Origin of the sequence: Cupriavidus sp. SK-4 (assembly GCF_000611125.1) — a bacterium.
In the GTDB taxonomy this organism is placed as follows: Bacteria; Pseudomonadota; Gammaproteobacteria; order Burkholderiales; family Burkholderiaceae; genus Cupriavidus; species Cupriavidus necator.
The window spans coordinates 140-50,252 of the sequence record NZ_JFJW01000011.1 but is presented as its reverse complement, the minus strand read 5'-3'; the positions used below and the strand labels follow the sequence as shown (position 1 = coordinate 50,252).

At 67.4% G+C, this 50,113-nt stretch carries 47 protein-coding genes and 1 tRNA gene; 23 read left to right on the top strand and 25 right to left on the bottom strand.

Going from position 1 to position 50,113, the window contains the following annotated elements; all coding sequences use genetic code 11:
• Positions 1–39 precede the first annotated feature (39 nt).
• Positions 40–1,143, bottom strand: a complete 1,104-nt coding sequence (locus tag CF68_RS02505) for an SRPBCC family protein (protein ID WP_035815796.1) — start codon at positions 1,141–1,143, stop codon at positions 40–42.
• A 381-nt stretch (positions 1,144–1,524) separates the two neighbouring features.
• Here CF68_RS02505 and CF68_RS02500 point away from each other — a divergent pair, with 381 nt between their 5' ends.
• The 4 genes from CF68_RS02500 (at position 1,525) to folE2 (ending at position 5,677) form a co-directional block, all read left to right on the top strand.
• Positions 1,525–1,833: an exodeoxyribonuclease VII small subunit gene (locus tag CF68_RS02500; RefSeq protein WP_010813643.1), complete on the top strand. Its 309-nt coding sequence runs from the start codon at positions 1,525–1,527 to the stop codon at positions 1,831–1,833.
• Positions 1,830–2,714, top strand: coding sequence for a polyprenyl synthetase family protein (locus CF68_RS02495; protein ID WP_035815795.1), 885 nt, complete (start codon positions 1,830–1,832; stop codon positions 2,712–2,714). Before CF68_RS02500 ends, CF68_RS02495 begins: the two co-directional genes overlap by 4 nt.
• Positions 2,715–2,739: 25 nt before the next feature.
• A complete protein-coding gene (gene dxs / locus CF68_RS02490; RefSeq protein ID WP_035815794.1) occupies positions 2,740–4,656 on the top strand; it encodes a 1-deoxy-D-xylulose-5-phosphate synthase in 1,917 nt (638 codons plus the stop codon).
• Between the two features lie 217 nt (positions 4,657–4,873).
• On the top strand, positions 4,874–5,677 hold the full coding sequence (folE2, locus tag CF68_RS02485) for a GTP cyclohydrolase FolE2 (RefSeq protein ID WP_035815793.1): 804 nt from the start codon (positions 4,874–4,876) through the stop codon (positions 5,675–5,677).
• 60 nt (positions 5,678–5,737) lie between these two features.
• On the opposite strand, the gene tsaD is transcribed toward folE2, so the two are convergent.
• On the bottom strand, positions 5,738–6,772 hold the full coding sequence (gene tsaD / locus CF68_RS02480) for a tRNA (adenosine(37)-N6)-threonylcarbamoyltransferase complex transferase subunit TsaD (protein ID WP_035815791.1): 1,035 nt from the start codon (positions 6,770–6,772) through the stop codon (positions 5,738–5,740).
• Positions 6,773–6,929: 157 nt separating this feature from the next.
• Between tsaD and CF68_RS02475 the strand changes: the two genes are divergently transcribed.
• The 4 genes from CF68_RS02475 to dnaG all read left to right on the top strand — a co-directional run bounded on the left by CF68_RS02475 (position 6,930) and on the right by dnaG (position 11,137).
• Complete coding sequence (locus CF68_RS02475) at positions 6,930–8,195, top strand: NAD(P)/FAD-dependent oxidoreductase (protein ID WP_035815789.1); 1,266 nt, start codon at positions 6,930–6,932, stop codon at positions 8,193–8,195.
• A gap of 137 nt (positions 8,196–8,332) precedes the next feature.
• On the top strand, positions 8,333–8,545 hold the full coding sequence (gene rpsU, locus CF68_RS02470; protein WP_035815788.1) for a 30S ribosomal protein S21: 213 nt from the start codon (positions 8,333–8,335) through the stop codon (positions 8,543–8,545).
• A 128-nt stretch (positions 8,546–8,673) separates the two neighbouring features.
• Positions 8,674–9,123, top strand: a complete 450-nt coding sequence (locus CF68_RS02465; protein WP_035815787.1) for a GatB/YqeY domain-containing protein — start codon at positions 8,674–8,676, stop codon at positions 9,121–9,123.
• 202 nt (positions 9,124–9,325) lie between these two features.
• The gene (gene dnaG / locus CF68_RS02460; RefSeq protein WP_035815786.1) at positions 9,326–11,137 is read left to right on the top strand and encodes a DNA primase; all 1,812 of its coding nucleotides are present in this window, start codon (positions 9,326–9,328) and stop codon (positions 11,135–11,137) included.
• Positions 11,138–11,232: 95 nt separating this feature from the next.
• Here the strand turns inward: dnaG and CF68_RS37960 are convergent, their stop codons facing one another.
• Positions 11,233–11,598: a hypothetical protein gene (locus tag CF68_RS37960; RefSeq protein WP_035815784.1), complete on the bottom strand. Its 366-nt coding sequence runs from the start codon at positions 11,596–11,598 to the stop codon at positions 11,233–11,235.
• Positions 11,599–11,617: 19 nt separating this feature from the next.
• On the opposite strand from CF68_RS37960, the gene rpoD reads away from it, so the two are divergent.
• Positions 11,618–13,894 carry an RNA polymerase sigma factor RpoD gene (gene rpoD, locus CF68_RS02450; RefSeq protein ID WP_035815782.1) on the top strand — a complete coding sequence of 759 codons (2,277 nt, stop codon included), beginning with the start codon at positions 11,618–11,620 and terminating at the stop codon, positions 13,892–13,894.
• A gap of 10 nt (positions 13,895–13,904) precedes the next feature.
• Positions 13,905–13,983, top strand: a tRNA-Ile gene (locus tag CF68_RS02445).
• Positions 13,984–14,044: 61 nt separating this feature from the next.
• On the opposite strand, the gene CF68_RS02440 is transcribed toward CF68_RS02445, so the two are convergent.
• The 4 genes from CF68_RS02440 to CF68_RS02425 form a co-directional block, all read right to left on the bottom strand.
• The gene (locus tag CF68_RS02440; protein ID WP_035815781.1) at positions 14,045–16,291 is read right to left on the bottom strand and encodes a phosphocholine-specific phospholipase C; all 2,247 of its coding nucleotides are present in this window, start codon (positions 16,289–16,291) and stop codon (positions 14,045–14,047) included.
• A gap of 32 nt (positions 16,292–16,323) precedes the next feature.
• The gene (locus tag CF68_RS02435; protein ID WP_235205647.1) at positions 16,324–16,488 is read right to left on the bottom strand and encodes a hypothetical protein; all 165 of its coding nucleotides are present in this window, start codon (positions 16,486–16,488) and stop codon (positions 16,324–16,326) included.
• Positions 16,489–16,653: 165 nt separating this feature from the next.
• Entirely contained in the window at positions 16,654–17,163 is a 510-nt protein-coding gene (locus CF68_RS02430; protein ID WP_035815779.1) for a nucleoside deaminase, read from the bottom strand.
• 31 nt (positions 17,164–17,194) lie between these two features.
• Positions 17,195–18,553: a nucleobase:cation symporter-2 family protein gene (locus CF68_RS02425; RefSeq protein ID WP_035815778.1), complete on the bottom strand. Its 1,359-nt coding sequence runs from the start codon at positions 18,551–18,553 to the stop codon at positions 17,195–17,197.
• A 179-nt stretch (positions 18,554–18,732) separates the two neighbouring features.
• Between CF68_RS02425 and CF68_RS02420 the strand changes: the two genes are divergently transcribed.
• Both CF68_RS02420 and CF68_RS02415 read left to right on the top strand, forming a co-directional pair.
• Positions 18,733–19,650 (top strand): LysR family transcriptional regulator, encoded by a 918-nt coding sequence (locus CF68_RS02420; protein WP_035815802.1) that lies wholly within the window; start codon positions 18,733–18,735, stop codon positions 19,648–19,650.
• Positions 19,651–19,735: 85 nt separating this feature from the next.
• Positions 19,736–20,089, top strand: a complete 354-nt coding sequence (locus CF68_RS02415; RefSeq protein WP_010813628.1) for a DUF1428 domain-containing protein — start codon at positions 19,736–19,738, stop codon at positions 20,087–20,089.
• Between the two features lie 529 nt (positions 20,090–20,618).
• Here CF68_RS02415 and CF68_RS02410 read toward each other — a convergent pair.
• Complete coding sequence (locus tag CF68_RS02410; RefSeq protein WP_035815776.1) at positions 20,619–21,398, bottom strand: IclR family transcriptional regulator C-terminal domain-containing protein; 780 nt, start codon at positions 21,396–21,398, stop codon at positions 20,619–20,621.
• A gap of 180 nt (positions 21,399–21,578) precedes the next feature.
• On the opposite strand from CF68_RS02410, the gene CF68_RS02405 reads away from it, so the two are divergent.
• Both CF68_RS02405 and CF68_RS02400 read left to right on the top strand, forming a co-directional pair.
• The gene (locus CF68_RS02405) at positions 21,579–23,207 is read left to right on the top strand and encodes an acyl CoA:acetate/3-ketoacid CoA transferase (protein WP_035815774.1); all 1,629 of its coding nucleotides are present in this window, start codon (positions 21,579–21,581) and stop codon (positions 23,205–23,207) included.
• A 193-nt stretch (positions 23,208–23,400) separates the two neighbouring features.
• Complete coding sequence (locus CF68_RS02400) at positions 23,401–24,411, top strand: tripartite tricarboxylate transporter substrate binding protein (protein ID WP_035815773.1); 1,011 nt, start codon at positions 23,401–23,403, stop codon at positions 24,409–24,411.
• Positions 24,412–24,447: 36 nt separating this feature from the next.
• On the opposite strand, the gene CF68_RS37605 is transcribed toward CF68_RS02400, so the two are convergent.
• Positions 24,448–24,594: a hypothetical protein gene (locus CF68_RS37605; protein WP_200872516.1), complete on the bottom strand. Its 147-nt coding sequence runs from the start codon at positions 24,592–24,594 to the stop codon at positions 24,448–24,450.
• A gap of 318 nt (positions 24,595–24,912) precedes the next feature.
• On the opposite strand from CF68_RS37605, the gene CF68_RS02395 reads away from it, so the two are divergent.
• The gene (locus CF68_RS02395) at positions 24,913–26,415 is read left to right on the top strand and encodes a DEAD/DEAH box helicase (RefSeq protein WP_200872515.1); all 1,503 of its coding nucleotides are present in this window, start codon (positions 24,913–24,915) and stop codon (positions 26,413–26,415) included.
• A gap of 62 nt (positions 26,416–26,477) precedes the next feature.
• On the opposite strand, the gene gluQRS is transcribed toward CF68_RS02395, so the two are convergent.
• Both gluQRS and CF68_RS02385 read right to left on the bottom strand, forming a co-directional pair.
• The gene (gene gluQRS, locus CF68_RS02390; protein ID WP_035815771.1) at positions 26,478–27,410 is read right to left on the bottom strand and encodes a tRNA glutamyl-Q(34) synthetase GluQRS; all 933 of its coding nucleotides are present in this window, start codon (positions 27,408–27,410) and stop codon (positions 26,478–26,480) included.
• 11 nt (positions 27,411–27,421) lie between these two features.
• The gene (locus CF68_RS02385) at positions 27,422–28,342 is read right to left on the bottom strand and encodes a LysR family transcriptional regulator (RefSeq protein WP_010813621.1); all 921 of its coding nucleotides are present in this window, start codon (positions 28,340–28,342) and stop codon (positions 27,422–27,424) included.
• Between the two features lie 153 nt (positions 28,343–28,495).
• On the opposite strand from CF68_RS02385, the gene CF68_RS02380 reads away from it, so the two are divergent.
• Together CF68_RS02380 and CF68_RS02375 are read left to right on the top strand one after the other, a co-directional pair.
• On the top strand, positions 28,496–29,194 hold the full coding sequence (locus tag CF68_RS02380; RefSeq protein ID WP_035815770.1) for a pirin family protein: 699 nt from the start codon (positions 28,496–28,498) through the stop codon (positions 29,192–29,194).
• Positions 29,195–29,373: 179 nt separating this feature from the next.
• The gene (locus CF68_RS02375; RefSeq protein WP_035815768.1) at positions 29,374–30,369 is read left to right on the top strand and encodes a CobD/CbiB family protein; all 996 of its coding nucleotides are present in this window, start codon (positions 29,374–29,376) and stop codon (positions 30,367–30,369) included.
• A gap of 25 nt (positions 30,370–30,394) precedes the next feature.
• Here the strand turns inward: CF68_RS02375 and CF68_RS02370 are convergent, their stop codons facing one another.
• From CF68_RS02370 to CF68_RS02360, 3 genes are read right to left on the bottom strand one after another with little or no spacing between them, the layout of a single operon-like run.
• On the bottom strand, positions 30,395–30,700 hold the full coding sequence (locus CF68_RS02370) for a putative signal transducing protein (RefSeq protein ID WP_035815766.1): 306 nt from the start codon (positions 30,698–30,700) through the stop codon (positions 30,395–30,397).
• A 33-nt stretch (positions 30,701–30,733) separates the two neighbouring features.
• The gene (gene rsgA / locus CF68_RS02365) at positions 30,734–31,705 is read right to left on the bottom strand and encodes a ribosome small subunit-dependent GTPase A (RefSeq protein ID WP_013957513.1); all 972 of its coding nucleotides are present in this window, start codon (positions 31,703–31,705) and stop codon (positions 30,734–30,736) included.
• Positions 31,702–32,949 (bottom strand): M48 family metallopeptidase, encoded by a 1,248-nt coding sequence (locus tag CF68_RS02360; RefSeq protein ID WP_035815763.1) that lies wholly within the window; start codon positions 32,947–32,949, stop codon positions 31,702–31,704. The genes rsgA and CF68_RS02360 overlap by 4 nt, the downstream gene beginning before the upstream one ends.
• Before the next feature lie 224 nt (positions 32,950–33,173).
• Here CF68_RS02360 and orn point away from each other — a divergent pair, with 224 nt between their 5' ends.
• Complete coding sequence (gene orn, locus CF68_RS02355; protein WP_035815761.1) at positions 33,174–33,815, top strand: oligoribonuclease; 642 nt, start codon at positions 33,174–33,176, stop codon at positions 33,813–33,815.
• Between the two features lie 110 nt (positions 33,816–33,925).
• Positions 33,926–34,807: an AEC family transporter gene (locus tag CF68_RS02350; protein ID WP_010813614.1), complete on the top strand. Its 882-nt coding sequence runs from the start codon at positions 33,926–33,928 to the stop codon at positions 34,805–34,807.
• Positions 34,808–34,868: 61 nt separating this feature from the next.
• On the opposite strand, the gene mog is transcribed toward CF68_RS02350, so the two are convergent.
• Together mog and yjgA are read right to left on the bottom strand one after the other, a co-directional pair.
• Positions 34,869–35,507: a molybdopterin adenylyltransferase gene (gene mog, locus CF68_RS02345; RefSeq protein WP_051591363.1), complete on the bottom strand. Its 639-nt coding sequence runs from the start codon at positions 35,505–35,507 to the stop codon at positions 34,869–34,871.
• On the bottom strand, positions 35,504–36,124 hold the full coding sequence (gene yjgA / locus CF68_RS02340; protein WP_035815760.1) for a ribosome biogenesis factor YjgA: 621 nt from the start codon (positions 36,122–36,124) through the stop codon (positions 35,504–35,506). The genes mog and yjgA overlap by 4 nt, the downstream gene beginning before the upstream one ends.
• Before the next feature lie 49 nt (positions 36,125–36,173).
• Here yjgA and pmbA point away from each other — a divergent pair, with 49 nt between their 5' ends.
• Entirely contained in the window at positions 36,174–37,541 is a 1,368-nt protein-coding gene (gene pmbA, locus CF68_RS02335; RefSeq protein WP_035815759.1) for a metalloprotease PmbA, read from the top strand.
• A gap of 66 nt (positions 37,542–37,607) precedes the next feature.
• On the opposite strand, the gene CF68_RS02330 is transcribed toward pmbA, so the two are convergent.
• The 3 genes from CF68_RS02330 to CF68_RS02320 form a co-directional block, all read right to left on the bottom strand.
• Positions 37,608–38,108, bottom strand: coding sequence for a dihydrofolate reductase (locus CF68_RS02330; protein ID WP_035815758.1), 501 nt, complete (start codon positions 38,106–38,108; stop codon positions 37,608–37,610).
• Entirely contained in the window at positions 38,105–38,899 is a 795-nt protein-coding gene (locus tag CF68_RS02325; protein WP_035815757.1) for a thymidylate synthase, read from the bottom strand. The genes CF68_RS02330 and CF68_RS02325 overlap by 4 nt, the downstream gene beginning before the upstream one ends.
• 143 nt (positions 38,900–39,042) lie before the next feature.
• Positions 39,043–39,744: a TerC family protein gene (locus CF68_RS02320; RefSeq protein ID WP_035815756.1), complete on the bottom strand. Its 702-nt coding sequence runs from the start codon at positions 39,742–39,744 to the stop codon at positions 39,043–39,045.
• Positions 39,745–40,266: 522 nt separating this feature from the next.
• Here CF68_RS02320 and egtD point away from each other — a divergent pair.
• Together egtD and CF68_RS02310 are read left to right on the top strand one after the other, a co-directional pair.
• Positions 40,267–41,364, top strand: coding sequence for an L-histidine N(alpha)-methyltransferase (gene egtD, locus CF68_RS02315; protein ID WP_035815754.1), 1,098 nt, complete (start codon positions 40,267–40,269; stop codon positions 41,362–41,364).
• 143 nt (positions 41,365–41,507) lie between these two features.
• Complete coding sequence (locus tag CF68_RS02310; RefSeq protein WP_035815752.1) at positions 41,508–42,764, top strand: SUMF1/EgtB/PvdO family nonheme iron enzyme; 1,257 nt, start codon at positions 41,508–41,510, stop codon at positions 42,762–42,764.
• Positions 42,765–42,845: 81 nt separating this feature from the next.
• On the opposite strand, the gene CF68_RS02305 is transcribed toward CF68_RS02310, so the two are convergent.
• The 5 genes from CF68_RS02305 to CF68_RS02285 all read right to left on the bottom strand — a co-directional run bounded on the left by CF68_RS02305 (position 42,846) and on the right by CF68_RS02285 (position 46,903).
• On the bottom strand, positions 42,846–44,792 hold the full coding sequence (locus CF68_RS02305) for a DEAD/DEAH box helicase (protein WP_035815750.1): 1,947 nt from the start codon (positions 44,790–44,792) through the stop codon (positions 42,846–42,848).
• A gap of 821 nt (positions 44,793–45,613) precedes the next feature.
• Positions 45,614–45,856 carry a hypothetical protein gene (locus CF68_RS02300; RefSeq protein ID WP_035815749.1) on the bottom strand — a complete coding sequence of 81 codons (243 nt, stop codon included), beginning with the start codon at positions 45,854–45,856 and terminating at the stop codon, positions 45,614–45,616.
• 104 nt (positions 45,857–45,960) lie between these two features.
• Positions 45,961–46,233, bottom strand: a complete 273-nt coding sequence (locus CF68_RS02295) for a hypothetical protein (protein ID WP_035815748.1) — start codon at positions 46,231–46,233, stop codon at positions 45,961–45,963.
• An 82-nt stretch (positions 46,234–46,315) separates the two neighbouring features.
• A complete protein-coding gene (locus CF68_RS02290) occupies positions 46,316–46,585 on the bottom strand; it encodes a hypothetical protein (RefSeq protein WP_035815747.1) in 270 nt (89 codons plus the stop codon).
• Between the two features lie 48 nt (positions 46,586–46,633).
• Positions 46,634–46,903 carry a hypothetical protein gene (locus tag CF68_RS02285; protein ID WP_035815746.1) on the bottom strand — a complete coding sequence of 90 codons (270 nt, stop codon included), beginning with the start codon at positions 46,901–46,903 and terminating at the stop codon, positions 46,634–46,636.
• A 406-nt stretch (positions 46,904–47,309) separates the two neighbouring features.
• On the opposite strand from CF68_RS02285, the gene CF68_RS02275 reads away from it, so the two are divergent.
• Positions 47,310–49,361 (top strand): serine/threonine protein kinase, encoded by a 2,052-nt coding sequence (locus tag CF68_RS02275; RefSeq protein ID WP_035815743.1) that lies wholly within the window; start codon positions 47,310–47,312, stop codon positions 49,359–49,361.
• Positions 49,362–49,398: 37 nt separating this feature from the next.
• On the opposite strand, the gene CF68_RS02270 is transcribed toward CF68_RS02275, so the two are convergent.
• Complete coding sequence (locus CF68_RS02270; RefSeq protein WP_369798843.1) at positions 49,399–50,049, bottom strand: formylglycine-generating enzyme family protein; 651 nt, start codon at positions 50,047–50,049, stop codon at positions 49,399–49,401.
• Positions 50,050–50,113 lie beyond the last annotated feature (64 nt).

The following is a 50,113-nucleotide window of genomic DNA, read 5'->3' as shown; positions in this document are numbered from 1 at the left end:
TGAGCACTTGACACGGTCAATACATATCAGTCCACTGGACTAGCCGGCGTAAGCCATGGCGCGGCGATACCATTCATGGAAATGCTGCATGCCGTCTTCCATCGGCGACTGGTACGGCCCGACCTCGCTGGTGCCGCGCTTGAGCAGCGCCAGCCGGCCGGCGTCCATGCGCTCGGCGATCTCGTCGTCCTCGATGCAGGTTTCCATGTAGGCGGCGCGCTCGGCCTCGACGAACTCGCGCTCGAACAGCGCGATTTCCTCGGGGTAGTAGAACTCCACCACATTGCGCGTCTTGCGCGGGCCGACCGGGTGCAGCGTCGAGATCACCAGCACGTTCGGGTACCACTCCACCATGATATTGGGGTAGTAGGTCAGCCAGATCGCGCCGTGCTTGGGCAGCACGCCGTCGTTGAAGCGCAGCACCGCGTCGTGCCACTTCTGGTACGTCGGGCTGCCGGGGCGCTTCAGGCCGGCATGCAGGCCCACGGTCTGCACGCTGTGCCACTCGCCGAACTCCCACTTGAGGTCGTCGCATGAGACGAAGCTGCCCAGCCCCGGGTGGAACGGCACGACGTGGTAGTCCTCCAGATAGACCTCGATAAAGGTCTTCCAGTTGTAGTCGCACTCGTGTACCTCGACGTGGTCCAGCATGTAGCCGTCGAAGTTCAGGTCCTGCGCCACGCCCAGCCTGGCCAGGTCGGCGCGCACGTCGCGCTTGCCGTCGAACAGCAGGCCGTTCCAGTTCTGCAGCGGCGAGCGCTTCAGGTGCAGGCAGGGTTGCTTGTCGAAATGCGGCGCGCCGAGCAGCTCGCCCTTCAGGTCGTAGGTCCAGCGGTGCAGGGGGCAGACGATGTTCTGCGCATTGCCGCGGCCGTTGAGCATGATGGCCTGGCGGTGGCGGCAGACGTTGGACATCAGTTCGATGCCGGCGGCGTTGCGTACCAGCATGCGGCCTTCGTCCTCGGCCCTGAGCGTGTGGTAGTCGCCGACTTCCGGAACCATCAGCTCGTGGCCGATATAGCCCGGGCCATTCCTGAACAGCAGTTCGAGTTCTTGTTGATGCAGTGCTTCGTCGAAATAGACGCCGACGGGCAGTTGCGAATCAGCCGGCGCCAGGTTGAGCGCGGTGCTGAGATTGGACATTATCCCCACTCCCAGATGAACAGGTGAAAGCAGTGAACAACCCAACCATCGAAAATTGAATCGATTTGGGAAAGACAGCCGCCAGGTCGGGAGAGACTCCGTACACCCCTGGCGGCGAACGGGGGATTGTACCCGACCCAAAAAGTTAAGGGCCTGATTTTTTTGCCTTTTTAGCGAAAAAGTCGACCCGGGTCGTCATCTGGGTGCCGTACCGGCCTCATTCGGAAAGACGACCCGAGCGCACAAGTCACTTCTGTGGTTTGTGCACCCCGATAGGTCCACGCCGACCGTGCGCAAGGATGGGGCAAGCTCCCGCTTTGGCGTAAAATCCGGGCTTCCCCATCCGGGTTTCCCCCGGGGTCCTTGATTCCAGGTCCTGATATGCCAAAAACGACGACCGCTCCGGTCCAGACCGACAACACCGCCGACACCAGCGCATCGGCGCCGCCCGCTTCCTACGAAGCGGCGATGGCCGAGCTGGAAACGCTGGTGGCCAGCATGGAAAGCGGCGAACTGCCGCTGGAGGCATCGCTGGCGGCCTACCGCCGCGGCGCCGAGCTGGTGCGCTACTGCCAGCAGAAGCTGGAGCGGGTCGAGCAGCAGGTCCGCGTGCTGGAGGGCGATGTGCTCAAGCCCCTGGCCGGCGAGGGCAATGGCGCCAACGGCGCACTGGGGGCGGACGAGGCATGAGTGACTTTGCCCAATGGATGCAGGCCCAGGGCGCCCGCACCGAGGCCGCCCTGCAGGCGGCGTTGCCTGCTGCCGACACCGTGCCGCATACGCTGCACGAAGCCATGCGCTATGCTGCACTGAGCGGCGGCAAGCGCGTGCGGCCGCTGCTGGTGCATGCCGCCGGCGAAGTCAGCGGGGCGGCCCCGGCCGCCTGCGACGCGGCGGCCTGCGCGGTGGAGATGATCCACGCCTATTCGCTGGTGCACGACGACATGCCCTGCATGGACGACGACGACCTGCGCCGCGGCCGGCCCACCGTGCACAAGGCCTATGATGAGGCCACCGCATTGCTGGTTGGCGACGCGCTGCAGACCCAGGCCTTTATCGTGCTGGCCGGTGCCGGGGCGATCGCGCCCGCGGCGCGGCTGCAGCTGGTGGCCGAGCTGGCGCTGGCGTCGGGCTCGACCGGCATGGCCGGCGGCCAGGCGATCGACCTGCAGAACGTGGGCCGCGCCATGACGCGCGAGGCGCTCGAGGCCATGCATCGCATGAAGACTGGCGCGCTGTTGCGCGCCAGTGTGCGCATGGGTGCGCTATGTGGTGAAATCGACGCCCAGGGACTGGCTGCGCTGGACCGCTATGCGGCGGCAGTGGGATTGGCGTTCCAGGTGGTTGACGATATTCTGGACGTCACTGCCGATACCGCCACGCTCGGCAAGACCGCCGGCAAGGACGCCGCCAATGACAAGCCGACCTATGTTTCGCTGATGGGGCTTGACCCGGCACGCGCACTTGCCGGGACGCTGCGCGCCGACGCACACGAGGCGCTGGCCGGCTTTGGCGAGCGCGCGGACCGCCTGCGGGACCTGGCGGACCTGATCGTGCTGCGCACACACTAAACAGAGAGCCGGCCGAACGGACATCATGACCTACGCACTCCTCAACAAGATTGACGCCCCCGCAGACCTGCGCAAGCTCGACCGGCGTGAGCTCCAGACCCTGGCGGACGAACTGCGCGCCTATGTGCTGGAGTCGGTCTCGCAGACCGGCGGCCACCTGTCGTCCAACCTGGGCACGGTCGAGCTGACCATCGCGCTGCACTATGTCTTCAACACCCCGGACGACCGGCTGGTGTGGGACGTGGGCCACCAGAGCTACCCGCACAAGATCCTGACCGGGCGCCGCGAGCGCATGGGCACGCTGCGCCAGTGGGGCGGCATCTCGGGCTTCCCGCGCCGCAGCGAGAGCGAATACGACACCTTCGGCACGGCGCATTCGTCGACCTCGATCTCGGCCGCGCTGGGCATGGCGCTGGGCGCGCGCACGCTGGGCGAGAAGCGCGTCTCGGTGGCGGTGATCGGCGACGGCGCCATGACCGCGGGCATGGCCTTCGAGGCCCTGAACAACGCCGGCGTCTACAAGGACCTGCCGCTGGTGGTGGTGCTCAACGACAACGACATGTCGATCTCGCCGCCGGTGGGCGCGCTCAACCGCCACCTGGCGCGGCTGCTGAGCGGCCAGTTCTACGCGGCCACCAAGAAGGGCATCGAGAAAGTCCTGTCGGTGGCGCCGCCGGTGCTGGAGTTCGCCAAGCGCTTCGAGGAACATGCCAAGGGCATGATGGTGCCGGCCACGCTGTTCGAGGAATTCGGCTTCAACTACATCGGCCCGATCGACGGCCATGACCTGAGCTCGCTGGTGCCGACGCTGCAGAACATCCGCGAGCGCGCGCTGGAAGGCGGCGGCCCGCAGTTCCTGCACGTGGTGACCAAGAAGGGCCAGGGCTACAAGCTGGCCGAGGCCGACCCGATCCTGTACCACGGCCCCGGCAAGTTCAATCCGGCCGAGGGCATCCGCCCGGCGGCCAAGCCGGCGCGCAAGACCTACACGCAGGTGTTCGGCGACTGGCTGTGCGACATGGCCGCGGCCGACAAGCGCCTGGTCGGCATTACCCCGGCGATGCGCGAGGGCTCGGGCATGGTCGAGTTCGAGAAGCGCTTCCCGGGCCGCTACTACGACGTGGGCATCGCCGAGCAGCACGCCGTGACCTTTGCCGGCGGCCTGGCCTGCGAGGGCCTCAAGCCGGTGGTGGCGATCTACTCGACCTTCCTGCAGCGCGGCTATGACCAGCTGATCCACGACGTGGCGCTGCAGAACCTGCCGGTGGTGTTCGCGCTGGACCGGGCCGGCCTGGTCGGCGCCGACGGCGCCACGCACGCGGGTGCCTACGATATCGCCTACCTGCGCTGCATCCCCAACATGATGGTGATGACGCCGTCCGACGAGAACGAGTGCCGTCAGTTGCTGACCACTGCGTTCCACCAGGCGTGCCCGAGCGCCGTGCGCTATCCGCGCGGCTCCGGCCCGGGCGCGGCCATTGCCGCCGAGCTCACCACCGTGCCGGTCGGCAAGGGCGTGATGCGCCGCGAGGGCGGTGCGCGCGCGGGGCATCGCGTGGGCTTCCTGGCGTTCGGCTCGATGGTGCACCCGGCCCTGGGTGCCGCCGAGGCGCTGGACGCCGCGGTCGCCGACATGCGCTTCGTCAAGCCGCTCGACGTGGAACTGGTCAAGCGCCTGGCCGCGGAGAACGACTACCTGGTGACGGTGGAAGAGGGCAGCGTGATGGGCGGCGCCGGCAGCGCCGTGCTGGAGGCACTGGCCGAGGCCGGCATCGACAAGCCGGTGCTGACGCTGGGCCTGCCCGACCGCTTCGTCGACCACGGCGACCCGGCCTATCTGCTGCAGCAATGCGGCCTGGATGCGGCCGGCATCGAGCGCTCGGTGCGCGAGCGCTTCGGGCTGGACCAGCCCAAGGTCACGGTCGCCTCGCGCGTGGCCTGATCACCTGCTGTCCCGAAGGGGATTCGGCCCTCGCACCACGAGTGCGTCCGAATTCCCTTAAACTCCCCTTTTTTGTGTTCGCAGCTGCGGGCCGGCGTGCCACTTGCCGGATCCCGTGGTTTCACACTCGTTGCGCGGCATGGATGGACTGCGAAAATGCCGCGACCGTAAGGGCTCGTGCCGCCCCACCTGGGCGCGACCCTGGAGGAAACCGTAGATGAATGACATCAATCCCGCCTTCGTCATGCCCGACGTCCAGTCGAGCCCCGACACCCGCCAGATCCCCATCCAGCGCGTCGGTGTCAAAGGCGTGCGTTACCCCGTGACCCTGAATACCCCGACCGGCATCGTGCCGACCGTGGGCACCTTCAATCTCGACGTGCACCTGCCGGCGGACCAGAAGGGCACGCATATGTCGCGCTTCGTCGCGCTGCTGGAAGAAGAGCGCGCGCCGCTGGAGCTGGCCAGCTTCCGGCTGATGCTGGACAAGATGCTGGAAAAGCTGGAAGCCGAGGCTGGCCGCATCGAGGTCACCTTCCCGTACTTCGTCAGCAAGACCGCGCCGGTGTCGGGCGTGGAGTCGCTGCTGGACTACGAGGTCACGCTGACCGGCGAAGTGCGCAACGGCGCCACTCGCGTGTTCCTGAAGGCGCTGGTGCCAGTGACCAGCCTGTGCCCGTGTTCGAAGAAGATCTCGCAGTACGGCGCGCACAACCAGCGTTCGCATATCACCATGGACGTGGAACTGGCCGGCGAGCTGCCGGTGGAAGCGCTGGTGCGCATGGCCGAGGAAGAGGCCTCGTGCGAGCTGTGGGGCCTGCTCAAGCGCCCCGACGAGAAGTTCGTCACCGAGCGCGCCTATGAGAACCCCAAGTTCGTCGAGGACCTGGTGCGCGATATCGCCATGCGCCTGAATGCGGATGACCGTATCGTGGCCTATGTGCTGGAGGCGGAGAACTTTGAGTCGATCCACAACCACAGCGCGTATGCCGTGATCGAGCGGGACAAGCGCGTCGACTGAGCGCGTTGTCGCTGCAATGAAAAGAGCCACCGCATGCGGTGGCTCTTTCTTTGGTCCGTTTCAGGCCGCCGAAGGCAGGCGGATATCCGCCAGGTCCCAGCGCGGCGTCACGCCGTAGCTATACTCGTGCCGCGCCAGTTCGGGCGCGGCCTGCAGGCGCATCGCGCCGGCAAACGCGATCATCGCGCCGTTGTCGGTGCAGAACGCCAGGTCCGGGTAATACACGTCGATCTTGCGCTGCTTGCCCATCTGGTCCAGACGCTCGCGCAACTGCCGGTTGGCACCCACGCCTCCCGCCACCACCAGCCGCTTGTGGCCGGACTGCTTGAGCGCCGCCATCGACTTGGCGGCCAGCACGTCGACAATGGCATCGACAAAGGCGCGCGCCAGGTTGGCGCGGTCCTGCTCGCAGGTGTTGGCGAGCTTGCGGGTTTGCGTCAGCACCGCGGTCTTCAGCCCGGCGAAGGAGAAATCCAGGTTGCCCGAATGCAGCATCGGCCGCGGCAGCGCAAAGGCGCCGGGAATGCCGAATTCGGCCAGCCGCGACACTTCCGGGCCGCCCGGATAGCCCAGGCCCAGCAGCTTGGCGGTCTTGTCGAAGGCTTCGCCGGCGGCGTCGTCCAGTGTTTCGCCCAGCAGCGCGTAATCGCCGATGCCGCGCACTTCCATCAGTTGCGTATGCCCGCCCGACACCAGCAGCGCCACGAACGGGAAGGGCGGCGGCTCGCGCGTCAGCAGCGGCGACAGCAGGTGGCCTTCCAGGTGGTGCACGCCCACCATCGGCACGTTCAGCGCAAAGCCCAGTGCATTGGCGACCGAGGCGCCCACCAGCAGTGCGCCGGCCAGCCCGGGGCCCTGGGTGAAGGCGATGGCGTCGATGTCCTGGCGGGTGCGGCCGGCATCGGCCAGCACCTGCTCCAGCAGCGGCAGCACGCGGCGGATATGGTCGCGCGACGCCAGCTCCGGCACCACGCCGCCGTAGTCGCGGTGCATGGCGATCTGCGAGTGCAGCGCGTGCGCGAGCAGGCCGGTCCCGGTGTCATAGAGGGCGAGGCCGGTTTCGTCGCAGGAGGATTCGATGCCGAGGACAAGCATGGGAAGCGCATAGGGCCGTCCCCGGTCAGGGAAACGGCTGTCGAAACAACAGGTTGCAGGAAGCGCGCAGGGTAGCACAGCGGCGCGCGGCGTGCTTTTCGCTACAATCTGCCCTTTCTCTGGCGGTGGCAATACACATGGATGCGCGAGGCATGCAATGAGCGGGGCAACATCGGCCCGGACGGGCCGGTATGACGTGGCCGTGCTGGGTGCGGGCGCGGCCGGCATGATGTGCGCCGCCGTGGCCGGCCAGAACGGCGCGCGCGTGGTGCTGATCGACCATGCCACCAAGCTGGCCGAGAAGATCCGCATCTCGGGCGGCGGGCGCTGCAATTTCACCAACCTGCAGGCCGGGCCCGCCAACTACCTGTCGTCCAATCCGCACTTCTGCCGTTCGGCGCTGGCGCGCTACACGCCGCAGGATTTCCTTGGCCTGATGCGCCGCTACGGCATCGACTGGCATGAGAAGCATCGCGGCCAGCTGTTCTGCAACGACAGCGCCGAAGACGTGATCGCCATGCTGCGCGCCGAATGCGACACCGGCCATGTGCGCTGGCAGACCGGCTGCAGCGTGGCCGAGGTCCGACGCGAGGGCGACGACTTCCTGCTGCTCACCGCCACCGGCACGGTGCGGGCCGGGGCGCTGGTTGTGGCCACCGGCGGGCTGTCGATCCCCAAGATCGGCGCCACCGACTTTGGCTACCGCATCGCGCGGCAGTTCGGGCTGGGCATCGTCGAAACCCGCCCGGCGCTGGTGCCGCTTACCTTCGATGGCAAGGACTGGGCGCCGTTCGCGCCGCTGGCCGGCGTGTCGCTGGAAGTGGATGTCGCCACCGGCAATGGCAAGGCGGCCGGAGCCTTCCGCGAAGACCTGCTGTGGACGCACCGTGGCCTGTCCGGCCCCGCCGTGCTGCAGATCTCCAGCTACTGGCGCCCCGGCACGCCGATCGCCATCGACCTGTTTGATGGCGAGGATGCCGCCGCCTGGCTGCTCGAGCAGAAGGCCGGCAGCCGCAAGCACCTGGGCAACCTGCTGGCGCAACGGCTGCCGGCGCGGTTGGCCGATGCCTGGTGCGCGGCCTCGGGCGTGGATGCCACCATGCCGCTGCATGATGTGACCGACAAGGCCCTGCGCAAGCTCGGCGCCACGCTCAACGGCTGGCGCATCGTGCCGTCGGGCACCGAGGGCTATCGCAAGGCCGAGGTCACGCTGGGCGGGGTCGACACGCGGGCGCTGTCGTCAACCACCATGATGGCCCGCGAGGTACCGGGCCTGTATTTCATCGGCGAGGTGGTGGACGTGACCGGCTGGCTGGGCGGCTACAACTTCCAGTGGGCGTGGGCGTCCGCGGTGGCGGCGGGGCAGGCCGCGGCTGAGGCATCGCGCACCGCGTCGGCAGGGCAATCGGTAGCCCAAGGGTAGGCTGGCGATAGCCCGAAGGGCAGTGAGCGGCACTCGGCAAGTGTCCGTTGCACGCCACTTCCGCGCTCGATTGTTGGTGCTACAATCCAGAACTTCGTAGAGCCGCTTATCCCGAAAATTCTTCATTTTCTGGCCAAATGACCACGATCCGCCTCAAGGAAAACGAGCCTTTTGAAGTTGCCATGCGCCGTTTCAAGCGCACCATCGAGAAGAACGGGCTGCTCCCGGAGCTGCGGGCGCGCGAGTTTTACGAAAAGCCCACTGCCGCGCGCAAGCGCAGGAAGGCAGCCGCCGAAAAACGCCATTACAAGCGCATCCGCAGCCAGATGCTGCCGCAGAAGCTGTACTGACCCCGGCGCTCCCGCTTGCATCCGACCCGCTATGGCATAGGCTTCGGCGGGTTTTTGCATTCTGGGCCTTGCAGCGGGCGGTCACCGCCGCCACCTGTGAGTGTCCACCCACTTTCTGGAAGATCACGATGTCCCTCAAAGCCCGTATCAGCGAAGACATGAAGACCGCCATGCGCGCCCGCGAAACGGAGCGCCTCGGCACCATCCGCCTGCTGCTGGCCGCCATCAAGCAGCGCGAGGTCGATGAGCGCGTGGAGCTGGACGATACCGCGGTGCTGGCCGTGGTCGAGAAGCTGATCAAGCAGCGCAAGGACTCGATCTCGCAGTTCCAGCAGGCGGGCCGCAATGACCTGGCAGACAAGGAGTCGGCGGAGGTCGAGGTGTTGAAGGCCTACATGCCCGCCGCGCTGTCGGACGAGGAAGTCGCCGCTGAAGTCCAGCAGGCCGTTGCCGCCACTGGCGCCGCCGGTCCGCAGGACATGGGCAAGGTCATGGGCGTGCTCAAGGGCAAGCTGGCCGGCCGTGCTGACATGACCGCCGTATCGGCCCTGGTCAAGGCCGCACTCGCAGCAAAGTAAATACTGATTTAATCGGTTGCGAGCAAGATAAGCACCGGATCTGCGTGGTTCGGTGCAGTTGCACGGAGATGTCATGCAGTCCGGGCGGCCCTATCGCGCTGCACTACAATATTCCGATAGCAGCCGGGCGCCGCACCGGTCACGCATTCCTAAAAGAAGCCGCCCGCCGCGGGACGGCCCATGCCTCAGGACGGTCAGTCGGGTGATTCCGCAATCCTTTATTCAGGACCTGCTCAACCGTGTCGACATTGTCGATGTGGTGGGCAAGTATGTGCAGCTGAAGAAGGGCGGCGCCAATTTCATGGGGCTGTGCCCCTTCCATAACGAGAAATCACCGTCATTCACGGTGTCGCCGACCAAGCAGTTCTACCACTGCTTCGGATGTGGCGCCCACGGCTCGGCCATCGGCTTCCTGATGGAGTTTTCCGGCCAGTCCTACCCGGAAGCGGTGCGCGAACTGGCCCAGTCGGTCGGCATGAGCGTGCCGGAAGAGCGCGACCGGCTGCCGCCCGGGCAGCGCGCGGAGCAGCAGGCCCGTTCGGTGGCGCTGTCCGACGCCATGACCCGCGCCACCGATTTCTACCGCCGCCAGCTGCGCGGCGCGCCGCAGGCGATCCAGTACCTGAAGGGCCGCGGCCTGACCGGCGAGATCGCCGCGAACTTTGGCCTGGGCTATGCGCCGGATGACTGGCAGGGCCTGGAGGCCGTGTTCGGCAGCTATCGTGATGACAACGTGTCGGCGCCGCTGGTCGAGTGCGGCCTGCTGATCGAAAGCGACAAGCGCGATGCGGACGGCAAGCCGCGCCGCTACGACCGCTTCCGCGACCGCATCATGTTCCCTATCCGCAACACCAAGGGGGCCGTGATCGGCTTCGGCGGACGCGTGATGGGGCAGGGCGAGCCCAAGTACCTGAACTCGCCCGAGACCCCGCTGTTCAGCAAGGGCACGGAGCTGTACGGGCTGTTCGAAGCCCGTCACACGATCCGGGAAACCGGCTACGTGCTGGTGGTCGAAGGGTATATGGACGTTGTGGCGCTGGCCCAGCTCGGTTTTGCCAATGCCGTTGCCACCCTGGGCACGGCGTGCACCCCTGTGCACGTGCAGAAGCTGCTGCGCCAGACCGATGCCGTGGTGTTCTCGTTCGACGGTGACTCCGCCGGGCGCCGCGCGGCCCGGCGCGCGCTGGAAGCCTGCCTGCCGCACGTGGCGGACAACAAGACCATCCGCTTCCTGTTCCTGCCGGCCGAGCACGATCCGGACAGCTATGTGCGCGAAGAGGGCACCGAAGCCTTTGCCAACCAGGTACGTAATGCCATGCCGCTGTCGCGCTTCCTGCTGCAGTCGGTCACCGAGGAGCTGGACCTGCGCCAGCCGGAGGGCCGCGCCCGGGCCCAGTACGAGGCCAAGCCGCTGCTGCAGGCCATGCCCGCCGGCGGCCTGAGGCTACAGATTGTGCGTGAACTTGCCGATGCCACGGGGACGACACCCGCGGAGATCGAAGCCATCTGCGGCCTGCGCAGCGACCCGGCCCGCGTCGGCCGCTTCGCCCAGCCGCGCCCGCGCACCCGCCGGCAGGCTCCGACCGGGCTGGAGCAGCGGGTGATCCAGCTGCTGATGTGCTATCCGGCGCTGTCGGCAAGGCTGGACGAGGATGCGCGCGCGCTGCTGCTGGGCGGCGAGAGCAGCGACAGTGAAGTGCTGGCGCACCTGGTGGAGGCGTGCGACAGCGTGCAGGGCGAAGTCAATTTTGCGGCCTTTAGCGAACACCTGGCCCAGTCGCCCTATGCCGAGGTGTATGCCGTGGCGCGCACCGCGGTGCTGCGAGAAGAGATCGAAGAGGCACCCGCAATACAGGATTTCGATGCGGCTATCACCAAGCTGCTGGCCGAGCCGCTGCGGCGCGAACTCGACGGCCTGCAGGCGGAGGTGGTGGCCGGCACGGCCGATGAAGCGGCCAAGCAGCGCATGCGCTGGCTGGTGGGAGAAATCCACCGGCGGCGCCAACTTGGCTGAGGTGCCTGTGGGTGCCCTGGCTATCAACCAGGAGGCAGCAGTAAGCGTTGGATAAGGGACTGGGCCCGGCCCTGCCGAGCTTAAGCCTTGATTTTTCAGGTGAAAACCTCACCTGACAGGGAGCCGGCTATGCGTGGCGTGCTACAATAGCCGGTTTGGATTGCGAAATCTTTCTCTCCAGTTCTGGTGAAAGTGAGCGTGCCAATGGCAAAGGCCAAAGCAACCGAAAGGGTTACCTCTAAAGCTCCCCAATCAGGGAGCGGCAAGGCGTCTGTGAAAACAACGGCGGCGAAGACATCGACCGCGTCAGTCAAGACACCAGCCCGGTCTGCGCCATCAAAGTCCGTGCGTAGCGCGCAAGCGCCCGCCGTGACGACTCCCACCAGGACTCGCACATCCGAAAAGACAAAGGCCTCGACTTCGGCACGCGAGAGCGGCAAGAGCGCCAGTACGAGCGGCAAGGTCGCCGCATCTGCACCAGTGAAAGGTAAGAGTATCACCGTGGCGAAACAGCAGAATACCGAAGTCGAGAGCAAGCGAGCGGCAGCCGCCGGCGCCAAGAGTGGGGAAGCCAAGGCCGGCACCACCACCACGGCTACCAAGGCGCGTGCCGCGACACCTGCATCCGTTGCATCCGAGCGTCCCGCTGCGCCGGCAATCAAGCCGGAGCCGAAAAAGCGTGGCCGCAAGCCCAAGGCCGAGATGCAGCAAGACGACAGCACAACAGACGACGTGACTGAAGAGTTTTACGAGAACGATGCGCGCCCGGCGGCAACCCCGGCCGCGGCGCCGAAGACCGAAAAGCAGAAAGCCAAGGACCGCAAGGCCAAGGAAAAGGCCCTGCTCAAGGAGTTCGCCTCGACCCAGCAGGGCACCGAGGAAGAGCTTGAACTGCGTCGCCAGAAACTCAAGGCGCTGATCAAGCTGGGCAAGTCGCGCGGCTACCTGACCTATGCGGAAATCAACGATCACCTGCCGGACGACATGGTCGATTCGGAAACGATCGACACGCTGGTCGCCACGCTGAACGACATCGGCATCGCTGTCTACGAACAAGCGCCGGATGCCGAGACGCTGCTGCTCAACGACAACGCCCCGTCTGCCACCAGCGAGGAAGAAGCCGAGGAAGAGGCCGAAGCGGCCCTGTCCACGGTGGACTCCGAGTTCGGCCGCACCACCGACCCGGTGCGCATGTACATGCGCGAAATGGGCACGGTAGAGCTGCTGACGCGCGAAGGCGAAATCGAGATCGCCAAGCGCATCGAGGCCGGCCTGAAGGACATGGTGATGGCGATTTCGGCTTGCCCGGTCACCATCTCCGAGATCCTGGCCCATGCCGAGCGCGTGGCCAACGACGAGATCAAGATCGACGAATTCGTCGACGGCCTGATCGACCCGAACGCCGAGGAAGTGGCCGAGTCTCCGGCCGCCGCCGCTGCGCCTGCCGCTGAAGAGGACCTCGAGTCCGACGATGAGGAAGACGCCGACGAGGACGAGGACGATGAAGGCGGCGCCGGTGCCGGCGCCTCCGCGCGCCAGCTTGAAGAACTGAAGCAGAACGCGCTGGAGAAATTCCGCGTGATCGCCGAGCAGTTCGACAAGATGCGCCGCGCGTTCGAGAAGGAAGGCTACAACTCCAAGCCTTACGTCAAGGCGCAGGAAGCCATCCAGGCCGAGCTGATGGGCATCCGCTTCACCGCCCGCAATGTCGAGCGCCTGTGCGACACGCTGCGCGGCCAGGTGGACGAAGTGCGCAAGCTCGAGCGTGCCATCCTGAACACCATCGTGGACAAGTGCGGCATGCCGCGCGCGGAGTTCGTTGCCCGCTTCCCGGGCAACGAGACCAACCTCGAGTGGGTCCACACCATCGTCGCCGACGGCAAGCCCTACAGCACCATCGTCGAGCGCAATGTGCCGGCCGTGCATGAGCTGCAGCAGAAGCTGATCGACCTGCAGTCGCGCGTGGTGCTGCCGCTGAAGGAACTGAAGGGCGTCAACCGCAAGATGGCCGAGGGCGAGCGTCGCGCCCGCGAAGCCAAGCGCGAGATGACCGAGGCCAACCTGCGCCTGGTGATCTCGATCGCCAAGAAGTACACCAACCGCGGCCTGCAGTTCCTCGACCTGATCCAGGAAGGCAACATCGGCCTGATGAAGGCGGTGGACAAGTTCGAATACCGCCGCGGCTACAAGTTCTCGACGTATGCCACGTGGTGGATCCGCCAGGCCATCACGCGCTCGATCGCCGACCAGGCACGCACCATCCGCATCCCGGTGCACATGATCGAGACGATCAACAAGATGAACCGCATCTCGCGCCAGATCCTGCAGGAAACCGGCAATGAGCCGGATCCGGCAACGCTGGCCGAGAAGATGGAGATGCCGGAAGACAAGATCCGCAAGATCATGAAGATCGCCAAAGAGCCGATCTCCATGGAAACGCCGATCGGTGACGACGACGACTCCCATCTGGGCGACTTCATCGAGGACACCAACACGCTGGCCCCGGCCGAAGCGGCACTGCACGGCTCCATGCGCGACGTCGTCAAGGACGTGCTGGACTCGCTCACGCCGCGCGAAGCCAAGGTGCTGCGCATGCGCTTCGGCATCGAAATGAGCACCGACCACACGCTGGAAGAGGTCGGCAAGCAGTTCGACGTCACGCGTGAACGGATCCGCCAGATCGAGGCTAAGGCACTGCGCAAGCTGCGCCACCCGAGCCGCTCGGACAAGCTGAAGAGCTTCCTGGAAGGCAACTAATCGCTTCCAAGGGCCTCTAGCTCATGCCTGGTTAGAGCAGCGGACTCATAATCCGTTGGTGCCGTGTTCGACTCACGGGAGGCCCACCAATATGAAAAGGGACTGCAGGTTGATACCTGCAGTCCCTTTTTTCTTGCCTCGAACTACCGCTCAATCCTGCGCCGTCACCACCCCCATCGCCGGATCGCTCACCGTATGCCTGCCAGTCTCCACCCGCCCGGCAAAGCGTCGATAGAAGGCCGGGTCGCTGTCGCACGTCACCGCAAAGTCATACCACTGGCCGCTTTCCTCCAGCGACCAATACACGGACTTGTCGCCGTTGGCGCCGACGGTGACCGGCCACGGGCCATCGGTACGGTACGCGAGCGCCTGGATGTTGAAGTGGCAGGCCTTGCGGCCGGCGTTGATCAGGTCGACGTAGACATCGCCATTGGCAATGTCGTAGCAGACGCGAATCTCCGGTGCGATGCCGGTGTCGCCGATGCGGTTGGTATCGCCGCGGAAATGGCGGTGGAAGCCGTTGGGGCCCAGCACCCACAGGTCGTATTGTCCGGCGTTGTCCTGGAACACGTTCCAGGTATCGGTCAGGGACTTGCCGGCTTCCACGACATAACGGCGCGGAATGCGTCCCAGTTGGCAGCGGTCATAGACGTGGAACACCGCGGCTTGCGTGCCGGTGTTGGCGAACACCAGTTCGACCTGCCCCACGGCGCTGCAGCGCGCGCTGGTGTGCAGCTCATACGGCAGCGCGCGTGACGGGCGCGTGCCGGTGGCCTGCAACGGCAATTGCATGTCGACCGGCAGCGGTACCGCGGGCAGGGCCTGCTGGGCCTGGCGCAGCTGGTCGGCGTCGCTGCGCGTGGTGCGGCCGCCCAGCGTGGGCAGGGCTTCCGAGTTGGGCGTTTTGAAATTGAACGCGCTGGTCAGGTCGCCGCAGACGGCGCGGCGGAACGGGCTGATGTTGGGTTCCTCCACGCCGAACCGTGCTTCCAGGAAGCGCAGCACGGAGGTGTGGTCGAACACCTGCGAGTTGACCCAGCCGCCGCGGCTCCACGGCGAGATCGCGTAAAGCGGCACGCGCGGCCCTGGCCCGTACACGCGGCCGTCGGCAGCAGGCTGGCTCCTGCTGCCCGGCGGCGCCGGATGGTTGAAGTATTCGGCCTGCATCTCGGAATCGCTCAGCGTCGCCTTGCCGGCCAGCGTCTTGTCGGGGTTCACCGACGGCGCGGACGGGGAGGGGACGTGGTCGAAGTAGCCGTCGTTCTCGTCGAAGTTGACCAGCAGCACGGTCTTGCTCCAGACCTCGGGCACGGCGGTCAGCGCGTCCAGGACTTCCTGCAGGAACCACGCGCCCTGGACCGGGCTGGAAGGGCCGGGATGCTCGCAGTAGATCGACGGCGCATTGATCCACGATACCTGCGGCAGCCTGCCTTCCTTGATGTCGCGGCGGAAGGCGTCGAGGTATTCCTCGGGTTTGGTGCCGGGCAGGGTGTTGGCCACGCCCTTGTACAGCGGATTGGCGGCATTGTCGGTGGCCGCATCGTAGGCGTGGTAAGGCAGCGGCTGGCCGGTGTTGGCATAGGGCGCGCCCGGCGCGCCGCCGCTGGATACCGGAAAGCCCGACGCCAGGTTGGCCTTGCGGAACTGCTGGAACGCGCCCAGCATGTTGTCGCCCCATTCGTCCGGCATGTTCTGGTAACAGATCCAGCTGATGCCGGCTGCTTCCAGCCGCTCGGCGTAGGTCTTCCAGGTGTAGCCGGTGTTGGCCGAGGCGGGCAGGCCGTCGATCGCATCCCACTCGTTGTTGACGAAGGCGACGTTGGCGGCGGTCGGGCCGTTGGTGCCGGTCAGGTGGAACGAACGGTTTGCGTCTGTGCCCGTATGCATCGAGCAGTGGTACGCGTCGCACAGCGTAAAGGCATTGGCCAGCGCGAACTGGAACGGGACCTCTTTCTCCTTGAAGTAGCCCATCGACGTATTGGTCTTGTACGTCGGCCAGTTGGCCATGCGGCCGTGGTCCCAGGCCTGCTGGCTGTCGACCCAGGCATGCGGCGTGCCGGCAGCGCGCTGCGCGTTGTTGTTGGTGCCATCCAGGTGATACGGGGTCAGCACGGCGCCGTTGGCGCGCTGTTGCTGCCATACCTTGCGCGCATTGGGCAGCGGGATGGTGAAGCGGTCGCCGAACCCACGCACGCCCTTGAGCGTGCCGAAGTAGTGGTCGAAGGAACGGTTCTCCTGCATCAGGATCACCACATGCTCGACATCCTTGATGGTGCCGGTGGCATTGTTGGCCGGGATGGCCAGGGCCTTGCGGATGCTGGGCGGGAACGCGGCCAGCGCGGCGGCGGCGAAGCCGGTGCCGGCTGCGGCTTGCAGGAAATTGCGGCGAGAGACCATGGTCTTGTCGGATTGCGTCGGGACTTGCGTTGTCAGGGGGCGCAGCGGATCACGGGGTCGGGCCGCTGGTCCGGCTTCTTGCCGGGCTGTTCCGGTTGTGCGTTCGGCGTGACAGTCGCACTCCGCGACAGGTTGCCGCCGCCGTCATCGCCACCGCATGCGGTGAGCAATGCCGCCGCGATCAGGGTCGCGGCCAAGGTTCTTGGGAGTTTGCAGGGGAGCATCGGGTTCGCCTGGCTGGGTGGGTGTGGCGGCTGCTGGGAGCCGGAGCCAGGCGAGTGTAGGAAGGCGGGGTGACGTGCCGATGACAGAATGTCCAACGCCGATCCTGCCGTCCGCCGGGCGGACGGCAGGCACGATGGCTACTTCCAGAAGCCCGCGTGCGGTGCCGCGGCTTCGTCCTCCAGCACCGGCCCGACCACGTCCACCTGGCGCTGCCCGCGCGCGAACACTTCGCGGCAAGGCAGCGAGAAGGTCGGGTTCTCCGGATGGTCGCCGGTCAGGCCCAGCAGCTTGTGCTCTGACAGCGCATAGACCACGCGCCCGATGCCGGTCCAGTAGATCGCGCCGGCGCACATGCAGCACGGCTCCGCGCTGGTGTAGAGGGTGCAGCTGGCCAGTTGCTCCGGCGGCAGCGCACGCGCGGCCTGCGCGGCGGCGACCAGTTCGGCGTGCTGGGTCGGGTCGCCCTCCGGAGGCATCGAGTTGTTGCCGGCGCTGGCGATGATATTGCCGGCCTGGTCGGCCACCAGCGCGGCGAACGGATGGCGGCCGCGGGCCCTGGATGCATCGGACAGCGTGATCGACTGGCGCAGCAGTTCCAGGTCGAGCGGCGACAGTTCGGCGCCGGACGGGTCTGTGATTCGGGTCATGTTTGGGGGTCTCCGGTTTGGGGGAAAGGGATCAGGATTGGGTGGGTTCTTCGGCTTGCGCCGGCAGCAGCGGCGCTTCCGTGTCGGCCTGTGCGGCGCTGCCGTTGAGCAGCACATTAAGCAGGATGGCGGTGATGCCGCCGAGGAAGATGCCGCTTTCCAGCACCAGCTTGAGCGTGCCGCCGGCATGCTCGAACAGCACGGGGAAGGACATCGGCAGCACGCCCACGCTGACGGACACCGCAACGATGATGGCGTTGCGGGTGCCGTCGAATTTCACGCGCGACAGTTCCTGGATGCCGGCCACCGTGGTCATGCCGAACATCACGATGGCGCAGCCGCCCAGCACCGGCCGCGGCACCGAGGCGATCAGCGCGCCGAGCTTGGGGAACAGCCCCATCAGCACCATGATCGCGCCGGCGGCAGCGACCACGTAGCGGCTCTTGACGCTGGACAGCGCGATCAGGCCGGTGTTTTGCGTGAAGGCGTTGTACGGAAAGCTGTTGAAGATGCCGCCCAGCATGGTCGACAAGCCATCGGCGCGGAAGGCATTACCCAGCGTTTCCTGGCTGGAGGGCTTGCCGACGATCTGGCCGATGGCCAGGCAGTTGCCGGTGGTCTCGGCCATGATCACCAGCATCGCCAGGATCATCACCAGTGTCGGCGCCACGCCGAACTGCGGCATGCCGAAGGCGAAGGGCGGGCTCACCTCGAACCATGCCGCGTTGCCGACATGGGCAAAGTCGGTCAGCCCGAACGCCGTGGCGATGGCGGTGCCGGCCACCAGCCCCAGCAGTACCGCGAGATTGCCGACGAAGCCGCGAAAGCGCGCGTAGATGAACAGCGTGATGGCGATGGTGGCCGCGCCCAGCAGCAGGTTCGGCATGCTGCCGAAATCCGCCGCGCGCGGGTTGCCGCCGCCGAGCCAGATGGCCGCGGCCGGCATCAGCGAGATGCCGATGATGGTGATCAGGCTGCCGATCACCACCGGCGGGAAGAAGCGCAGCAGGCGGCTGAACACCGGCGCCAGCGCAATGGTGGCGGCGCCGGCGGCGATCACCGCGCCGAACACCGTGGTCAGCCCGTATTGCTTGCCGATCATGATCATCGGCGCCAGCGCGATAAACGAGCAGCCCTGGATCATCGGCAGCCGCGCGCCGAACTTCCAGAAGCCCAGGCACTGGATCATGGTGGCGATGCCCGAGGTCAGCAGGTTGGCGTTGATCAGCATCACCACCTGCGCCGCGGACAGCCCGAGCGCGCTGCCCAGGATCAGCGGCACCGCGACCGCGCCGGCGTACATCACCAGCACGTGCTGCAGGCCGAAGCTCGCCAGCTGGCGCAGCGGCAGGATTTCATCGACCGGATGTACCGGTGTCGGGGTCTTCATGGGCTTGTCTCCTTTTTCGATGGAAGCCGCTTCCGCCTCTGGCAGGGCGGATTGGGCAACGCCGGCCGGGTTTGCCGGGATTTGTGATCCCTCGGCCGTTGCGGCATCATCTCCGCAAATTCATCGGTACAACAAATCAATACCTATCGATCCAGTCGATGGGTCGCGGGAGGGTGGCCATGCGTTTTTCGCTGGACCAGTTGCAGGTATTCGCCCTGGTGGTTGACACAGGCTCCTTTTCCGCCGCCGCGCGGCGCCTGGGCAAGACCCAGTCCACGGTCAGCTCGGCGGTGGCCAACCTGGAGATCGACCTCGGCGTGCCGCTGTTCGACCGCAGCAGCCGCAATCCGGCGCTGACCGGGGCCGGCCGCAAGCTGCTGACCGAGGCCGAAGCCGTGCTGGAGCGCTGCCTCTCGCTGCAGGCCCATGCCGCCAGCCTGGCCGATGCCAACCCGCCCGGGCTGACGCTGGCGATCGAAATCCCGTACCACGCGGTGATGCCGGTGCTGGCCGAATTCGAGCGGGAGTTTCCGTATGTGGACCTGACCATCCGCAATCCGGTCTACGGCGATGTCAGCGAACTGGTGCTGCAGGGCGAGGCCGAGCTCGGCATCGCCTTCGCGCAGCCGCACTACGCGCCGGAACTGGCCTTCGTGCAGTTGGGCAAGCTGATCATGGTGCATGTGGTGCACCCGGGACACCCGCTGGCCGGGCGCGAGCAGGTCTCGTTTGCCGACCTGCACGCCTATCGGCGCCTGGCCTTCAGCGCGCATGCCGACAAGCTGCCCACCAGCGAATACCTGCGCGCGGCGCGGGTGTGGCGCGCCGAAAGCTACCTGGCGCTGGTCGAAATGGTGAAAAGCGGGCTGGGCTGGGCCACGCTGCCGCGGCAGCTGGTGCGCGCGGCGCTGGAGCGCGGCGAACTGGTGGAACTGGACCTGGCGGCCTATCCGTACACGGACTGGCTGGTCAGCGTTGACCTGATCTGGGCGAAGTCGGGCCGGCCGCAGGGCCGGGCCGAGCAGTGGCTGCGGCAGCGCTTCCGGGAAAACATGGTGTTCGAGGTCGACCGGCGCGGGCAGCGGACCACCCGCTGAGGGCGCGGCGATGGACTATGGTAGTCAGACGCAATCGCGCGTTTGATCCGATTCGCCCGATTCAATCTGACCAGGAGTGAAGTCCATGTCCTATATCGACGGTTTTGTATTGGCCGTTCCCCAGGCCACTCGCGAGACCTATCGCCAGGTGGCGCAGAAGGCAGCCGCGGTGTTCAAGGAGCACGGCGCGCTGAAGGTGGTGGAATGCTGGGGTGACGATGTGCCGGAAGGCAAGGTCACGTCCTTTACGATGGCGGTGCAGCGCAAGGAGGATGAGGCGGTGGTGTTCTCGTGGATCCTGTGGCCATCGCGCGAGAAGCGCGATACCGGCATGAAGGCGGCGATGGCCGACCCGCGCCTGAAGGAAGGCATGGATCCGATGCCGTTCGACGGCCAGCGGATGATCTTTGGCGGCTTCGAGGTGATTGTCGACGAGTAAGCGGGCCGGGCGCCGGCGTGGCAGCGCCGGCGCGCAGGCAAGCGAGCTCAGATCAGGTGGAAGACCATGCCCAGGGCAATCGCGCCGCCCAGGGTTTCCACTGCTGCGAGGGCGAGAAGGTTCTTCAGTACGAAAGCGTCTTCTTTCTTCGTCACCATGGTCTGTCTCCCGGTCATTGGACTTGTTCTGAGGCACCATCGACTGCGGCGATCCGGCGTTTGCGGTGCCAGGCCGTCGATGTGAGTCCAGTAGACCGCATCCGGCCGCTGGCCGGAAGCTGGCGAAAACCCGCTCGGCGAAAACCCGGATTCCTTCAGGAATGTGACAGGGCCATGATTGACAGGCTTCGCAGGGCGCGTTTGCGGCCTGCCAGCAACGCGGCATGGCAATGGCCCACATTTGGGGGATGTCCGCAGTAGCGCGATGCGCCAAGATCAAGGCGTGGGTGGTCGAGCAGATTGCCCCGCTACCATTTGAGCCCCGCTGCCTCCCCGGCATGCGGGGCTTTTCTACATGGGCCGCGGGCGCCTCAGCGCGCCTGCAGGATGGTTTCGATGCGGGCGGCGGCCTCGCGCAGCGGCCCCAGGAAGCGCGTCTCCAGCTGGGCCTGGTCGCGGCTGCCCAGCACCATGCTGAAGCCCAGCCCGGCCACCGCCTTGCCGGCCTGATCGCGCAACGGCACCGAGATCCCGGCATAGCCGTCCACCAGCTCGCTCACCAGCACGCAGTAGCCGTCGGTGCGCACCTGCCGCAGCGTGCGCGCCAGCGCCGTGCGCGAGCTGACCGTGAACGGCGTCAGCTTGCGCAGCGTGGCGCCTGTCAGGTAGGCCTCGAGCGCGTCATCGTCCAGGCCGGCCAGCAGCACGCGGCCAAGCGAATGCGCATAGGCGGGCATGCGCCGCCCCAGCGCCATGTCCACGCGCAGCAGCTGGCGCGGCTCCTCGCGCGCCACCAGCACCACGGATTCCGCATCGAGCACGCCCACCGAGCAGCTTTCGCCCAGGGACTCGCACAGCCCCTGCAGGTAGGGCCGTGCCATCTGCGCCAGGCTCATCGAGGCAAAGTAGGCATAGCCGAGCTCCATCACCCGCGGCGTCAGCGCAAAGTGGCGGCCGTCCTGCGCCACGTAGCCGTTGTGCTCCAGGGTCAGCAGCAGCCGGCGCGCGGCGGCGCGGGTCACGTCGAGCTGCTCGGCGACGTCCTGCATGGTCAGGCGTTCCGCGCCGGCGGCGAACAGGCGCAGCAGGGCCAGGCCCTTGCTCAGCGATTCCAGCAGTTCGTCTTTCTTGGTGGCTTCGGCTTGCGGCATTTCGGCTTAATACGGGGAAATGGAGGGGAAATCACATGATTCTCCATGCCGCGCCGGACTTGCGCCAGCGGCCGGCATGTCCGTATGATAGCGTTTTCCGAACAAATGTTCGCAAAACAAAATTCACGGAAAAACGTGCCGCCACCGATGCGGGACGGCACAACGAAACCGGAGACAGCAATGAAGGTGATCACCGCACGCGAAGCGGCGGCACTGGTGCAGGACGGCTGGACCGTGGCCAGCGCGGGCTTTGTCGGCGCCGGCCATGCCGAGGCCGTGACCGAGGCGCTGGAGCAGCGCTTCCTGCAGAGCGGGCTGCCGCGCGACCTGACGCTGGTGTACTCGGCCGGGCAGGGCGACCGCGGCGCGCGCGGCGTGAACCACTTCGGCAATGCCGGCATGACCGCCAGCATCGTCGGCGGCCACTGGCGCTCGGCCACGCGGCTGGCCACGCTGGCCATGGCCGAGCAGTGCGAGGGCTACAACCTGCCGCAGGGCGTGCTGACGCACCTGTACCGCGCCATCGCCGGCGGCAAGCCCGGCGTGATGACCAAGATCGGCCTGCACACCTTCGTCGACCCGCGCACCGCGCAGGATGCGCGCTACCACGGCGGCGCCGTCAACGAGCGCGCGCGCCAGGCCATTGCCGAGGGCAAGGCATGCTGGGTCGATGCGGTCGACTTCCGCGGCGACGAATACCTGTTCTACCCGAGCTTCCCGATCCACTGCGCGCTGATCCGCTGCACCGCGGCCGACACCCGCGGCAACCTCAGCACGCATCGCGAAGCCTTCCACCATGAGCTGCTGGCGATGGCGCAGGCGGCCCACAACTCGGGCGGCATCGTGATCGCGCAGGTGGAAAGCCTGGTCGACCACCACGAGATCCTGCAGGCCATCCACGTGCCCGGCATCCTGGTCGATTACGTGGTGGTCTGCGACAACCCCGCCAACCACCAGATGACGTTTGCCGAGTCCTACAACCCGGCCTACGTGACGCCATGGCAGGGCGAGGCAGCAGTAGCCGAAGCGGAAGCGCCGCCGGTGGCTGCCGCCCCACTCGACGCGCGCACCATCGTGCAGCGCCGTGCGGTGATGGAGCTGGCGCGCCGAGCGCCGCGCGTGGTCAACCTGGGCGTGGGCATGCCGGCAGCGGTCGGCATGCTGGCGCACCAGGCCGGGCTGGACGGCTTCACGCTGACCGTCGAGGCCGGCCCCATCGGCGGCACGCCCGCGGATGGCCTCAGCTTCGGTGCCTCGGCCTACCCGGAGGCGGTGGTGGACCAGCCCGCGCAGTTCGATTTCTACGAGGGCGGCGGCATCGACCTGGCCATCCTCGGCCTGGCCGAACTTGATGGCCACGGCAACGTCAACGTCAGCAAGTTCGGCGCAGGCGAGGGCGCATCGATTGCCGGCGTCGGCGGCTTTATCAACATCACGCAGAGCGCGCGCGCGGTGGTGTTCATGGGCACGCTGACGGCGGGCGGGCTGGAAGTCCGCGCCGGCGACGGCGGCCTGCAGATCGTGCGCGAAGGCCGCGTGAAGAAGATCGTGCCGGAGGTGTCGCACCTGAGCTTCAACGGGCCCTATGTGGCCTCGCTTGGCATCCCGGTGCTGTACATCACCGAGCGCGCGGTGTTCGAGATGCGCGCTGGCGCAGACGGCGAAGCCCGCCTCACGCTGGTCGAGATCGCCCCGAGCGTTGACCTGCAGCGCGATGTGCTGGACCAGTGCGCAACGCCCGTGGCCGTGGCGCCGGACCTGCGCGAGATGGATGCGCGGCTGTTCCAGGCCGGGCCCCTGCACCTGTAATCATTCGTGGCCGGCGGCGCAAGCACCGCCGCCATAGGCATCAGTCAGACGGGCCGGCCATGACCGGTTCGCGAGGAGGCACGCCAGGATCTGTCATGACGTTACTGAACCGCTGTCGCTTCATCCCGGCGCGGCCCTGAGCCGCGCATCGGTTTTCGATCTATCGCGATCTACCGCAGGACTTAGCCATACCATGCAGAGCACTAGCCGCCGTACCTTCCACCGTCACTTCGCGCGCCGCCTGGGCGCCGCCTTCCTGACCGCCACGCTGCCGCTCGCCGCCGCGCCGGCCTTTGCCGAAGCCTATCCCGGCAAGGCGATCCGCCTCGTGGTGCCGTTCCCGCCTGGCGGCCCGACCGACACCGCCGCGCGCATCATCGGCCAGAAGATGAGCGAATCCCTCAAGCAGCCGGTGGTGGTGGACAACCGCCCCGGCGCCTCCGGCACCATCGGCGCCGAGAACGTCGCCAAGAGTCCCGCCGACGGCTACACGCTGCTAGTGCTGGCCACGCCCACGCTCCTGGCGCCGCACCTGATCAACCGCAAGGGCTACGACATCTTCAAGGATCTCACGCCCATCGGCGCGGCCTATGACCTGCCCATCGTAATGGTGGTCAACCCGCAGGCGATGCCGGACGTGACCAGCCTGCAGCAGTACATCGCCAAGGCCAAGGCCAAGCCCGGCGCGCTGAACTACACCAGCGCCGGCAATGGCAGCTTCGGCCACCTGTCGACCGAGCTGCTGAAGAACCTGGGCCACTTCGACGTGCAGCACGTGCCGTACAAGGGCAGTGCGCCCGCCATCTCCGACCTGCTGGCCGGCCAGGTGCCGATGATGTTCTCGGACATGATCGCCGCGCTGCCGCACATCAAGGCCGGCAAGCTGCGCCCGATCGCGGTGGGCTCCGCCAAGCGCGTGAGCTTCACGCCCGACGTCAAGACGGTGGCCGAGCAGGGCTTCCCGGGCTTCGACGCCACCGCCTGGGGCGGGCTGCTGGCGCCGGCCGGCACGCCCAAGGAGGTGGTGGCCACGTTGTCGGCCGAGTTGAAGAAGGCGCTGGCCGATCCGGCCGTGCAGCAGAAAATGCTGGGCGCCGGCACGGTGGCCGCTTATATGCCGCCCGAGCAGCTGGCCGCGCGCATGAAGGCCGACTACAGCAAGTGGGGCAAGGTGATCCAGGACAACGGCATCCGCGGCGACTGAGTGATTCGGATGCCGCTTCGGTGGCCCGGCTGAAGCTCAGGCGGGCTGCTGCCCTTGCGGCTGGCTGGCCGGCAGCACCGGCAAGGGCAGCGCCGGCTGGCAGGCAGCCGCGGCCAGGCCAAGGAACTGGCTGGAGGTGCGCAGGAACTGCTGGCAGGTCTGGCGGAAAAGCTCGAAGTCCATGTAGGTCTCGGTGAGGTGGGGTGGCGCGGTCCGGCCGTGGCCGCCGCGCCGCCGGCATCTTGCGTGGCAGATATGACAGTTTCTTGAAATCCCGCCAGCCAGCGCCGCCTACTGTCGCGCCAGGCGCACGGCGCTGCCAGAATGCCCACTGTGCTGGCAGAGGTGCTAAAATGTAAGTCTTTGATTCTCTTGGCCAAATGCTGTAGCCAGCATGGCCGTGCCGGAACCCTCCCGGCGCCAGGCGAGAGTCAGGGCGAGATGAGTTCCAGACGCGTATCCGTTTGTGCCGGGTTCGCCTCCCGCCAGACACCGATACCCATGACCACTACGAACGCACCAGAACCCACTACCGCGGGGCAGACCGCCGTGCAGACATTCGACAGCTTCGGCCTGGACGCGCGCATCCTGCGCGCCTTGTCCGAGCAGGGCTACACCACGCCCACCCCGATCCAGGCACAGGCCATCCCGGTCGTGCTGATAGGCAAGGACATGATGGGCGCCGCGCAGACCGGCACCGGCAAGACCGCAGGCTTCGCGCTGCCGATCATCCAGCGCCTGCTGCCGCTGGCCAATGCCAGCGCCTCGCCGGCACGCCACCCGGTGCGCGCGCTGATGCTGACGCCCACGCGCGAACTGGCGGACCAGGTCTACGACAACGTCGCGCGCTATGCCAAGCACACCGATCTGCGCAGCACCGTGGTGTTCGGCGGCGTGGACATGAATCCGCAGACCGATGCGCTGCGCCGCGGCGTGGAGATCCTGGTGGCAACGCCCGGCCGCCTGCTGGACCACGTGCAGCAGAAGTCGGTCAACCTGTCGCAGGTGCAGATGCTGGTGCTGGATGAAGCCGACCGCATGCTCGACATGGGCTTCCTGCCGGACCTGCAGCGCATCATCAACCTGCTGCCGGCGCATCGCCAGACGCTGCTGTTCTCGGCCACGTTCTCGCCGGAAATCAAGCGGCTGGCCTCCAGCTACCTGAAGCACCCGGTCACCATTGAAGTGGCGCGCAGCAACTCGACCAACGAGAACGTGCGCCAGATGGTGTACCTGGTCGAAGACGGCCACAAGCAGGCGGCGGTCGTGCACCTGCTCAAGCAGCGCGCCGAGCAGGGCCTGTCGCGCCAGTGCATCGTCTTCGTCAACAGCAAGATCGGCTGCTCGCGCCTGGCGCGCCACCTGGAGCGCGAGGGCATCAACGCCGCCGCCATCCACGGCGACAAGACCCAGACCGAGCGCATGCAGACGCTGGAAGGCTTCAAGAGCGGCACCATCGACGCGCTGGTCGCCACCGACGTGGCAGCGCGCGGGCTGGATATCCCCGACATGCCGTGCGTGGTCAACTTCGACGTGCCGTACAGCGCCGAAGACTATGTGCACCGCATCGGCCGTACCGGCCGTGCCGGCGCCAGCGGCGATGCGCTGTCGATCTACGTGCCGGGCAATGACGAGCGCCTGCTGTCCGATATCGAGAAGCTGATCAAGCGCAGCATCCCGCGCGGCAAGCTGGAAGGCTTCGACCCGACCGGCGAGCGCGCCCGCCAGGGCGACACCGAGCGCCGCCGCGAGCGTAGCGACGTGCGCCGCGCGCGCGGCAACGGCGAGGGCGAAGAGCGTCCGCGCCGCCACGACCACAGCGTCAACCGCCAGGTGTTCCGTGCCTCGGATGATCCGTTCTTCTCGCGCCCGTACGAGCCCAGCGCCGCCAGCGTCGCCCAGGCCAAGGCGGCCGATGAAGTGGCCGCCGCGCTGAGCCGCGGCCGCCAGGCGCCCAAGCGGCCGGTGGCTGCCCTGCTGGGCGGCGTGCCGCGCAAGTCCTGATCTGATCCTGCCGTAGCTGAAAATGGCCCGCCTGCGCGGGCCATTTGCTTTTGGGGGGGGCGCTAGCCGCGCGGGGGCTGCGGCAGCCTGGCCAGCAACTGGCGCCACCCGTCGGTGGCACGTGCAAGCCAGTCCTGCACATTCTCCGCGTGGATCGACAGCCCGAGGTGGGTGCCGGCTTCGCGCAGCGCGTCCAGCGGTGCGGTGGTGTCGATTGCCTGCGCACCGCTTTGCTTGCTCAGCTTCTCGCCGGTCTCGTTGACCACCACCGGCACGTGCAGGTAGGCCGGCGTGGGCAGGCCCAGCAGGTGCTGCAGGTGGATCTGGCGCGGCGTGGAGTCGAGCAGGTCGGCGCCGCGCACGATATGCGTGATGCCCTGCAGGCCGTCATCCACCACTACCGCCAGTTGATACGCCCACAGCCCGTCCGCGCGACGCAGCACGAAGTCGCCCAGCTCGGTTTCCAGGTCCTGGCACTGGCGGCCCTGCCAGCGGTCGTCGAAGCAGACGGTGGCGGCCGGGCCGTCCGGCACGCGCACGCGCCAGGCGCGCGGCAGCTTGCCGTTCAGGCCGTGGCGGCAGGTGCCGGGATAGCCCAGGGTCTGGTGCCGCTCGCGCACGTGCACCAGCGAATCGGCGATCTCCTTGCGCGAACAGCCGCACGGGTAGAGCTGCCCGGCGGCATCGAGGCGGCGCAGCGCATCGGCATAGAACGGTTCACGCCGGCACTGCCATACCGGCGGCTCGTCCGGCGTCATGCCCAGGCGTTCCAGCGTGAGCAGGATGTCTTCGTCCGCGCCGCGCACGCAGCGCGGCATGTCGATGTCCTCGATGCGCACCAGCCACTGGCCGCCGTGCGCGCGCGCGTCCAGCCAGCTGGCCAGCGCGGTGACCAGCGAACCCATATGCAGCGGCCCGGTGGGCGAGGGGGCAAAGCGGCCGCGATAGCCGGCCGCGGCAACCGTCGGTGCTGCCGTCGTTGCTGTCACTGCCATGAGGCCTGCCCTCAGCCGGCGAAGTCGGGTTGCTGCAGCAGCGCTTGTGCCAGGCGCGGGTCTTCCAGCTTGCTGGCCCACCACTGCAGCGCCTTGCCGCGGTTGCTGGTGCGCCAGGCTACCTTGAAGTTGCCCGGGGCGCGGACCTCGACGGTCTCGCGCGCCTGCAGCACGCCGCTTTCGATATGGGGTTGCGCCATCGGTGCCGGCAGCCAGCCGCAGCCCAGCCCGCGGATCTGCGCTTCGAGCTTGTCGCGCATGGTGGGCACCACCAGCACGTCTTGCCCGGCCAGCACGCCATGGGTGCGCGCCGGCAGGTTGCGCGAGGTGTCGCCCACCGCGACGATGCGGTGCCTGGCGATCTGGATGGTGGTGAGCGGGCCCTCTTCGGTGGCCAGCGGATGGTGCGCGGCCACCGCGAACACGAACGGCATCGAGCCCAGCGGCCGGATCTGGAAGCCCTGCGTGCTGGGCGCATCGTAGGCGCCGCCAATTACCAGGTCGGCGCGGTTGTTGACCAGCGCATCCCAGGCGCCGCCCAGCACTTCCTTGGAAAAGCGCAGCCGGGTGGCGGTGTTCTCGGCATAGAAGTCGTGGATCACCGGCAGCAGCGCGCGGAAGTTGATCAGGTCGTCGACCACGATGGTGAGGGTGGCCTCCCAGCCGGTGGCCAGGCGCTTGACGCGCCGTGCCAGGTCATCGGCGGCATGCAGCAGGTGGCGGCCCTCATCGAGCAGGGCGCGGCCGGCCGGCGTCAGCTCGGCGCGGTGGCGGCGCCGGTCGAACAGCAGCACGTCCAGGTCTTCTTCCAGCTTGCGCACCACGTAGGTCAGCGCGGAAGGGACCTTGCCCATCTCGTGGGCGGCGGCGGCAAAGCTGCCCTTGCGTTCGATGGCGTCCAGGACTTCGAGGGATTCTAGCGAGAGGGCCATGTTCAGAAATTCTGAATGACTGCTTCTAAGTCGATCCCCGTAAATATACGCCTCAAGCCCTAAACTTCCTAGCATCAAAAGCGAAAACGTATGCCGCGACACGGTTACCAAGCCGGTGCTTGCGGGCAAACAGGCTCAAGGAGGGCCATCAAAATGATTGAAATCAGAAAGTCTGCAGAGCGTGGTTACGCCGATCACGGCTGGCTGAAGTCCTTTCATTCGTTCTCGTTCGCCGACTACTATGACCCGCAACATGTGCAGTTCGGGCCACTGCGCGTGATCAACGAGGACCGCGTCGCGCCGGGCATGGGCTTTGGCACCCACGGCCACCGCGACATGGAAATCATCAGCTACGTGCTTGAGGGCGAACTGGCCCACAAGGACAGCATCGGCAACGGCAGCGTGATCCGCCCGGGCGACGTGCAGCGCATGAGCGCCGGCACCGGCGTGCGCCATTCGGAGTACAACCACGCCGCGCACGACACCACCCACTTCCTGCAGATCTGGATCATGCCGGCCGAGAACGGCATCGAGCCTGGCTACGAGGAAAAGCATTTCGACGCAGCCGACAAGCGCGGCAGGCTGCGCCTGGTAGCCAGCGCCGACGGCGCCGAGGGCTCGGTGGTGGTGCACCAGGACATGCGCCTGTACGCCGGCCTGTTCGATGGCGACGAGGCGGCCACGCTGGCGCTTGCGCCGGGCCGCCGTGCCTATGTCCACGTGGCGCGCGGCCGGGTGACGGTCAACGGCAAGGCGCTTGAAGCCGGCGACGCAGCGAAGCTGGAAGCCGTGGGCGAGGTCGCGCTGTCTGGCGGCGATGGCGCTGAAGTGCTGATGTTCGACCTGCCCTGAGCATCGTTCATTGCCGCATGCGAGAGCCCGCCTTCCGGCGGGCTTTTGCTTTTTGCATTGCGCGCCGGACCCCGGCAGGTAGCGCTGTGCTATCTTCTCGCTATGCATTGCGCCTGCGCCGGCACATCGCCGGCAAGCCCGGAAGGGCCAGGCGTGCCCTTGGAACACCCCGTACCAAGATGACCTTTGTTTCCATTCTCCTGGCGCTGATAGCTGAACAGTTCCGCGCCCTGGGCCGCAACAACCCGATCCACGAGATCGTGCGCGCACTCGGCGACCGCGCGGAACACGCCTTCGACACCGGCCGCCCGCGCGATGCCGCGCTGGCCTGGCTGACCGTGGTCCTGCCGCTGACCCTGGCGGTGATCGTGGTGCACTACCTGCTGGCCTCGATCAGCGTGGCGCTGACGCTCGCCTGGAATGTGCTGGTGCTGTACATGACGCTGGGCTTTCGCCAGTTCAGCCACTACTTCACCGACATCCACGAGGCCCTGAACCGCGACGACGTCCATACCGCGCGCACGCTGCTGCACGAGTGGACCGGCCTGGACACCGTCGAGATGCCGGTCTCCGAGATCGTGCGGCACACGCTGGAAGCGGCCATCATCGCCGTGCACCGGCATGTGTTCGGCGTCTTCTTCTGGTTCCTGGTGCCGGTCGGCCCCGGCGGGGTGGTGCTGTACCGCACCGCCGAATACCTGAGCCGCCACTGGAACCAGCCCTCGGCAGAGCGCAGCCCCGCACTGGGCCGCTTTGCGGCGCGCGTCTTCTATTTGCTGGACTGGATTCCGTCGCGGCTGACGGCGATCGGCTTTGCCATCGTCGGCAACTTCGAGGATGCGGTCTACGCCTGGCGCAACCATGCGCGCAAGTGGAACGATGCCGTCAACGGCATCCTGCTTGCCAGCGGGGGCGGGGCGCTGGGCGTGCGCCTGGGCACGCCGCTGGCCGAGGACGATTCCACCGTGGTGCTGCGCGCCAGCGTGGCCGGCCCGGCCGTGGACTATGCGCCCGGCATGGAAGAGGAAAACGGCGGCCCCGAACCGGTGCCGCCCGAATTCGGCACCGAGCCCGGCGTGCGCACGCTGCAGTCGGCCGTGGGCCTGGTATGGCGCGCGGTGGTGCTGTGGATGCTGCTGCTCGCCATGCTGTCGCTGGCGCTCTGGGTCGGCTGAAGGGCGTTAAAAAGGGGGCGGCGCGCTAGTCGCGGGCCGCGCCGCAGCGCCAGCAGGCGCCGAACTGGGCCTCGTGCCATTCCAGGCAGTGGCGGCATTGCCAGCTGGGCCCCGGTGCCGGGTTGGCGGCGGCATTGAGCGCCGCCCACGCCTGCGCTTCCATCTCGTCATCGACCAGCCACACCTGTGGCGCACTCTCCCGGAACGGGATCTCGCCGGTCGCGCCGGCCAGCCAGGTATTGCGCAATTCCGCCCGGATGCCGGCCGCCCGCAGGACGTTCCGGCAATGGGCCGCATCGACGAGCGAAGTGGCGGACAGCAGCAGTTTCATGGCAGCGCACCGGGTAACCCAGGTGCGCTTACCTTACCACGGCTTCTGCTGGTTGGATTCGTGCAGCAACTGCATGTAGAGCTGGTGGCGGCGCTCGGAGATCGCTCCCGAGGCGACCGCGGCCAGCACGCCGCAGCCGGGCTCGTTGACATGGTGGCAGTTGTAGAAACGGCATTCGGTCAGCAGCGGCCGGAACTCCGGGAAGGCGCGCTCCAGCATGCCCTCGCTCAGGTGGTACAGGCCGAATTCCTGGAAGCCCGGCGAATCGATCAGCGCACCCTGACGGCCATCCACGGTGCCCCATTCGGCCGGCAGGTGATAGAGCCGGGTGAAGGTGGTGGTGTGCTTGCCGGAGTCGAGCTTGGCCGAGATCTCGCGGGTCTGCGCATCCACGCCCGGGATCAGCAGGTTCAGCAGCGACGACTTGCCCATGCCCGATTGCCCGATCAGGATGCTGGCCAGCCCCGCCAGGCGCGGCTTGAGCGCGGCCAGCGCCTGCGCCGGGTCGGCGCGCACCGACAGCTCCAGCGTGTCGTAGCCCAGCCCGCGGTACAGTGCCAGGCGCCCTCGCGCTTCTTCCAGCCGGTCGGGCAGGTCGGTCTTGTTGAGCACGATCAGCGGCCGGATCTCCATGGCCTCGGCCGAAACCAGGGCGCGGCCGAGCAGGTCTTCGGAGAAGCCCGGCTCGGTTGCCAGCACGATCACGACCTGGTCGATATTGGCGGCCAGCAGCTTGGACTTGAACTGGTCGGAGCGGTGCAGCAGGTTCTTGCGCGGCGAGGCCGCGGTGATCACGCACTGGTCGGCGGCGGCGCGTTCCACGCTGACATGGTCGCCCACCGCGCAGTCGCTCTTCTTGCCGCGCGGGAAGGCATGCATGCGCGTGCCGTCGCCCAGCTCGACCACGTAGTGGCGGCCATGGGCGGCGATGATCAGCGCGGATTCGGTGGTCTTGCCGGCATGGCTGCCGCCGCCGGCGTTGCGGTGACGCGTGGCGCGGCTCATGCGTGCGCCAGCAGGCGGTCGATCCGCTGCGCGGCGGGCGGATGCGAGTAGTAGAAGGCGCTGTAGAGCGGATCGGGCGTCAGCGTCGAGGCGTTGTCCTTGTACAGCTTCACCAGCGCGGACACCAGGTTGCCGGCATCGGTCTGGTCGGCGGCAAAGGCGTCGGCTTCGAACTCATGGCGGCGCGACGACAGGCTCGACAGCGGCCCCAGCAGGAAGGTGAACACCGGCAGCGCCAGGAAGAACAGCACCAGCGCCAGCGCGTTGTTGGACACGCCCAGGTTGGGCACCACGCCCAGCCCGGTGTAGAACCAGCTGCGCGTGGCCAGCCAGCCCAGCAGCGCCAGGAACACCAGGCTCAGCGCGAAGGTGACGACGATGCGCTTGGCCACGTGGCGGCGCTTGAAGTGGCCCAGCTCATGTGCCAGCACCGCCTCGATCTCGTCGCCCGTCAGGCGCTCCAGCAGCGTATCGAAGAAGACAATGCGCTTGGCCGCGCCGAAGCCGGTGAAGTACGCATTGCCGTGGGCGCTGCGCTTGCTGCCGTCCATCACGAACAGGCCCTTGCTGGCAAAGCCGCAGCGCTTCATCAGGGCCTCGATGCGCTGGCGCAGCGATTCGTCGGTGAGCGGCTCGAACTTGTTGAACAGCGGCGCGATAAAGGTCGGGAACACCACCAGCAGGAGCAGGTTGAAGGCCATCCACACCAGCCAGGTCCAGACCCACCACAGCGAGCCGGCGCGCTCCATCAGCCACAGCACCGCCAGCAGCAGCGGCAGGCCCAGCGCGCAGGCCACCACCAGCATCTTGGCCACGTCGGCCAGCCACAGGCCGAACGTCATCTTGTTGAAGCCGAAGCGCTGCTCGATGCCGAACTGGCCGTACAACGAGAACGGCAGGTCCACCAGCCCGCCGATCAGCGCCACGCTGGCCACCAGCGCCACGCCATAGGCATAGCCCGGGCCGAAGGTGTCCAGCCAGGACTGGTTGAGCCACTGCAGCCCGCCCAGCATGGTGAAGCCGATCAGCACCGCGGCCCCGGCCAGCACCTCGAGCATCGACAGCCGGGTGCGGGCGATGGTGTAGTCCGCGGCCTTCTGGTGCGAGGCCAGGCTGATGGTGTCGGCAAAGCGCGGCGGCACCGCATTGCGGTGCTGCGCCACATGCCGGACCTGGCGGGCGGCCAGCCAGAGCCTGGTCAGCACCATCAGCACCAGGGCGGCGAGAAAGACAATCGTGAACATCGGCAGGAGCCTTGTTGTGGGTGCGGGCGCCCGGCATTGTGTGCGGCGGGCGTCCGTTGGACCGCCGGGCCCGGGGTGGGGCAGGTGGCGGTCCGGGATATCCGGAAAACGCCGCGGCGCTGGTGCGCAAGCGGCCATTCCGGACGGATATGCGAGAATTATAAATTGTTCGCGCCCGGCCCCGCCGCGGCCGCTTCCCTGAAATCCCTTCTTCCGCAGTCCCGATGACAAGCCAAGCCACCGCCAAATCCGTCAAAAGTGAAAACAACCTGATCTGGCTGGACATGGAAATGACCGGCCTGCAGCCGGATACCGATCGCATCATCGAAATAGCGATCGTCGTTACCGACTCCGAACTTAATATCCTGGCCGAAGGCCCGGTGCTGGTGATCCACCAGAGCGACGCCGTGCTCAATGGCATGGACAACTGGAACAAGGGCACCCACGGCCGCTCGGGCCTGATCGACAAGGTCAAGGCATCGACCCTGACCGAAGAGCAGGCCGAGGCCGAACTGCTGGCCTTCCTCAAGCGCTGGGTGCCGGCCAACAAGTCGCCGATGTGCGGCAACTCGATCTGCCAGGACCGCCGCTTCATGGCGCGCTACATGCCCAAGCTGGAGGCCTTCTTCCACTACCGCAACCTGGACGTGTCCACGCTGAAGGAGCTGTGCAAGCGCTGGGAGCCGGCCATCCACAAGGGCTTTATCAAGCGCCAGCTGCATACGGCGCTGGCCGACATCCTGGAATCGGTCGAGGAACTGCGCTACTACCGCACGCACTTTATCCGTCACACCGCGCCGGGCGCCGCACCGGCAGCCGATGCGCCGGCCGCAGACGCACCAGCCGCCGACACGCCCGCGCAATAACCGGGGCCAGCGGCTCCCGAAACAACAACCCACCACGAGCGACGGGCCGCCCCCACCGGGCAGCCGCGTTGCCGCCGCCGGGCGCTGTCCGGGGCGTGTCCCGCCTGCCCATGCTTGAGCGCATCGTCTCCATCATCACGCCGGTCATCCTGATCATCCTGGTCGGGTGGCTGTACGGGCGCAAGGCCCATCCGGACATGGCCGGCATCAACCGCGCCACGCTGGACGTGATCGCGCCGCTGCTGGTGGTGTCGGCCTTCGTCAGCAAGGATTTCGTGCTGGCCGACCAGCTGGTGCTGCTGGGCTGCGCGGTGGCGGTGGTGCTGGGCTCGGGCGTGCTGGCGTGGGCGCTGGCGCGGCTGCTGAAGGCCGATCCGCGCACCTTCGTGCCGCCGATGATGTTCAACAACTGCGGCAACATGGGCCTGCCGCTGTCGGTATTTGCCTTCGGCCCGGCTGGCCTGGCGCCGGCGGTGGCGCTGTTCGCGGCATCGAACCTGATGCACTTCACCATCGGCATGAAGATCGTCAACCGCCATGCATCGATGGCGCAGATCGCGCGCAACCCCATGGTGCTGGCCACCGTGGCGGGCGTGGCGCTGGCGCTGGCGCGGCCATGGTTCACGCTGCCGGATCCAGTCTACCAGTCGGTCAAGCTGCTGGGCGACGCCACCGTGCCGCTGATGCTGTTTGCGCTGGGCGTGCGCATGAAGGACGTCAGCCTGCGCAACTGGGGCATGGGCCTGGTCGGCGCCGCGGCCTGCCCCCTGACGGGCATTGCGGTGGCACTGCTGCTGGCGCAGTGGGTGCCGCTGACCGAATTGCAGCGTGGCCTTCTCTTTGTGTTTGCCGCGCTGCCGCCGGCGGTGCTGAACTTCCTGGTGGCAGACCATTTCCGGCAGGAGCCGGACCAGGTGGCGTCGATCGTGCTGCTGGGCAATATCGCCGCGGTGGTGTTCGTGCCGGTGGGGTTGTACCTGGGCTTGCGCTGAGAAGCGGGAAGGGGGGAACCCGCAGGCGGGCGCCTGCGGGCGATTGGTGCGATTGGCGGGATTACGCGGCGGGCTTGGCCCGCACGGCGTTCTTCGGGCGCCAGGCCTTGACGATGGCTTCGTCGGTTTCCATGTAGGGGCCGCCGATCAGGTCGATGCAATACGGCACCGCAGCAAAGATCCCTTGCACCACGGCCTTGCCATCGGCATCGCGCAGGCCCTCAAGGGTCTCGCGGATGGCGCGCGGCTGGCCGGGCAGGTTGACGATCAGCGCGGCGCGGCTGGCGGTCTCGCGGATCACCGCCACCTGGCGCGACAGGATCGCGGTCGGCACGAAATGCAGGCTGACCTGGCGCATCTGCTCGCCAAAGCCGGGCATTTCCTTGGTGCCCACGGCCAGCGTGGCCTCCGGCGTCACGTCGCGGCGCGCCGGGCCGGTGCCGCCGGTGGTCAGCACCAGGTCGCAGCCGGCCACGTCGACCAGGTCGATCAGGGTGCGCGAGATCTGCGCCTGCTCGTCCGGGATCAGCCGCTCCACCGCCTGCCAGGGCGTGGTCAGCGTGCGCCCGAACCACTCGCGCAGCGCCGGGATGCCTTCGTCCTGGTAGGTGCCGGCCGAGGCGCGGTCCGAGATCGAAACGAAGCCGACAACGAGTTCGTCGGGATGGTTGCGGACTACCGGCTGCGTGGTCTGGGTCATGCCTCGGGCTCCGGGGTAGGGGGTTGGTCCGCGGCGGCGCCGGCCTTGCCGTCCTTCGCGTCCAGCGCCGTCTTGATCGCCTGGAACAGCTCGCGGAAATAGCGCGGCGGCTTGCTTTGCTCCTTTTCCTTGCGCGCGTTGCGGATGGTGTTGCGCAGCGCCTGCACGTCGATGCCGGGATGCTCGGCGAGGAAGCGCGTCAGCGCCGCGTCGTCGGCCAGCAGCAGCTCGCGCCAGCGCTCGATCAGGTGCATGCGGGCGGTTTCGGCCTTGCTGGTGCCCTTGAAGCCCTCCAGCGCTTGCCGGATCACCTCGACCTCTTCGTCTTCGAGGCCGCGCATGATCTTGCCCACGAACTGCATCTGGCGGCGCTTGCCTTCGTGGCTGTTGATGCGGCGGGCCTGGTGGATGGCGTCGGCCAGCGCTTCGGGCATGGGCACGCGCGCCAGGCGGTCCTTGGCCAGGGCTTCGAGCTCGGCGCCAAGGTCCTGCAGGGCGGTCATGTCGCGCTTGCGCTGCGACTTGCTTTTCGGTTCGTCGTCTTCCGGTTCGGGCGCAAAGCCTCCGGGAAAGCGCGAGCCATTCGGATTACGGGAATTTCGCGTCATGCCCGGCATTTTATCTTGCTATGATTGCCGCTTGGACTTTTGATGACACCCGCCCAGCATGGACCAGATCGCAGAACAAACCGCGCACTTCACCTACACCCAGGCCCAGCTCAGCGAGATGGCCGCCGATGTGCTGCGCGTTGCACGCGAACTTGGGGCGACCGACGCCGCCACCGAGATCTCCGAAGGCAGCGGCCTGTCGGTATCGGTACGCAAGGGGCAGGTGGAAACCATCGAGCAGAACCGCGACAAGGTGGTCGGGGTCACGGTCATGATCGGCAAGCGCCGCGGCAATGCCAGCACCTCGGACTTCTCTCCGGCCGCGCTGCGCGCCACCGCCGAGGCCGCCTACAACATCGCCCGCTTCACGGCCGAGGACGATTGCGCCGGCCTGGCCGAGGAAGAACTGCTGGAACGCGCGCCACAGGACCTGGAACTGTTCCACCCCTGGGCGCTGGACGCCGAGCGCGCCATCGACATCGCCACCCGCGCCGAGGCCGCCGCCTTCGCGGTGTCGCCGCGCATCCGCAACAGCGACGGCGCCAGCGTGTCGGCGCAGCATTCGCAGTTCGTGCTGGCGACCACGCGCGGCTTCTCGGGCGGCTACCCGTATTCGCGCCATTTCATCTCGTGCGCGCCGATCGCCGGCAGCGGCAGCGGCATGCAGCGCGATGACTGGTACTCGTCCAAGCGCTCGCCGCTGGCGCTGGCCGCGCCCGAGGACATCGGCCGCTACGCCGCCGAGCGCGCGCTGGCGCGGCTGCAGGCGCGCCAGCTGTCCACGCGCCGCTGCCCGGTGCTGTTCGAGGCGCCGCTGGCCGCGGGGCTGCTGGGCGCCTTCGTGCAGGCGGTGTCGGGCGGCGCGCTGTACCGCAAATCCACTTTCCTGTGCGATTCGCTGGGCCAGGCCGTGTTTGCGCCGCATATCCAGATCCATGAGCAGCCGCACACCCCCGGCGCCATGGGCAGCGCCCCGTTCGACGAGGAAGGCGTGCGCACCCGCGCCCGCGACGTGGTGCGCGACGGCGTGGTGCAGGGCTATTTCCTGTCGACCTATTCCGCGCGCAAGCTCGGCATGCAGACCACCGGCAACGCCGGCGGCTCGCACAACCTGACGCTGACCAGCTCGCTGACCGAGCCCGACGACGACTTCCCGGCCATGCTGCGCAAGCTCGGCACCGGCCTGCTGGTGACCGAGCTGATGGGGCAGGGCGTCAACTACGTGACCGGAGATTATTCGCGCGGCGCCTCGGGCTACTGGGTCGAGAACGGCGTGATCCAGTACCCGGTCGAGGAAATCACCATCGCCGGCAATATGGCCGAGATGTTCCAGCAGATCGTCGCCATCGGCGCGGATGCGCTGGTGCGCGGCACCAAGGAAACCGGCTCGATCCTGCTTGAGCAGATGACGATTGCCGGCACCTGAGCGGCGCGCGCCGCCCAAAGAAAAAGCAGGCCGGCCGGCCTGCTTTTTTATTGCCCGCGCAATGCCTTACGACTCGTCTGACGGTGGCCGCTCATACGTGACGAAGGCATAGTCGAAGCCATTCGCTTCCGAATGATGCGTTTCGCGCGCGGTTTCAATCCATTGGGTGCGGTCGATCGCCGGGAAGAAGGCATCGCCTTCCACATCCGCGTCGATCTCGGTCACCACCAGCCGGTCCGCGCACGGCATGGCCTCGGCGTAGAGCTGCGCGCCGCCGATCAGGAAGATCTGCTCCGCGCCCACGCACAGGCGCTGGGCGTCTTCCAGCGAGGCCGCCACCTCGGCGCCCTCGATGCGCAGGTCCGGGTTGCGGCTGACCACGATATTGCGGCGCCCCGGCAGCGGGCGGCCGATCGAGTCCCAGGTCTTGCGGCCCATGATCACGGGCGCGCCCATGGTGGTGCGCTTGAAGTGCGCCAGGTCTTCCGGCAGGCGCCACGGCAGCGTGTTGTCGCGGCCGATGGTGTTGTTGCGGGCGCGGGCGACGACCAGTGTCAGCAGCGTCATACGGCCACCGGTGCCTTGATGGCGGCGTGCGACTGGTAGCCGGCCAGTTCAAAGTCTTCGTAGCGGTAGTCGAAGATGCTGTCGGGCTTGCGCAGGATCTTCAGCTGCGGCAGCGCCAGCGGCTCGCGTGCCAGCTGGGTCTGCACCTGCTCGAAATGGTTGTTGTACAGATGGCAGTCGCCGCCGGTCCAGACGAAGTCGCCCACTTCCAGCCCGGTCTGCTGCGCCATCATGTGGGTCAGCAGCGCATAGCTGGCGATATTGAACGGCACGCCCAGGAAGATATCGGCGCTGCGCTGGTAGAGCTGGCACGACAGCCGGCCATCGGCCACGTAGAACTGGAAGAACGCGTGGCAGGGCGGCAGCTTCATGCGCGGGATGTCGGCCACGTTCCAGGCCGATACGATCAGGCGGCGCGAATCCGGGTTGGCGCGGATCTGCGCCACCAGGTCGGTGATCTGGTCGATATGGCGGCCGTCCGGCGCCGGCCACGAGCGCCATTGCGAGCCGTAGACCGGGCCCAGTTCGCCGTTCTCGTCGGCCCACTCGTTCCAGATGCTGACGCCGTGCTCCTGCAGCCAGCGCACGTTGGTCGAGCCCTGCAGGAACCACAGCAGCTCCAGGATGATCGACTTGAGGTGCAGCTTCTTGGTGGTCACCACCGGGAAGCCTGCGCGCAGGTCGAAGCGCATCTGGTAGCCGAACACCGAGCGCGTGCCGGTGCCGGTGCGGTCGGCCTTGTCGGTGCCATGCTCGTACACATGGCGCATGAAGTCGAGGTACTGTTTCATCGGCGCGGGGCGGGATCGGAAGTGACGCGGGCGCTGGTCCCGCAAAGCTGGCATTTTAAAGCAAAAGGGCCATCCCTCAGGATGGCCCTTCAGCGGGCTGGCCGGGGCGGGCGCCCCGGCCATGCCTGGCACGGCTTGCCGCCTTAGTGGCTGCTGGCCGGTTGCTGCACGCGGCGCTTCTGTACCAGGTAGCCGGCGCCCAGCACGCCGCCGACGATCAGCACGTACAGGCCCCAGTTGACCACCGGGTTGGCTTCGAAGAACGCGTTGATCATCGGCTCATGCACGATCATCTTGACCGCCGTGAACGCCAGCACGCCCGCGCCCAGGTAGATGATGATCGGGAAGCGGCCCATCAGCTTGAGCACCAGGCTCGAGCCCCACACCACGATGGGGATGCTGATCAGCAGGCCCAGCACCACCAGCAGGAAGCTGCCGTGCGCGGCACCGGCCACGGCCAGCACGTTGTCCACGCCCATCACCGCGTCGGCGATGATGATGGTCTTCATAGCGCCCCACAGGGTCGAGGCGCCCGAGCCGTGCCCCTCGCCGTCGCCTTCGTCGGAGAGCAGCTTGTAGGCAATCCACACCAGCGCCAGGCCGCCGATCAGCATCAGTCCCGGAATCTTCAGCAGCCAGACCACGCCGATCGTCATGGCCGAACGCACCACCACGGCACCGACGGTACCCCAGATGATGGCCTTCTTCTGCAGGTGGGCGGGCAGGTTGCGCGCCGCCAGGGCGATCACGATGGCATTGTCGCCAGCCAGCACCAGGTCAATGACGACGATGGACAGCAGTGCCGTCAGGAACTGCATCGTGAACAGATCGGTAAACCACTCCATGAACTCTCCTCAGGGTACAAATCAGCGCAAGTGCGCGTATCGGGTTCGCCTGGATTCACGTAGCACGGGAGCGTGGGGGCGCCTTTGCAAACCATGAAGTCCAGGTTGCAAAGGTCTTGCTCGACCACTGGCGCGGTATGCGCGCCGGTAGTCAGCACAACCGGGGACAAGGGTCCCGGAATGACGATTGTGCTAAGGGCATGGGCCCCGGAGCTACTCCCCTTTGAGGGACACGACCCGTTTCGGGGCCGCGCTGGGCGGGATTATAAACGAACTGCAAGGGATATGCCCCATTAGGAAAGATACTGACTCAAGGTTTTTGATGTGCCGCGTGCGGCGCATCCGGCGATCGGGCGGTGCGCGATCCGCCGGATGGGCCTATCCTTTAAGTTCGGCTTCGCCCGATGCGTCCCGGACGGCACAGGGGGGTGTTGCGGAGACCGGCGCGCACGACATGCACAGCGCGGCCTTGGGGAATACGCAGTGAAGCAGTGACCATTCGCGACCACACAAGGAAACGACATGCCGGCTGTTCCGAATCCGCCGAATACCCCCTTCCAGAACAAAGCCCCGCAGACACCTCTCCCCCCCCTGAACCACCACAACGGCCATGCGGCCGCACCGCCCGCCCTGGTTGCGCTGGCCAATGGCCGTGCGCACCTGCCGCCGCCCCAGCCGGAGTTCGTGCAGCAGTACCGCGAGGACAATGGTGCGCTGCGCGAGCAGGTGCTGGCCGGGCTGCGTGCCGGGCAGGCCGCCATCAGCCCCAAGTTCTTCTACGACGTGCTGGGCTCGCGCCTGTTCGAGGCCATCACCGACCTGCCTGAGTACTACCCGACCCGCACCGAGGCCGCGATCTTTGCCAGCGCGGCGCCGGCCATTGCCGCGCGTGCCGGCAGCGGCTGCGTGCTGGTGGACCTGGGTGCGGGCAATTGCGAAAAGGCTGCCAGGCTCTTTGGCAGCCTGCGCCCGGCGCAGTACGTGGCGCTGGATATCTCGGTGGAGTTCCTGCGCGCGACGCTGTCGTCGCTGCAGCAGCAGCATCCCGAGATCCCGATGCTGGGCCTGGGTGCCGACCTGTGTGCGCCGTTCGATCTGCCCGCCAACGTCAGGCGCGGCAGGCGGCTGTTCTTCTACCCGGGTTCGAGCATCGGCAATTTCGCCCCGGTCGAGGCCCTGGCATTGCTGCAGCGCATGCGCGGCGCGGCCGGGCGCGGCGACGGCGTGCTGATCGGGGTCGACTTGCACAAGGACGAAGCCACGCTGGTGTCTGCCTATGACGATGCGCTGGGCGTGACCGCCGCGTTCAACCGCAACGTGCTGCGCAACGTGAACCGCATCGTCGGCACGGATTTTTCGCTCGACGACTGGCGCCATGTGGCGAGCTTCGACCGCGCGGCATCGCGCATCCAGATGCACCTGCAGGCGTGCCGCGACGTGCGCGTGCAATGGCAGGGCGGCGCGCGCGAGTTTGCCGCCGGCGAACGGATCCATACCGAGGACTCCTACAAATACCGCCCGCAGGACTTCACGCTCTTGCTGGAAGCCGCCGGGTTTGACGACCCGGTGTACTGGACCGACCCGAGCGGCTGGTTCGCCGTGTTCCACGCGCGCGGCTGATCCGCCCGCGCGGGCGCCATCCGGCAGGGATGGCAGGTAGTGTCATAATGGCCGCAGCCGGCCTGGCGTGCGAGCGCCAGGCCAGCAGTTGCCTGCTTCGGTCACTGCCTGTCCACTGTTCACTCCCTGCACGGACTTTCCCGATGAGCGGCTTTCCCATGCTTCCCGATCTCTACTTCACCGGCGGCAAGGCGACCTGGTCCGACCCGCGCCGGCTGCCGCGCGAAGGGCTGGCGCAGGCGCTGGTCGATGCGCGCAACCGCACGCTGGCGTGGCTGGCACCGTTCGGGCAGACGCGCCGCGCCTGGGACGTGCCGCATCAGTACGATGCCGATCCGCCGTTGTGGACGCTCGGGCACGTGGCCTGGCATGCAGAGTGGTGGTGCCTGCGCGGCGTGCGCCAGGTGGACCGCGGCGGCGTGCCGGTGCCGGTGGCGTCCGAGCCATCGCTGCTGGACGGCGCCGACGAGTGGTTCGACCCGGACCGCATCGGCCCCGACGAGCGCTGGGAGATCGCGCTGCCCGACGTCGCGGTGGTCAAGCGCTATGCTGCCGACGTGCTCGACGGCGTGCTGCGCCGGATCGCGCTGCTGGCCGACGACAGCGACCTGACCCTGTACCCGTACCGCCGCGCGCTGCTGCATGAGGATGCCCAGGGCGAAGGCGTAGCCGCGCTGTTGCAGGCGCTGGGCATGGCGCCCGCGGAGGCCATCGGCGCCGGTCCGGTGCAGCCTGCGGGGCATGGCGGCACGCTGCATTTCCCGGGCGGTCGCTTCACGCTCGGCTGGAGCGATCCCGACGGCTTTGCCTGGCCGGATGAGCTGCCGCCGCAGCCCACCTACGTCCCCGTGTTTGAAATGGACATGGCGCCGGTCAGCAACGCGCAGTTCCTCGAGTTCGTCGAGGACGGCGGCTACGAGCACCCGGCGTGGTGGTCGGCAGCGGGGCGCCAGTGGCTGATGACGCAGGAACGCTCGGCGCCGCGCTACTGGTCGCGCCATCCGGAATCGCGCGGCTGGATGGTGGAGCGCTTCGGCACGCTGCGCACGCTCAATCCGGATGAGGCGGTGCGCCACGTCACGCTGTACGAGGCGCAGGCGTGGTGCGTGTGGGCGGGGCGGCGCCTGCCGGCGGAATCGGAATGGGAGCTCGCCGCGACGCAGAACCGCGGCCTGCAGTGGGGGGCGCTGCGCGAGTGGACTGCCACGCCCTACGAGCCGTACGCCGGATTTGCCGCCGCGCCGTCAGACAGCGAGGTGGTGGGGCGTTTCGGCACGCACCAGGCGGTGCGCGGTGTGTCGTTCGCCAGCCCCGCGCGGCTGCGCCATGTGCGGGCAAGGTGGGCGCGGTTGCCGGAGGATGATCTGTCCTTCATCGGCTTTCGCACCTGCGCGCTGTAGCGGGCTGTACGCGACAACAAAAAAGGGCACCCGAGGGTGCCCTTTCTTCTGCCTGGCAGGTGCGCTTAGCGCACCGCCCGATCAACGCTCGTAGCGCGAGCGGCTGTTGCGGTTGCCGTTGCTGCCGCCATTGCCGCCGAAACCGCCGCCAAAGCTGCGATTGCCGTCACGGTTGCCGTCGCGGTTGCCGAAGCTGCGGCCTTCGCCGTTGCCACCAGTGCTGGCACCGGTGTTGCCACGATAGCCGCCGCCGGTGCGGTCGCCGAAGCCACCACGGTTGTTGTCGCCAAAGCTGCGGGCGGCGCCGTCGCGGTTGCCGAAACCACCGCGGTTGTCGTCGCCGAAGCTGCGGCCGCCTTCGCGGTTGCCGAAGCCACGCGCACCGTCGTTGGCGCCGCGGTAGCCGGCGCCCTGGCCCTGGCCCTGGCCTTGGCCACGGTAGCCGCCTTCACGATTGCCGAAGCCACCGCGGTTGTCGTCACCGAACGGGCGTGCGCCTTCCGGGCGGTTGCCGAAGCCACGGCTCTCGCCGCTGAACTTGCGCTCGCCGAAGCCGGTGCGGTTCTCGCCGCCGCCGAACTTGCGGTCGCCGAAGCTGCGTTCGCCGCCACGGTAGCCGCCGCCATTGCCGCGGGAGTCACCGCGGCCGCCGCCCGGCTTGCCGCCGAAGTTGGAACGCGGCTTGGGCGAACGGCGCGGCTCCAGGCCTTCGATCACCGAAGCGTCGATGCGCTGGTTGGTGAAGCGCTCGATGCGCTTCCACTGGAACATGTCGTTGTGGTTCACCAGGTTGATGGCGGTGCCCGAGCGGCCAGCGCGGCCGGTACGGCCGATGCGGTGCACGTAGTCCTCGGCCTGCTTGGGCAGGTCGAAGTTCACCACGTGGGTGATATCGGGCACGTCGATGCCGCGCGCGGCCACGTCAGTGGCCACCAGCACGCGCAGGTTGCCGCGGCGCAGCGCGGTCAGGGTGCGGTTGCGCGCGCCCTGGGTCATGTCGCCGTGCAGCGCGCCGGCGGAGAAGCCGGTGTCGGACAGGCGCTCGGCCAGCGAATCGGCATCGCGCTTGGTCGCGGTGAAGACGATGGCTTGCTTGAGCGTCGCGTCGCGCAGCAGGTGGTCCAGCAGGCGTTCCTTGTGCGACATGTCGTCGGTGAAGTGCAGGCGCTGCTCGATATGGCTCTGGTCGGCGCGGGCCGCGGCGATCTCGATGCGCTGCGGGTCGCGCAGCTGGCGCGAGGCGAGCTGGCCGATGCGCGCATCCAGCGTAGCCGAGAACATCAGCGTCTGGCGCGAAGCCGGGGTGGCGTTGACGATGGCGTCGATGTCGTCGGCAAAGCCCATGTCGAGCATGCGGTCAGCCTCGTCGAACACCAGCATCTGCAGCGCCGACAGGTCGATGCGGCCGGCGTCGATATGGTCGAGCAGGCGGCCCGGCGTGGCCACCAGGATGTCAGGCATCTTGGACAGCGCGGCCAGCTGCTTGGGGTAGGGCATGCCGCCCAGGATGCTGGCGCAGACGATGCGGCGCAGGTTGCGGCCGTACTTGGCGGCAGCCTCGGTCACCTGCAGCGCCAGTTCGCGCGTCGGGGTCAGCACCAGCAGAGCGGGCTGGGCCGGCGACGGGCGCGGGCGCTTGCCCTTCATGCGCTTGGCGGGCTCGGTCGCGCGCTGCGGCGCCGGCATTTCGCTGATGCGCTGGATCGCGGGCAGCATGAACGCGGCGGTCTTGCCCGAGCCGGTCTGGCTCGAGACCAGCAGGTCGCGGCCGGCCAGGAAGGCCGGGATGGCCTGGGCCTGCACCGGCGTGGGCGTGTTGTAGTTCAGTTCGGAGAGGGCGCGCAGGATGGCCGTATCGAGGCCAAGCGTGGCGAAACCGCTTTCCACGGCCGGGGCTTCTTCAACTGCCGGGCTGGGGTTGAGCAGGGCGTCGAGCTTGTCGAGCGGGCTCTGGGCAGCGTCGGAAGTGATCGAAGCGTCGGTCGCGGAGGCAATAGCTTGCTCCGCACGAATGTCGTGCTGGGTCATGTCGGAATGGTCAAATAAATGCATGGCACCCCGGCAAAGCTGAATGGGGTGGGCGCAGTGCAAAGTCTTAAAAAGGCTTCGGCGCCAATCGGTGAGGCCGTTACGACAGACACAGCTGGCAGTACGGCGGCAGGCAGGGCGGTGGCTGGTCCCGCTAGGCGGTCCGGCCGTATCCCTGGCAGGCAAACAGCTCAGGTTTCAGGCTGTTCAACAGGATCGGAGACGAGGCGACGTCAGGTGAGCGGTGCGTTCTGCTGGGCGGCTGGGGCCATGAAGTGATGACTAGGCGTCCGGCAGCGAGGAAACAGAGCTTGGGAGGGCAGCGGATTCGCCGCGGCAGGAAGCCGGGCGTTTGGCGGATCTCACAGTTGCGAAACTCACGGCGCGGATTATAGCAGAGTACGGAATTTTTGTTGCACTGCGAAAACGTAACCGGATATGTCAGGCGCTCGTCACCTTCCAGGCGCGCCCCGCACCACGCTGGTTGAAAGCCGAAAACCCCCGCCTATACTGGAGGCGCGAGCACACAGGATGCCCGCACGGGGCGGACGAAAACGCTCCCGCTTGACCTCTTCCAGCGGCATTGGGCCGCTGTTCGCGGCGAGCACTGCGGTCATTGACTCCAAGCGCCAGTCTTCCTGCGACTCTCCGGGTGGTCCGGATGGGCGTCCGCTTCATGCTTCATGGGCGGAATCATGGGAAGCCTGCCTGGAACAGAATGACCGAACTGCTGACCGCGTGACCCAGGTGGTCCGGGCCCGTCCGCATCCAAAGCCCGCCAGCGATGGCGGGCTTTTCATTTGGACGGTTGTGGTTGCGGTTCAGTCTTCTGCATCCTTGCCAGCGGCCGTGCGCGGCAGCCGCCCGAGCGGCTGCTCCTGCGGCATCACATGGCGGTTGCCCGGCAATCCGCCCGGGTAGCCGACGATGCGCGCGGCGCCCTGGCGCCGCAAGCCATGCCATGCCTGGCCGCCGGCGGTGCGCCCGCCGCCCAGGATGGCGGTCATGGCCTGCCGGTCGAGATCCATGCTGTCGGGCAAATCCTTGATGACGATCACTGCCATGGCTGTCTCCGGTCAAGCGGCGCCACGGCCATGCGGCCGCGGGACCGCTTCAGTATAGGCGAGGCGGTCCGCGGTCTTGCCCGCGGGGCCGCCGCGCGGTGCGCTCAGACTGCGGCGAAATTGCCGGCCCATTGCGACGGGTTGACGTTGACGCGCACCGGGCCGAAGTCGGGGCCGACGATGCTGTTGTTGAGCGTGTTGACGTTGATGCTCTGCAGCTGCGCGATGTTCTGGTTGACGTTGACGGTGACGTTGGCGAGCGGGCCGACGTTGCCGACGCCGCGGCTGAGCCACGAGTTGCCGCCGCGTACGGCGCACAGCGAGGCACGGTCGAGTTCTTTGCTCAGGGCGAGATCGCGGACGAGGATCGATGACATGGTGGTGCTCCTTTGAGTCGGGTGCCGGGGGCGGCTGGCGCGGAGATTGCTGTATCTGCGCGCCTGCCGCGGCCAGGGCGTATCAGCCGAAGATGTTGTTGGTGGCGTTCTGGTTGGTGTGCACGTCGGACTTGACATGGTCCAGGAAGGCCGAGCCGTTGCCGTTCAGGTTGGTCACGGTCTGCATCTGCGCGATGCTTTGCGTGGCGTTGATGCTGTTGTCCAGCGACAGCTTGATCGGCATGTAGACGGCGGCGAAGGGCAGGTACGACAGGCCGCCGCGCACGGCGTGCATGCGCTTGCTGTCGAGGGTTTCGGCGGCGGGCAGGTCCTTGATGGTCAGCGTGGTCATGATGGTCTCCGGTATCGGTCAGTGCGTGGGTGGCTGGGGCGCGCGGGCTCAGCCGTAGATGTTGTTGGTGGCGTTCTGGTTGGTATCCACATGCGAGCGCACATGGTCCAGGAAGGCCGAGCCGTTGCCGTTCAGGTTGGTGACGGACTGCATCTGGGCGATTTCCTGCACGGCCTTGATGCTACTGTCGAACGACAGGTTCAGCGGGCTGTAGACCGCGGCGAACGGCATGTAGGCCAGGCCGCCGCGTACGGCGTGCATGCCCTTGCGGTCCAGGGTTTCGGTGGAGGACAGGTCCTTGATGGTCAGCGTGGTCATGATGGTCTCCGGTAGAGGAAGGCACTGCTTGGGTCTGGTTTCGAGCATCGGGTTGGTGTCGCGCTCGGGAGGTACTAACGCAGGGACTGTGCCAATGCCGTTGCCGGGCCCGCCAGGCAGGCGCAACTGCCTGAAAATACGGGGGATTTATTTTTGATGTCGGCTCGCGCGCACTGGCTGCGGGGCCTGCCGCATGCAGCGGGTGACGGGCCGCAGCCAACAGGCGGCGTGCTGGTGTTGGCGCGGCCGCGACAGTGGCGCGCCAAAGGCGATGCGATTGGCAGGGGGCGCCCGCGCGCGGCGTTGCACGCCCGCCTCGCATGGTTTGCGCATGCCATGGGTGCGCACTAGTATCCATCTCGAAGGCAGGCATATCCGCATCGTGGGATGCGCCGTGCCAGCAACCATGTCGGGGCATCCCGTGGCCAGTCTCAAAGAACTGATCCGCAAGTTCCAGAACGGCGGTCTCTCCGACGACGAGTTTGTTGCGTCGTTCGAAACGGCGCTGGCGCAGGATCCCACCACGCCCAGCCAGGCCGCGCGCGTGGTCATCGAGGAAAACACGCGCTTCCCGTTCCCGCCCGCCGTCTATGCCGAAGTCATGCGGCGCATCGAGCGCCGCGGCGCCACGCAGTACGACGGCGCCACCGAAGCCACGCGCCTGGCCGGCACGCAGACGGGCTCGCTGTATGCGACCTCGCCCGAGCCGGGCACGCTGCCGCCGGCGGCGCATACCAAGGGCGTGGGCGATACCCTGAACGGCCGCTTCGTGCTGGAAGAATGCCTGGGCGTGGGCGGCATGGGCACGGTCTACAAGGCGCTCGACCTGCGCAAGCTGGAAGCCTCGGACCGCAAGCCCTATATCGCCATCAAGGTGCTGAACCTGCAGTTCAGCGGGCACCCCAAGTCGCTGATGGCGCTGCAGCGCGAGGCGCGCAAGGCGCAGACGCTGGCGCACCGGAACATCGTCACCGTCTATGACTTCGACCGCGACGGACCAGTGGTCTTCCTGACCATGGAATACCTGTCAGGCTCGTCGCTCAACCATGTGCTCAAGGCCCCGGGCTTCACCGGCATGCCGATGGCGCGCGCCATGTCGATCGTTAACGGCATGGGCAATGCGCTGGCGTACGCGCACGAGCGCGGCTTCGTGCACTGCGACTTCAAGCCTGCCAACGTCTTCCTGACCGCCAGCGGCGAGGTCAAGGTGATCGACTTCGGCATTGCGCGCGGCTTCCTGCCGCCGGCCGACGAATCCGACCGGACCGTGTTCGATCCCGGCTCGCTCGGCGGCATGACGCCGGCCTACGCCAGCCCGGAGATGTTCGACCATTGCGAGCCCGACCCGCGCGACGACATCTTTGCGCTGGCCTGCGTGACTTATGAATTGCTGACCGGCAAGCATCCCTACCAGCGGCTCTCGGCCAACCAGGCGCGCGACGCCGGGCTCAAGCCGGCGCAGCCGCCGCAGTTGAGCCGCACGCAATGGAAGACCCTGCGCGAGGCGCTGTCGCTCGACCGAGAAACACGCACGCCCACCGTCGCGCGCTTTCTGCATGGCATGAGCGCGGTGCCGGTGGTGTCCACGCGGCGCCCCTCGCCGCTGATGGCAGGCGGCGTGCTGGCCGTGCTGGCGGGTGTGTCGGCGATCGGCTACTACGCGTGGCATTCGCAGCGCCAGGCCGAAGCGCCGGTGAGCGACGCGCGCGTCGAGGCCCCGGCTACCCCTGTGCCCGCGGCGCCGGTTACCCCACCCGCACCGGCTGCCCGTCCGGCAGTGCTGTCGATGGCCGACGTCACGAAGCTGCTGGCTGGCGTGCCGTGCTCGCTGCTCACCGCCACCCAGCAGGCGCAGACCTTGCGCGTGCGCGGCTTCCTGGCCGAGAGCGTGGGCGCCGCGCGGCTGCGCGAGCAGCTCAGCGCGTTGCCGGGCGTCAAGGAGCTGAAGGGCGTGTCGATCGACACCCAGCCGCTGGCCGCCGACAAATGCGACGTGGCCACCCTGATCGCGCCGTACTGGTCAGGCAACCGCGAAGGGGGCACGGCTTCGTCGCTGCGGCTGCGCGGCCAGGGCACGCAGCTGACTGAGGGTTCACCGCTGGTGCTGGATCTGCGCACGCCGGCGCGCGACTCTTATGTCTATGTCGATTACTTCGCGGCCGACGGCAAGGTGGCGCACATGGTGCCGAGCGCGCGCGTGCCCGCCCACCAGGCGCCGCCCAGCCATGGCGCCACGGTTGGCGACGGTGGCGACTGGATCATCTCCAGGCCTTTCGGCACCGAGCTGGTGGTGTTGCTGACCACACCCGCGCCGCTGTTCGAGGGCCGGCGCGCCGAGGTCGAGTTGCACAAGGACTACCTGAAGGCACTGGAAAAGCCGCTGGCGCAGATGGCACGCACTTATGGCCGGGACCGCATCAGCGCGGACCTGGTGCAGATCTCCACGCGCGCGCGCTGATTGACGCCAGTGGCGGGCTTGCCAATTGCGCCAGCCGCTACTTCATGTCGCGCGCCACGCGAAAGCCGTTCTGCGACTGCCGCACGCTGGGGCTGTACTTGAAGCGTGTGGATGACACCATGTAGCTCGCCCCTTCGCGCCAGGAGCCGCCGCGGATCACGCGTGCGCCGCAGGCGTTCTCGTTCCACACGCGCCCGTCAGCGGGAGCGCCCTTGTATGTGCTGTGCCAGCAATCGGCCACCCATTCCCACACGCTGCCGTTGACGTCGTGCAGGCCGTACGGGTTGGCCGGGAACGTCCCGACCGCGGCCGGCGCATCCTGGCTCCATGGGTCGCCGCAGTCCTTGCAGTTGGCATTGCCCTTGCGCATCTGGTCGCCCCACCAGTAGGCACTGGCGGTGCCGCCGCGCGCTGCGTATTCCCATTCCGCCTCGGTCGGAAGCCGGTAGGCCTTGCCGGTGGTCTTGCTGAGCCAGGCCACGTACTGCTGCGCGTCGTCCCAGCTGACGTCGCGCACCGGCGCGGTCTTCGGGCTGTCGGCGACGGTGGGGACGCGCTGGCAGCCGCCGGCGTCGGCGCAGGCATTCCATTGTTCGACCGTGACCTCATAGCGGCCGATGGCAAACGGCTGGCCGATGGTGACATGATGCGGGGGCTTCTCGGCGGGATCGCTGGCACTGCTGCCCATGGTGAAGCTGCCCGCCGGCAAGGAGACCAGCACCGGGCAGGCCGGGCAATCGCGGATCTCGCCG

Excerpts from the sequence above, each read along its gene's own strand:
- CF68_RS02395 (WP_200872515.1), top strand. The coding sequence starts at position 24,913 with ATGACCACTACGAACGCACCAGAACCCACTACCGCGGGGCAGACCGCC.
- CF68_RS02505 (WP_035815796.1), bottom strand. The coding sequence starts at position 1,143 with ATGTCCAATCTCAGCACCGCGCTCAACCTGGCGCCGGCTGATTCGCAA.
- CF68_RS02495 (WP_035815795.1), top strand. The coding sequence starts at position 1,830 with ATGAGTGACTTTGCCCAATGGATGCAGGCCCAGGGCGCCCGCACCGAG.
- CF68_RS02380 (WP_035815770.1), top strand. The coding sequence starts at position 28,496 with ATGATTGAAATCAGAAAGTCTGCAGAGCGTGGTTACGCCGATCACGGC.
- CF68_RS02475 (WP_035815789.1), top strand. The coding sequence starts at position 6,930 with ATGAGCGGGGCAACATCGGCCCGGACGGGCCGGTATGACGTGGCCGTG.
- folE2 (WP_035815793.1), top strand. The coding sequence starts at position 4,874 with ATGAATGACATCAATCCCGCCTTCGTCATGCCCGACGTCCAGTCGAGC.
- mog (WP_051591363.1), bottom strand. The coding sequence starts at position 35,507 with ATGACCCAGACCACGCAGCCGGTAGTCCGCAACCATCCCGACGAACTC.
- orn (WP_035815761.1), top strand. The coding sequence starts at position 33,174 with ATGACAAGCCAAGCCACCGCCAAATCCGTCAAAAGTGAAAACAACCTG.
- pmbA (WP_035815759.1), top strand. The coding sequence starts at position 36,174 with ATGGACCAGATCGCAGAACAAACCGCGCACTTCACCTACACCCAGGCC.
- tsaD (WP_035815791.1), bottom strand. The coding sequence starts at position 6,772 with ATGCTTGTCCTCGGCATCGAATCCTCCTGCGACGAAACCGGCCTCGCC.
- egtD (WP_035815754.1), top strand. The coding sequence starts at position 40,267 with ATGCCGGCTGTTCCGAATCCGCCGAATACCCCCTTCCAGAACAAAGCC.
- CF68_RS02370 (WP_035815766.1), bottom strand. The coding sequence starts at position 30,700 with ATGAAACTGCTGCTGTCCGCCACTTCGCTCGTCGATGCGGCCCATTGC.
- CF68_RS02375 (WP_035815768.1), top strand. The coding sequence starts at position 29,374 with ATGACCTTTGTTTCCATTCTCCTGGCGCTGATAGCTGAACAGTTCCGC.
- CF68_RS02320 (WP_035815756.1), bottom strand. The coding sequence starts at position 39,744 with ATGGAGTGGTTTACCGATCTGTTCACGATGCAGTTCCTGACGGCACTG.
- CF68_RS02360 (WP_035815763.1), bottom strand. The coding sequence starts at position 32,949 with ATGTTCACGATTGTCTTTCTCGCCGCCCTGGTGCTGATGGTGCTGACC.
- CF68_RS02465 (WP_035815787.1), top strand. The coding sequence starts at position 8,674 with ATGTCCCTCAAAGCCCGTATCAGCGAAGACATGAAGACCGCCATGCGC.
- CF68_RS02400 (WP_035815773.1), top strand. The coding sequence starts at position 23,401 with ATGCAGAGCACTAGCCGCCGTACCTTCCACCGTCACTTCGCGCGCCGC.
- CF68_RS02275 (WP_035815743.1), top strand. The coding sequence starts at position 47,310 with ATGTCGGGGCATCCCGTGGCCAGTCTCAAAGAACTGATCCGCAAGTTC.
- CF68_RS02440 (WP_035815781.1), bottom strand. The coding sequence starts at position 16,291 with ATGGTCTCTCGCCGCAATTTCCTGCAAGCCGCAGCCGGCACCGGCTTC.
- CF68_RS02270 (WP_369798843.1), bottom strand. The coding sequence starts at position 50,049 with ATGGGCAGCAGTGCCAGCGATCCCGCCGAGAAGCCCCCGCATCATGTC.
- CF68_RS02405 (WP_035815774.1), top strand. The coding sequence starts at position 21,579 with ATGAAGGTGATCACCGCACGCGAAGCGGCGGCACTGGTGCAGGACGGC.
- CF68_RS02330 (WP_035815758.1), bottom strand. The coding sequence starts at position 38,108 with ATGACGCTGCTGACACTGGTCGTCGCCCGCGCCCGCAACAACACCATC.
- rpsU (WP_035815788.1), top strand. The coding sequence starts at position 8,333 with ATGACCACGATCCGCCTCAAGGAAAACGAGCCTTTTGAAGTTGCCATG.
- CF68_RS02300 (WP_035815749.1), bottom strand. The coding sequence starts at position 45,856 with ATGGCAGTGATCGTCATCAAGGATTTGCCCGACAGCATGGATCTCGAC.
- CF68_RS02305 (WP_035815750.1), bottom strand. The coding sequence starts at position 44,792 with ATGACCCAGCACGACATTCGTGCGGAGCAAGCTATTGCCTCCGCGACC.
- CF68_RS02420 (WP_035815802.1), top strand. The coding sequence starts at position 18,733 with ATGCGTTTTTCGCTGGACCAGTTGCAGGTATTCGCCCTGGTGGTTGAC.
- CF68_RS02295 (WP_035815748.1), bottom strand. The coding sequence starts at position 46,233 with ATGTCATCGATCCTCGTCCGCGATCTCGCCCTGAGCAAAGAACTCGAC.
- CF68_RS02415 (WP_010813628.1), top strand. The coding sequence starts at position 19,736 with ATGTCCTATATCGACGGTTTTGTATTGGCCGTTCCCCAGGCCACTCGC.
- CF68_RS02285 (WP_035815746.1), bottom strand. The coding sequence starts at position 46,903 with ATGACCACGCTGACCATCAAGGACCTGTCCTCCACCGAAACCCTGGAC.
- CF68_RS02425 (WP_035815778.1), bottom strand. The coding sequence starts at position 18,553 with ATGAAGACCCCGACACCGGTACATCCGGTCGATGAAATCCTGCCGCTG.
- CF68_RS02430 (WP_035815779.1), bottom strand. The coding sequence starts at position 17,163 with ATGACCCGAATCACAGACCCGTCCGGCGCCGAACTGTCGCCGCTCGAC.
- rsgA (WP_013957513.1), bottom strand. The coding sequence starts at position 31,705 with ATGAGCCGCGCCACGCGTCACCGCAACGCCGGCGGCGGCAGCCATGCC.
- CF68_RS02500 (WP_010813643.1), top strand. The coding sequence starts at position 1,525 with ATGCCAAAAACGACGACCGCTCCGGTCCAGACCGACAACACCGCCGAC.
- CF68_RS02385 (WP_010813621.1), bottom strand. The coding sequence starts at position 28,342 with ATGGCCCTCTCGCTAGAATCCCTCGAAGTCCTGGACGCCATCGAACGC.
- CF68_RS02350 (WP_010813614.1), top strand. The coding sequence starts at position 33,926 with ATGCTTGAGCGCATCGTCTCCATCATCACGCCGGTCATCCTGATCATC.
- dxs (WP_035815794.1), top strand. The coding sequence starts at position 2,740 with ATGACCTACGCACTCCTCAACAAGATTGACGCCCCCGCAGACCTGCGC.
- yjgA (WP_035815760.1), bottom strand. The coding sequence starts at position 36,124 with ATGCCGGGCATGACGCGAAATTCCCGTAATCCGAATGGCTCGCGCTTT.
- CF68_RS02290 (WP_035815747.1), bottom strand. The coding sequence starts at position 46,585 with ATGACCACGCTGACCATCAAGGACCTGCCCGCCGCCGAAACCCTCGAC.
- CF68_RS02310 (WP_035815752.1), top strand. The coding sequence starts at position 41,508 with ATGAGCGGCTTTCCCATGCTTCCCGATCTCTACTTCACCGGCGGCAAG.
- CF68_RS02325 (WP_035815757.1), bottom strand. The coding sequence starts at position 38,899 with ATGAAACAGTACCTCGACTTCATGCGCCATGTGTACGAGCATGGCACC.
- CF68_RS02410 (WP_035815776.1), bottom strand. The coding sequence starts at position 21,398 with ATGCCGCAAGCCGAAGCCACCAAGAAAGACGAACTGCTGGAATCGCTG.
- CF68_RS37605 (WP_200872516.1), bottom strand. The coding sequence starts at position 24,594 with ATGGACTTCGAGCTTTTCCGCCAGACCTGCCAGCAGTTCCTGCGCACC.
- gluQRS (WP_035815771.1), bottom strand. The coding sequence starts at position 27,410 with ATGGCAGTGACAGCAACGACGGCAGCACCGACGGTTGCCGCGGCCGGC.